The organism is Kitasatospora sp. NPDC085464 (genome assembly GCF_044541955.1).
In the GTDB taxonomy this organism is placed as follows: Bacteria; Actinomycetota; Actinomycetes; order Streptomycetales; family Streptomycetaceae; genus Kitasatospora.
On the sequence record NZ_JBITTM010000038.1, the window covers coordinates 1 to 56,996 of the forward strand.

The 56,996-nt window shown below is 72.4% G+C and carries 50 protein-coding genes (1 of these 50 running past the window's edge); 7 read left to right on the forward strand and 43 right to left on the reverse strand.

Annotated features, from left to right (window positions below; all coding sequences use genetic code 11):
- Positions 1-216: 216 nt before the first annotated feature.
- The 9 genes from ACIGG8_RS29965 to ACIGG8_RS30005 all read right to left on the reverse strand — a co-directional run bounded on the left by ACIGG8_RS29965 (position 217) and on the right by ACIGG8_RS30005 (position 10,752).
- Positions 217-1,740 (reverse strand): CoA-acylating methylmalonate-semialdehyde dehydrogenase, encoded by a 1,524-nt coding sequence (locus ACIGG8_RS29965; RefSeq protein WP_396551881.1) that lies wholly within the window; start codon positions 1,738-1,740, stop codon positions 217-219.
- Between the two features lie 384 nt (positions 1,741-2,124).
- Positions 2,125-2,916, reverse strand: coding sequence for a nucleotidyl transferase AbiEii/AbiGii toxin family protein (locus tag ACIGG8_RS29970; RefSeq protein WP_396551882.1), 792 nt, complete (start codon positions 2,914-2,916; stop codon positions 2,125-2,127).
- A 67-nt stretch (positions 2,917-2,983) separates the two neighbouring features.
- On the reverse strand, positions 2,984-3,415 hold the full coding sequence (locus ACIGG8_RS29975) for a hypothetical protein (protein WP_396551883.1): 432 nt from the start codon (positions 3,413-3,415) through the stop codon (positions 2,984-2,986).
- Positions 3,416-3,570: 155 nt separating this feature from the next.
- Entirely contained in the window at positions 3,571-4,965 is a 1,395-nt protein-coding gene (locus tag ACIGG8_RS29980) for an FAD-dependent oxidoreductase (RefSeq protein WP_350524559.1), read from the reverse strand.
- 61 nt (positions 4,966-5,026) lie between these two features.
- Positions 5,027-5,830: an ABC transporter permease gene (locus tag ACIGG8_RS29985; protein WP_350524560.1), complete on the reverse strand. Its 804-nt coding sequence runs from the start codon at positions 5,828-5,830 to the stop codon at positions 5,027-5,029.
- Positions 5,830-6,756 (reverse strand): ABC transporter permease, encoded by a 927-nt coding sequence (locus tag ACIGG8_RS29990; RefSeq protein WP_396551884.1) that lies wholly within the window; start codon positions 6,754-6,756, stop codon positions 5,830-5,832. Before ACIGG8_RS29990 ends, ACIGG8_RS29985 begins: the two co-directional genes overlap by 1 nt.
- Complete coding sequence (locus ACIGG8_RS29995; RefSeq protein WP_350524562.1) at positions 6,753-7,895, reverse strand: ABC transporter ATP-binding protein; 1,143 nt, start codon at positions 7,893-7,895, stop codon at positions 6,753-6,755. The genes ACIGG8_RS29990 and ACIGG8_RS29995 overlap by 4 nt, the downstream gene beginning before the upstream one ends.
- A gap of 38 nt (positions 7,896-7,933) precedes the next feature.
- Positions 7,934-9,184 (reverse strand): spermidine/putrescine ABC transporter substrate-binding protein, encoded by a 1,251-nt coding sequence (locus tag ACIGG8_RS30000; RefSeq protein ID WP_350524563.1) that lies wholly within the window; start codon positions 9,182-9,184, stop codon positions 7,934-7,936.
- A 56-nt stretch (positions 9,185-9,240) separates the two neighbouring features.
- Positions 9,241-10,752: a gamma-aminobutyraldehyde dehydrogenase gene (locus ACIGG8_RS30005; RefSeq protein ID WP_396551885.1), complete on the reverse strand. Its 1,512-nt coding sequence runs from the start codon at positions 10,750-10,752 to the stop codon at positions 9,241-9,243.
- 407 nt (positions 10,753-11,159) lie between these two features.
- Here ACIGG8_RS30005 and ACIGG8_RS30010 point away from each other — a divergent pair, with 407 nt between their 5' ends.
- Positions 11,160-12,815, forward strand: a complete 1,656-nt coding sequence (locus tag ACIGG8_RS30010; protein WP_350524565.1) for a PucR family transcriptional regulator ligand-binding domain-containing protein — start codon at positions 11,160-11,162, stop codon at positions 12,813-12,815.
- 31 nt (positions 12,816-12,846) lie between these two features.
- Here ACIGG8_RS30010 and ACIGG8_RS30015 read toward each other — a convergent pair whose 3' ends face one another.
- From ACIGG8_RS30015 to ACIGG8_RS30025, 3 genes are all read right to left on the reverse strand, one after another.
- Positions 12,847-14,046: a spermidine/putrescine ABC transporter substrate-binding protein gene (locus tag ACIGG8_RS30015; protein WP_350524566.1), complete on the reverse strand. Its 1,200-nt coding sequence runs from the start codon at positions 14,044-14,046 to the stop codon at positions 12,847-12,849.
- 69 nt (positions 14,047-14,115) lie between these two features.
- Complete coding sequence (locus tag ACIGG8_RS30020) at positions 14,116-15,474, reverse strand: aspartate aminotransferase family protein (protein ID WP_396551886.1); 1,359 nt, start codon at positions 15,472-15,474, stop codon at positions 14,116-14,118.
- A gap of 221 nt (positions 15,475-15,695) precedes the next feature.
- Positions 15,696-17,171: a gamma-aminobutyraldehyde dehydrogenase gene (locus tag ACIGG8_RS30025; protein ID WP_396551887.1), complete on the reverse strand. Its 1,476-nt coding sequence runs from the start codon at positions 17,169-17,171 to the stop codon at positions 15,696-15,698.
- A gap of 268 nt (positions 17,172-17,439) precedes the next feature.
- Between ACIGG8_RS30025 and ACIGG8_RS30030 the strand changes: the two genes are divergently transcribed.
- From ACIGG8_RS30030 to ACIGG8_RS30045, 4 genes are all read left to right on the forward strand, one after another.
- The gene (locus ACIGG8_RS30030) at positions 17,440-17,913 is read left to right on the forward strand and encodes an Lrp/AsnC family transcriptional regulator (protein ID WP_030306695.1); all 474 of its coding nucleotides are present in this window, start codon (positions 17,440-17,442) and stop codon (positions 17,911-17,913) included.
- Positions 17,910-19,304 (forward strand): aspartate aminotransferase family protein, encoded by a 1,395-nt coding sequence (locus ACIGG8_RS30035; protein WP_350524569.1) that lies wholly within the window; start codon positions 17,910-17,912, stop codon positions 19,302-19,304. Before ACIGG8_RS30030 ends, ACIGG8_RS30035 begins: the two co-directional genes overlap by 4 nt.
- Before the next feature lie 319 nt (positions 19,305-19,623).
- A complete protein-coding gene (locus tag ACIGG8_RS30040) occupies positions 19,624-20,379 on the forward strand; it encodes an ABC transporter ATP-binding protein (RefSeq protein WP_350524570.1) in 756 nt (251 codons plus the stop codon).
- Positions 20,380-20,406: 27 nt separating this feature from the next.
- A complete protein-coding gene (locus tag ACIGG8_RS30045) occupies positions 20,407-21,558 on the forward strand; it encodes a hypothetical protein (protein WP_396551888.1) in 1,152 nt (383 codons plus the stop codon).
- 73 nt (positions 21,559-21,631) lie between these two features.
- Here the strand turns inward: ACIGG8_RS30045 and rlmN are convergent, their stop codons facing one another.
- The 6 genes from rlmN to rpsB all read right to left on the reverse strand — a co-directional run bounded on the left by rlmN (position 21,632) and on the right by rpsB (position 27,846).
- Positions 21,632-22,732: a 23S rRNA (adenine(2503)-C(2))-methyltransferase RlmN gene (gene rlmN, locus ACIGG8_RS30050; protein ID WP_350524572.1), complete on the reverse strand. Its 1,101-nt coding sequence runs from the start codon at positions 22,730-22,732 to the stop codon at positions 21,632-21,634.
- Between the two features lie 74 nt (positions 22,733-22,806).
- Entirely contained in the window at positions 22,807-24,054 is a 1,248-nt protein-coding gene (locus tag ACIGG8_RS30055; protein WP_396551926.1) for a phosphatidate cytidylyltransferase, read from the reverse strand.
- Positions 24,055-24,341: 287 nt separating this feature from the next.
- Positions 24,342-24,899: a ribosome recycling factor gene (gene frr / locus ACIGG8_RS30060; RefSeq protein WP_350524573.1), complete on the reverse strand. Its 558-nt coding sequence runs from the start codon at positions 24,897-24,899 to the stop codon at positions 24,342-24,344.
- A 98-nt stretch (positions 24,900-24,997) separates the two neighbouring features.
- Entirely contained in the window at positions 24,998-25,762 is a 765-nt protein-coding gene (gene pyrH, locus ACIGG8_RS30065; protein ID WP_396551889.1) for a UMP kinase, read from the reverse strand.
- A gap of 257 nt (positions 25,763-26,019) precedes the next feature.
- Positions 26,020-26,859: a translation elongation factor Ts gene (tsf, locus tag ACIGG8_RS30070; RefSeq protein ID WP_350524575.1), complete on the reverse strand. Its 840-nt coding sequence runs from the start codon at positions 26,857-26,859 to the stop codon at positions 26,020-26,022.
- 129 nt (positions 26,860-26,988) lie between these two features.
- Positions 26,989-27,846, reverse strand: coding sequence for a 30S ribosomal protein S2 (gene rpsB, locus ACIGG8_RS30075; RefSeq protein WP_396551890.1), 858 nt, complete (start codon positions 27,844-27,846; stop codon positions 26,989-26,991).
- Positions 27,847-28,852: 1,006 nt separating this feature from the next.
- Between rpsB and ACIGG8_RS30080 the strand changes: the two genes are divergently transcribed.
- The gene (locus ACIGG8_RS30080) at positions 28,853-29,224 is read left to right on the forward strand and encodes a M23 family metallopeptidase (protein WP_396551891.1); all 372 of its coding nucleotides are present in this window, start codon (positions 28,853-28,855) and stop codon (positions 29,222-29,224) included.
- Here the strand turns inward: ACIGG8_RS30080 and ACIGG8_RS30085 are convergent.
- The 18 genes from ACIGG8_RS30085 to proS all read right to left on the reverse strand — a co-directional run bounded on the left by ACIGG8_RS30085 (position 29,211) and on the right by proS (position 45,988).
- Positions 29,211-29,792 (reverse strand): TetR/AcrR family transcriptional regulator, encoded by a 582-nt coding sequence (locus ACIGG8_RS30085; RefSeq protein ID WP_396551927.1) that lies wholly within the window; start codon positions 29,790-29,792, stop codon positions 29,211-29,213. The two genes, ACIGG8_RS30080 and ACIGG8_RS30085, sit on opposite strands and share 14 nt — an antisense overlap.
- Positions 29,793-30,046: 254 nt before the next feature.
- On the reverse strand, positions 30,047-30,880 hold the full coding sequence (gene whiG / locus ACIGG8_RS30090; protein ID WP_396551928.1) for an RNA polymerase sigma factor WhiG: 834 nt from the start codon (positions 30,878-30,880) through the stop codon (positions 30,047-30,049).
- Positions 30,881-31,318: 438 nt separating this feature from the next.
- Positions 31,319-32,512 (reverse strand): DNA-processing protein DprA, encoded by a 1,194-nt coding sequence (gene dprA, locus ACIGG8_RS30095; RefSeq protein ID WP_396551892.1) that lies wholly within the window; start codon positions 32,510-32,512, stop codon positions 31,319-31,321.
- The gene (locus tag ACIGG8_RS30100) at positions 32,509-34,218 is read right to left on the reverse strand and encodes a YifB family Mg chelatase-like AAA ATPase (RefSeq protein WP_396551893.1); all 1,710 of its coding nucleotides are present in this window, start codon (positions 34,216-34,218) and stop codon (positions 32,509-32,511) included. Before ACIGG8_RS30100 ends, dprA begins: the two co-directional genes overlap by 4 nt.
- A gap of 1 nt (position 34,219) precedes the next feature.
- Positions 34,220-34,795: a YraN family protein gene (locus ACIGG8_RS30105; protein ID WP_396551894.1), complete on the reverse strand. Its 576-nt coding sequence runs from the start codon at positions 34,793-34,795 to the stop codon at positions 34,220-34,222.
- Between the two features lie 168 nt (positions 34,796-34,963).
- The gene (locus tag ACIGG8_RS30110; RefSeq protein ID WP_030056781.1) at positions 34,964-35,290 is read right to left on the reverse strand and encodes a DUF2469 domain-containing protein; all 327 of its coding nucleotides are present in this window, start codon (positions 35,288-35,290) and stop codon (positions 34,964-34,966) included.
- 54 nt (positions 35,291-35,344) lie between these two features.
- Positions 35,345-35,818, reverse strand: coding sequence for an NUDIX hydrolase (locus tag ACIGG8_RS30115; protein ID WP_396551895.1), 474 nt, complete (start codon positions 35,816-35,818; stop codon positions 35,345-35,347).
- A 112-nt stretch (positions 35,819-35,930) separates the two neighbouring features.
- A complete protein-coding gene (gene lepB / locus ACIGG8_RS30120) occupies positions 35,931-36,686 on the reverse strand; it encodes a signal peptidase I (RefSeq protein ID WP_396551896.1) in 756 nt (251 codons plus the stop codon).
- A 142-nt stretch (positions 36,687-36,828) separates the two neighbouring features.
- Complete coding sequence (gene lepB / locus ACIGG8_RS30125; RefSeq protein WP_350524584.1) at positions 36,829-37,833, reverse strand: signal peptidase I; 1,005 nt, start codon at positions 37,831-37,833, stop codon at positions 36,829-36,831.
- Between the two features lie 241 nt (positions 37,834-38,074).
- Positions 38,075-39,016 (reverse strand): signal peptidase I, encoded by a 942-nt coding sequence (gene lepB, locus ACIGG8_RS30130; RefSeq protein ID WP_396551897.1) that lies wholly within the window; start codon positions 39,014-39,016, stop codon positions 38,075-38,077.
- Positions 39,000-39,995: a signal peptidase I gene (gene lepB / locus ACIGG8_RS30135; protein ID WP_396551898.1), complete on the reverse strand. Its 996-nt coding sequence runs from the start codon at positions 39,993-39,995 to the stop codon at positions 39,000-39,002. Before lepB (ACIGG8_RS30135) ends, lepB (ACIGG8_RS30130) begins: the two co-directional genes overlap by 17 nt.
- 77 nt (positions 39,996-40,072) lie before the next feature.
- Positions 40,073-40,423: a 50S ribosomal protein L19 gene (gene rplS, locus ACIGG8_RS30140; protein WP_063347674.1), complete on the reverse strand. Its 351-nt coding sequence runs from the start codon at positions 40,421-40,423 to the stop codon at positions 40,073-40,075.
- A 154-nt stretch (positions 40,424-40,577) separates the two neighbouring features.
- A complete protein-coding gene (trmD, locus tag ACIGG8_RS30145; protein WP_396551929.1) occupies positions 40,578-41,396 on the reverse strand; it encodes a tRNA (guanosine(37)-N1)-methyltransferase TrmD in 819 nt (272 codons plus the stop codon).
- A gap of 122 nt (positions 41,397-41,518) precedes the next feature.
- Entirely contained in the window at positions 41,519-42,127 is a 609-nt protein-coding gene (gene rimM / locus ACIGG8_RS30150) for a ribosome maturation factor RimM (RefSeq protein WP_396551899.1), read from the reverse strand.
- 226 nt (positions 42,128-42,353) lie between these two features.
- Positions 42,354-42,593 (reverse strand): RNA-binding protein, encoded by a 240-nt coding sequence (locus ACIGG8_RS30155; RefSeq protein WP_030056773.1) that lies wholly within the window; start codon positions 42,591-42,593, stop codon positions 42,354-42,356.
- A 2-nt stretch (positions 42,594-42,595) separates the two neighbouring features.
- On the reverse strand, positions 42,596-43,024 hold the full coding sequence (gene rpsP, locus ACIGG8_RS30160) for a 30S ribosomal protein S16 (protein WP_045700219.1): 429 nt from the start codon (positions 43,022-43,024) through the stop codon (positions 42,596-42,598).
- Between the two features lie 475 nt (positions 43,025-43,499).
- A complete protein-coding gene (locus ACIGG8_RS30165; protein WP_350524588.1) occupies positions 43,500-44,078 on the reverse strand; it encodes a hypothetical protein in 579 nt (192 codons plus the stop codon).
- Positions 44,079-44,575: 497 nt separating this feature from the next.
- Complete coding sequence (proS, locus tag ACIGG8_RS30170) at positions 44,576-45,988, reverse strand: proline--tRNA ligase (protein WP_350524589.1); 1,413 nt, start codon at positions 45,986-45,988, stop codon at positions 44,576-44,578.
- A 235-nt stretch (positions 45,989-46,223) separates the two neighbouring features.
- On the opposite strand from proS, the gene ACIGG8_RS30175 reads away from it, so the two are divergent.
- The gene (locus ACIGG8_RS30175; RefSeq protein ID WP_396551900.1) at positions 46,224-47,048 is read left to right on the forward strand and encodes a class I SAM-dependent methyltransferase; all 825 of its coding nucleotides are present in this window, start codon (positions 46,224-46,226) and stop codon (positions 47,046-47,048) included.
- A 54-nt stretch (positions 47,049-47,102) separates the two neighbouring features.
- Here the strand turns inward: ACIGG8_RS30175 and ftsH are convergent, their stop codons facing one another.
- The 7 genes from ftsH to ACIGG8_RS30210 form a co-directional block, all read right to left on the reverse strand.
- Positions 47,103-49,187 carry an ATP-dependent zinc metalloprotease FtsH gene (gene ftsH / locus ACIGG8_RS30180; protein WP_396551901.1) on the reverse strand — a complete coding sequence of 695 codons (2,085 nt, stop codon included), beginning with the start codon at positions 49,185-49,187 and terminating at the stop codon, positions 47,103-47,105.
- A gap of 208 nt (positions 49,188-49,395) precedes the next feature.
- Complete coding sequence (locus ACIGG8_RS30185) at positions 49,396-49,920, reverse strand: GNAT family protein (RefSeq protein WP_350524592.1); 525 nt, start codon at positions 49,918-49,920, stop codon at positions 49,396-49,398.
- Between the two features lie 118 nt (positions 49,921-50,038).
- Positions 50,039-51,601: a signal recognition particle protein gene (gene ffh, locus ACIGG8_RS30190; RefSeq protein WP_350524631.1), complete on the reverse strand. Its 1,563-nt coding sequence runs from the start codon at positions 51,599-51,601 to the stop codon at positions 50,039-50,041.
- A gap of 124 nt (positions 51,602-51,725) precedes the next feature.
- Positions 51,726-54,170, reverse strand: a complete 2,445-nt coding sequence (locus tag ACIGG8_RS30195) for a [protein-PII] uridylyltransferase (RefSeq protein WP_396551902.1) — start codon at positions 54,168-54,170, stop codon at positions 51,726-51,728.
- A 143-nt stretch (positions 54,171-54,313) separates the two neighbouring features.
- Complete coding sequence (locus tag ACIGG8_RS30200; protein WP_350524594.1) at positions 54,314-54,652, reverse strand: P-II family nitrogen regulator; 339 nt, start codon at positions 54,650-54,652, stop codon at positions 54,314-54,316.
- A complete protein-coding gene (locus ACIGG8_RS30205; protein ID WP_396551903.1) occupies positions 54,652-56,097 on the reverse strand; it encodes an ammonium transporter in 1,446 nt (481 codons plus the stop codon). Before ACIGG8_RS30205 ends, ACIGG8_RS30200 begins: the two co-directional genes overlap by 1 nt.
- Positions 56,098-56,395: 298 nt before the next feature.
- Positions 56,396-56,996 carry the 3' portion of a hypothetical protein gene (locus ACIGG8_RS30210; RefSeq protein WP_396551904.1) on the reverse strand. The gene runs 854 nt beyond the window's last position, so the window shows 601 of its 1,455 coding nt (coding positions 855-1,455); the start codon falls outside the window, past its right edge — the gene reads right to left on this strand; it ends in the stop codon at positions 56,396-56,398.

A 56,996-nucleotide genomic window follows, 5' to 3' on the forward strand; every position in this document is an offset into this window, starting at 1 on the left:
CGCAGAAATGCGAACGCAACCCAGCCCGAACCTGGGAAGTGGTGTTTCAGAGGATTGGCCACCCCGGGACCGTCCGCGCAGACGCGTGTCCGGTGCTCCCTGCCGAGCAGCTCGAAGAACTCTACGCGCTTCTGGGGCCGGATGCAAACGGCAGGCAAAAGCGCGCCGGCCGGGCCCCGGGGAGAGGGGTCCGGCCGGCGCGCCGCGCGGACGGGCTCAGCTGTTGGTGGGGAAGCCGAGGTTGATGCCGCCGTGCGACGGGTCCAGCCAGCGCTGGGTCACGGCCTTGCCGCGGGTGAAGAACTGCACGCCGTCCGGGCCGTACGCGTGGGCGTCGCCGAACAGGGAGGCCTTCCAGCCGCCGAAGGAGTAGTAGGCGACGGGCACCGGGATCGGCACGTTGATGCCGACCATGCCGACCTCCACCTCGAACTGGAAGCGCCGGGCCGCGCCGCCGTCGTTGGTGAAGAGGGCGGTGCCGTTGCCGTACGGGTTGGCGTTGATCAGCGCCAGACCCTCGTCGTAGGAGGAGACGCGCACGACCGAGAGGACCGGGCCGAAGATCTCGTCGTTGTAGACGGACATGCCGGGCTTCACGTGGTCGAACAGCGTCGGGCCGAGCCAGAAGCCGTCGGCGGTCGGGGTGCCGTCCTTGTCCTCGGCGGTGACCGGGTGCTTGCGGCCGTCCACGGCGAGGTCGGCGCCGTCGGCGACACCGGACTCCACGTAGGAGGTGACCTTGTCGCGGTGCTGGCCGGTGACCAGCGGGCCCATCTCGGAGTCGCCGTTGCAGCCCGGGCCGACCTTGAGGGTGGCGACCCGCTGCTTGATCTTCTCAACCAGCTCGTCGCCGATCGGGTCGACCGCGACCAGCACGGACACCGCCATGCAGCGCTCGCCGGCCGCGCCGAAGCCGGCGTTGACGGCGGCGTCGGCGGCCAGGTCCAGGTCGGCGTCGGGCAGGACCAGCATGTGGTTCTTGGCGCCGCCCAGGGCCTGCACGCGCTTGCCGTAGCGGGTGCCGGTCTCGTAGACGTAGCGGGCGATCGGGGTGGAGCCGACGAAGCTGACGGACTTGATGTCCGGGTGCTCCAGCAGGCGGTCGACGGCCACCTTGTCGCCGTGCACGACGTTGAAGACGCCGTCCGGCAGGCCGGCTTCCTTCCACAGCCCGGCGAGGAAGTTGGCGGCGGACGGGTCCTTCTCCGAGGGCTTCACCACGACGGTGTTGCCGGCCGCGATGGCGATCGGGAAGAACCACATCGGCACCATCGCCGGGAAGTTGAACGGCGAGATGACGGCGACCGGGCCGAGCGGCTGGCGGATCGAGTACACGTCGATGCCGGTGGAGGCCTGCTCGGTGAAGCCGCCCTTGATGAGCTGCGGGATGCCGCAGGCGTACTCCACGACCTCCAGGCCGCGGGCGATCTCGCCCAGGGCGTCGGAGTGCACCTTGCCGTGCTCCGACACGATGATCGAGGCCAACTCGTCGCGGCGGGCGTTCAGCAGCTCGCGGAAGGCGAAGAGCACCGTCGACCGCTTGGCGACCGAGGCGGTGCGCCACTCGGCGAAGGCCGAGGCGGCGGCGGCCACGGCCTGGTCCACCTCGGCGATCCCGGCGAAGTCGACCTGGCCGGCGACCTGGCCGGTGGCCGGGTCGAAGATGTCACCGCGGCGGGGCGCCGCACCGGCGGTGGCGACCGGCTTGCCGCCGATCCAGTGAATGATGTGCTTGCTCAAGGTCCGTCTGCCTCCGAAGTCCCGGGCGGCATCCTGCCGCCGGTCCGGTTTGGCGCCGCCCGCGAGTGGGCCGGGCGACGGGATTCACGGGGCTACCGCGCTCGCCTTCCAGTCTGGTCCCCGTCCCGGCCCTGCTCAACGAACAGGCTGACGGGGATCTCGGATTCAGCCTTACAGGTCGTCGGCCGCTACTCCGAACGTGTTCCGCCCACGCCCCGGGGATCGCCGCAGGCCAGGGTGGCCGGCAAACCAGGGTGCCCGCACGCCAGCGCACCCGCAGGCCACGGCGCCCGCAGGCCCGGGGCCGCCGTGGGCCGGGGCCGCCGCACCCCGCCCCCCGCCCGCGCCCGCGCCCGCGCCCGCGCCGCATTCTCCGGGACGCAGCTAGGACTCCTCCTCCGAGGACGGATCCCCCGGGTACGGGTCCTCCAGGTACGGATCGTGCAGCCCGTCCGCGGCCTCCTGGGTCTCCAGCAGGTCCAGCCGCAGGTCCTGCGCCCATGCCAGTGCCCAGCGCTTCAGTCCGGCGACGGCCCTGGCCGGGACGCCCCGGGCGCGGAACCGCCCGTCCGCCGCCTCGGCGAGCGTCTCCAACCGGTCGGCGAGCGCGGCGGGCTGGAAGTCCGGGTCCAGTTCCCCTGCCAGCGCGAGCAGTTCGCCCTCCCGGTAGTAGCGGGTCAGCGCGTGGACGTCGACCAGGTCGCGCGGCATGCCCCGATCCACGAGCAGCGCGGTGGTCAGCGCCGCCGCGTCCTCCAGGGCCACGACCGGCACCACCGCCGGCGGCTCGTCCGGCCCGGGTGTGCCCAGGTCGAGCCGGACCGACCGGTGGCCGAGCGGTTCCTTGCGCAGTTCCACGGTGTGCGTCCGGCCGCCCAGCGCCAGCCGGACGGTGAGCTGCTCCAGCCGCGGGGTGCCCGGCCGCTCGGCCACCCCGCCACCTGCCGCGCGGTACGCCCCGGCGAGCGCTTCGGCCACCTCGGGCAGGTCGGCGCCGCCGGTCACCAGGGTGAGCCCGTCCTGTGCGCAGGCCGCGACGCCGTGGGCGCGCAAAGCGTGTCCGCCGGCCAGGGCGAGGCCGTGCCGGTCACAGACCGGCGCGGCCAGCCCGGCCAGGCGCAGCTGGGCCGGGCCCGGTCGGAGGGACGCGTCGACGGCGTGCGGAGCGGTGGTCACGCCTCCAGTCTGACGCGACCGCCCGCGCCGTGCGCCACCGTCGCGCCGTGCACTACCGTCGCCCCGCTCACCACCCGCCGAGACCCGCCGCGGCCTCGTGCAGGCCGAGCTCCAGCAGTACGGGGTCGGTGAGCCGCCCGGAGCCGTCCGGCGGGACGAGCCAGCGCACGCCCCGGCTGCTGCGCTCGGGGTGCGGGACGACGATCCAGGTGCCCTCCCCCGCGCTGCGCACGCCCGTGCCGACCCAGCGGGCGGCGGTGCCGACCGGCACCAGGAAGCCGAGGTGCTCCTCGCCGGAGTCGGTGAGGACGGGGCCGCAGAGGACGGTGCCCAGGATCTCCAGTGCCCGGCGTCCGAGCCGTCCGGGGACGGAGAGGACGTCCCAGCGCCGGCCGGCCGGCAGCAGCATCAGGCCCAGCCCGGTGCGTTCCCACTGCTCCCGGAAGGCCTCCGGGTCCGGTGCCACCTGTACGAGCCAGTGCAGTCCGGTGTTCTCCATGTCTGTCCCCGCTTCTCGCTTCTCGCCGTTCGTACTGTTCGGGCGGCGGGAATGACCGGGACCCGCCGTCACCAGGGAGAGGCGGACGGCGGGTCCCTCTTACACGGGTCCTGAGCACTCGGGTGGTGGGCGTTCACCCGGCCGGGTGCACCGGGTCAGCTGTCGAAGCCCAGCCCCAGCCGGTCGAGCGTGCGCAGCCAGAGGTTGCGGTGGCCGCCGTTGCGGTCGGCCCGCTCCAGCGACCGGGTGGTGATCTCGATCCCGGCCCAGCGCACCGGCTCGGGCGGGAACGGCAGCGGCTTGCTGCGGACCATCTCCAGCGAGGTGCGCTCGGTGCGCTCGCCCGCGAGCAGGTCGAGCATCACCTCGGCGCCGAAGCGGGTCGCGCCGACGCCGAGCCCGGTGTAGCCGACCGCGTACGCGACCTTGCCCCGGTACCCGGTGTCGAAGAACGCCGAGAACCGGCTGCAGGTGTCGATCGCGCCGCCCCAGGCGTTGGTGAAGCGCAGCCCCTCCAGCTGCGGGAAGCAGCGGAAGAAGTGACCGGCCAGGGTGCGGAAGGTCTCCGGCCGCTGGTCGTACTCGTGCCGGACGTGCCCGCCGTAGTGGTAGACCGCGTCGTAGCCGCCCCAGAGGATGCGGTTGTCGGCGGAGAGCCGGAAGTAGTGGAACTTGTTGGCGCTGTCCCCGAGTCCCTGCCGCCCGCGCCAGCCGATCGAGGCGAGCTGCTCGTCGGTGAGCGGCTCGGTCATCAGCGCGTAGTCGTACACGGGCACGACGTACGGGCGGACCCGCTTGAGCAGGGACGGGAACACGTTGGTGCCGAGGGCGACCCGGCGGGCGAAGACCCGGCCGTACGGGGTGCGGGCGGCCATGCCGCTGCCGTGCTCCCGCAGGTCGGTGGCCCGGGTGTGCTCGAAGATCCGCACGCCCTGGCTCAGGCAGGCATCCTTGAGGCCCCAGGCGAGCTTGGCGGGGTGGACCATGGCCACGCCCTCCTTGTCCCAGAGGCCGCCGAGGAAGGTCGGCGAGTTCACCTCGGCGCGCAGCTGGTCGGCGTCCAGGACGGTGATGTCGAGGCCGTAGCGGGCGACCGCCTCGGCGACCTCGTGGAGTTCCTCGACCTGGTGGGGCTGGGTGGCCACGTCGATCTCGCCGGTGCGCTCCCACTCGGCGTCGATGCCGTAGCGCTTGAGGGTGGCCTCGATGCCGTCGAGGTTGGCGGCACCGAGGCGTTCCAGCTGGGCGAGTTCGGACGGCCAGCGCTCCAGGCCGTTGCCGAAGCCGTGGGTGAGGCTGGCCGCGCAGAATCCGCCGTTGCGCCCGGACGCGGCCCACCCGACCTCGCTGCCCTCGACGAGCACGACGTCCAGGGAGGGGTCGCGCTCCTTCGCGATCAGGGCGGTCCACAGGCCGGAGTAGCCGCCGCCGACGACCAGCAGGTCGCAGGTGGTGTCGCCGACCAGGGCGGGCAGCGCCGCCGGCCGGCCCGGGTCCTCCAGCCAGAAGGGGGTGGGCCTGGCGTCACTGAGTGCGCGGGCGGAGTCCATGCATTATCAGCCACTTTCTACGGATAGATGACAGTACGAGCCACCGCTGACCGACCGTACGTCAGGCGGTGGCCTTCCTCCGGTTGCCGAGCCACTGGCCGGCGACGGTCAGCACGACCGCGGCGAGGAACATCGCGGTGCCGATGACGTTCACCTGCACCGGGATGCCGCGCTGCGAGGCGCCCCAGACGAACATCGGGAAGGTGACCGTGGTCGGGCCCGAGTTGAACTGGGTGATGATGAAGTCGTCGAAGGAGAGCGCGAAGCTGAGCAGCGCGCCCGCCGCGATGCCGGGCGCCGCGAGCGGCAGGGTGACCCTCAGGAAGGTCTGGACGGGGGTGGCGTAGAGGTCCTGCGCGGCCTGTTCGAGCCTCGGGTCCATGCTCATCACGCGCGCCTTGACCGCCGTCACCACGAAGCTGAGGCAGAACATGATGTGCGCGATGAGGATGGTGGTGAAACCGAACGGGATGCGCATGTTGAGGAAGAGCGTCCCGAGCGAGGCGGCCATGACCACCTCGGGCATGGCCATCGGCAGGAAGATCATCGCGGTGGTGGCCGAGCGGCCGCGGAAGCGGTAGCGGGCCAGCGCGAAGGCGACCATGGTGCCGAGCACGGTGGCGCCGATGGTGGCGAACACCGCGATCTGCAGGCTGAGCGAGAGCGACTGGCACATGTCGGCCACGCCGCAGGGGTTGGTCCATGCGTCGGTGGAGAACTCGTTCCACTCGTAGTTGAACTTGCCCACCGGCTTGTTGAACGAGAAGGCGAGCACGACCAGGTTGGGCAGCACCAGGTAGGCGAGGGCCAGCAGGCCGGCCAGCACCACCAGGTGGGCGCGGACCCACTTCAGAATCCGGGACATCAGACCAGTTCCTCCGTCCCGGCCTTGCGCATGTAGACCGTCACCATGCCCAGGATCAGGGCCATCAGGATGAAGCTCAGCGCGGCGGCCGTGGGGTAGTCGAGCACGTTCAGGAACTGCTTCTGGATGCCGTTGCCGACCATCTGCTCGCTCGGCGAGCCCAGCAGCTGGGCGTTGATGTAGTCGCCGGACGCCGGGATGAAGGTCAGCAGGGTGCCCGCGACCACGCCCGGCAGCGAGATCGGGAAGGTGACCTTGCGGAAGGTGGTGAACGGCCGGGCGTAGAGGTCGCCCGCCGCCTCGTGCAGGCGCGGGTCGATCCGCTCCAGCGAGGTGTACAGCGGCAGGATCATGAACGGCAGGAAGTTGTAGGTGAGGCCGCAGACCACCGCGAGCGGCGTGGCCAGCACCCGGTCGCCGGAGGTGAGGCCGACCAGGTTGGTGAGGTCCAGGACGTGCAGCGCGTTCAGCGCGCCGACCACCGGGCCGCCGTCGGACAGGATGGTCTTCCAGGCCAGCGTGCGGATCAGGAAGCTGGTGAAGAACGGCGCGATGACCAGGATGAGGATGACGTTGCGCCAGCGCTTGCTCGCCTTGAAGGCGATCGTGTACGCGAGCGGGTAGCCGACGGCCAGGCAGAGCACGGTGGCGACGGCCGCGTACGAGAACGAGCGGACGAAGTGCCACTTGTACTCGACCAGGGCGTCCCAGTACGTCGAGAGGTGCCAGGTGACCTTGAAGCCCTCTTCGAGCGAGCCGGTCTGCAGCGAGGTGGACCCCTGGTAGACCATCGGGACGGCGAAGAAGACGACCAGCCAGGCGATGCCCGGCAACAGCAGCCAGTACGGGGTGAGCTTGCGCCTGGGCTTGCGCTCCGCCACCAGCGGGACGACTTGGGGCGGCGCGGCCGGGATGGTGGTGGTCATGCGGCCTCCTCCGACGTGCCCGCGTCGATCGCCTGCGAGGCGTCCAGGGCGAAGGAGTGCGCCGGGTTCCAGTGCAGCCGGACGGCGGCGCCGGGGACGATCCGGGCGTCGCGCTCCATGTTCTGCTCGAAGACGGTGACCTCCTGGCCGCCGTCGGTGCGCACCACGTACTGGGTGGAGACGCCGATGAAGCTGGAGTCGAGCACCGTGCCGGCCAGCTTGTTGCGGCCGTCGGCGACCTCCTCGGAGGCGTGCGTGATGGTGATCTTCTCCGGGCGCACGCCGAGGTGGACGCGCTTGGCGTCGGTGGCGCAGCGCGCCCTGGGCACGGTGAGGCGGGCGCCGGCCGCGCTCAGCAGCAGGTCGCCGCCCTCGCTGCCGGTGACCTCGGCGGGCAGCAGGTTGGACTGGCCGAGGAAGTTGGCCACGAAGGTGGTGGCGGGGTTCTCGTACAGCTCGGCGGGCGCGCCCAGCTGCTCGACCCGGCCGCCGTTCATCACCGCGATGGTGTCGGCCATGGTCATGGCCTCCTCCTGGTCGTGGGTGACGTGCACGAAGGTGATGCCGACCTCGGTCTGGATCCGCTTGAGCTCCAGCTGCATCTGCCGGCGGAGCTTGAGGTCGAGCGCGCCGAGCGGCTCGTCCAGGAGCAGCACCTGCGGGTGGTTGATCAGCGCGCGGGCGACGGCGACGCGCTGCTGCTGGCCGCCGGAGAGCTGGTGCGGCTTGCGCCGGGCGTACTGGCCGAGCTCGACCAGCTCCAGCATGTCGTCGACCTGCTTCTTGACGTCCTTCTTGCCGCGCCGGCGCAGGCCGAAGGCGACGTTCTCGAAGATGTCCAGGTGCGGGAAGAGGGCGTAGCTCTGGAAGACGGTGTTCACCGGCCGCTTGTACGGGGGCAGGGCGGTGACGTCCTGGCCGCCGATCAGCACGGTGCCACTGGTGGGCTCCTCCAGGCCGGCGATCATGCGCAGGGTGGTGGTCTTGCCGCAGCCGGAGGCGCCGAGCAGGGCGAAGAAGGAGCCCTGGGGGACGGTCAGGTCGAGCGGGTGGACGGCGGTGAAGGCGCCGTAGGTCTTGCCGATGCCGGTGAGCCGGACGTCGCCGCCGGCGGCCGAGTCTCGCTGCTGGTCTGTCATGGGTGGTGTCTTCCTGGGTTTCTCTGCCGGGACGGGGGTCAGGCGCCGATGAGCTTGGAGAACTTCTGCTCGAAGTCGCTCTCCTCGCTCTCGGTGAGCGTGCGGAACACGTGCGCCTTGGCCGCCATCTCGGGGGTGGGTACGACCAGCGGGTTGGCCGCGGAGTCCGGGGCGAGGGTGGCGAGCTCGTCCTGCATCCCGGTGACGGCGGAGACGAAGCCGATGCCCGCGACCAGCTGCGCCGCGATCTTCGGCTGATAGTAGAAGTCGATCAGCTTTTCCGCGTTCGCCTTGTGCTGCGCCTTGGCCGGAACCAGCATGTTGTCGGTCGAGGAGAGGAAGCCCTTCTCCGGGATGACGAACTCGATGTCCGGGTTGTCGGCGCGCAGTTGGATCAGGTCGCCGCCCCAGGCGATGCAGGCCGCGATGTCGCCGGAGGAGAGTTCCTGGCCGTAGTCGTTGCCGGTGAAGCGGCGGATCTGCTTGCTGTCGACGGCCTTCTGCAGCCGGGCGATCGCGCCGTCGAAGTCGTCGGCGGTGAACTTCGCGGAGTCCTTGCCCTGGTCCAGCAGCACCATCCCGATGCTGTCGCGCATCTCGGAGAGGAAGGTGACCCGGCCCTTGAGCTCGGGGTCGTCCAGCAGTTGGGAGACGCTGGTGACCTCCTTCCCCTTGGTCGCCTTCTTGTTGTACGCGACGACGGTCTGGATGCCGGCCCACGGGTAGGAGTAGAGCCGGCCCGGATCCCAGTCCGGGGCGCGGAAGCGCGACTCGACGGTGGTGATCGCGGTGGTCACGTTCGCCGGGTTGAGCTTCTGCACCCAGCCGAGCCGGATCAGCCGGGCGGCCATCCAGTCGGTGAGCACCATCAGGTCGCGGCCGGTGTCCTGCCCGGAGGCGAGCTGCGGCTTGATCTTGCCGAAGAACTCGACGTTGTCGTTGACGTCCTCGTTGTACCTGACCTTGATCCCGGTGGCCTGGGTGAAGGCCTCCAGGGTGCCGTGCTTCTCCTTGTCGTTCTCGTCGGTGTCGACGTACAGCGGCCAGTTGGAGAAGGCGACCTCCTTCTCCGTGTCCGAGAGGTCCTTGGCGGCGTTCGCGGTGGAGTCACCGGTCGCCCGGGGGGCCGCCGGGATGCCGCACGCGGCCAGGGTGCCGGCTCCGGCGGTGAGGGCGGCGGCACGCAGCAGGGTGCGGCGGCCGAGTGCGGCCCGGCCGCTGGTCAGACTGCGCTCCCAGGCCCTGCGGACCGGTTCGGGCAGACCGTCGGTGAGCTCGTTGAACGCCATGGAACGGGCCTCCTGGGGGAGAGAGGGGCGTGGGGGGAAGCGCCCTTGTCCGGGGGTTATCTGTCTCCGAAGACGGTGCGGTGCCAGTCCTTGCGGGCCACCGCGGTGGTGTCGAACATGACGTGCTTGACCTGCGTGTACTCGTCCAGCGAGTACTGGGACATGTCCTTGCCGTAGCCGGACGCCTTGTAGCCGCCGTGCGGCATCTCGCTGATGATCGGGATGTGGTCGTTGACCCAGACGCACCCGGCCGCGATCTCCCGGGTGGCGCGCAGCGAGCGGTGCACGTTGCTCGTCCAGGCGGAGGCGGCCAGGCCGTAGGGGGTGTCGTTGGCCAGCCGCAGGCCCTCGTCGTCGCCGTCGAAGGGCAGCACGACCAGCACCGGGCCGAAGACCTCGCCCTGGACGACCTCGCTGTCCTGGGCCGCGCCGGTGATCAGGGTGGGCGGGTAGTACGCGCCCCGGGTGAGGTCGCTGCCGTCGTGGCCCTTCTCGGGCACACGGCCGCCGGTGACCACGGTGGCGTAGCTGCGGGCGCGCTCCACGAAGCCGGCCACCCGGTCCCGGTGGGCGTACGAGACCAGCGGGCCGAGGTCGGTCCGCGGGTTCAGCGGGTCGCCGATCCGGATCGCCGCGAACAGCTCGGCCACCCCGGCCACGAAGGCGTCGTACAGCGGGCGCTGGACGTACGCGCGGGTGGCGGCGGTGCAGTCCTGGCCGCCGTTGATCAGCGAGGCGGCGACGGCACCGTGCACGGCGGCGTCCAGGTCGGCGTCGTCGAAGACCACGAACGGGGCCTTGCCGCCGAGCTCCAGGTGGGTGCGCTTGACGCTCGCGGTGGCGAGCTCGGCGACCCGCTTGCCGACCCCGGTGGAGCCGGTGAAGGAGACCATCGCGACGTCCGGGTGCCCGACCAGGTGCTCGCCGGCGGTGCGCCCGGCGCCGGTGACCACGTTGACCACGCCGTCCGGGATGCCCGCCGCCGTGCAGGCCCCGGCGAACATCAGCGAGGTCAGCGGGGTCAGCTCGGCCGGCTTGAGCACGATGGTGTTGCCCGCGGCGATCGCCGGGAGGATCTTCCAGGCGGCCATCTGCAGCGGGTAGTTCCACGGCGAGATCGAGCCGACCACGCCGATCGCCTCGCGCCGCACGTACGAGGTGTGGTCGCCGGAGTACTCGCCGGCCGCCTTGCCCTCCAGGTTGCGGGCGGCACCGGCGAAGAACGCGGCGTTGTCGATGGTGCCGGGGACGTCGAACTCGGTGGCCAGCTTGACCGGCTTGCCGGTCTGCGCGGTCTCCACCCGGGCGAGGTCGCCGCAGGCGTCGGTCAGCACGGCGGCCAGCCGGGTGAGCGCCTCGGAGCGCGCGCCGGGGGTGGCGGAGGACCAGCCGGGCAGCGCGGCCTTCGCGGCGGCGACGGCCGCGTCCACGTCGTCGGTGCCGGCCAGCGCGACCTGCTCGACCACGCTGCCGTCGGCGGGGTTGACGACCTGGAAGGGCTCGCCGCTCCCCCGGGCCGGGCGGCCCGCGATGTACTGCGCGCCCGCGCCGAAGTCGGTCAGGTCCATCTGGTTCCTCCAAGTGCCGGTGGTACGACTGGGCGACGGAGAGCCGCCTCCGCGGTGGGGGTCTGCGGGGGGCGGGAGTCCGTCCTGTCGATCATCGGGGTTGCGCGATCCTGGCAGTCCGGACACGTCCGGACAAGGGATTCCACGGTTGCGTTCCGGTCACTGCGACGGATTCCGCCGTGGGGTCGGTTTTCCGCCACAGCCGACCCGCTGACCATGCCCGGTGCCGCCGGGGCGTGACAAGGGTCACTGCGACAATCTCGGCACGAAGGGCCTTACAGGGTGCAAGGGTCCGGGCAGGGCGACAGGTCGTCGTGGGGATGGATGATTCACCTGACACTCTGACCGCCCCCGCCGACGCCCGCCCCACTCCAGCCCCAGCCCCGCCCCGCACATGGAGGCCCGCGATGCTCCCCACCGTCGCCCGCGTACTCGACCTGGAGGTGATGCGGCGCGGCCTGCCCCAGGTCGTGGCCGGCGCCGACCACCTGGAGCGGCCGGTCCGCTGGGTCCACGTGAGCGAACTGCCCGACGTCGCCGGGATGCTCCGGGGCGGCGAGCTGGTGCTGACCACCGGCATCGCACTGCCCGAGGACCGCGAGGGCCTGGCCCGCTACGTCCGCGAGCTGGACGAGGTCGGGGTGGCCGGCCTGGTCGTCGAGTACGGGCGGCGCTACTTCGACGCGCTCCCCCGCGCCCTGGTGAACGCCGCCGAGCAGCGCGGACTTCCGCTGATCACGCTCCGCCGCGAGCTGCGCTTCGTCGCCGTCACCGAGGCCGTGCACGCCCTGGTGGTCAACGCCCAGCTGGAGCAGCTGCGCATCTCCGAGTCCGTCCACCAGGTGTTCAACGAGCTGGTGGTGGAGGGCGCCGAGCCGCCCGAGGTGATCCGGCAGGTCGCCCGGATGGCGGGCGGGCCGGTCGTCCTGGAGAACCTCGCCCACCAGGTGCTCGCCCACGACGCCGCCGGACGCCCGGAGGCCGAGGTGCTGGAGGACTGGGAGCGCCGCTCGCGCGGGGTCCGTCCGCCCGGCCGCACCGGCCACGACCCGCGCAGCGGCTGGCTGGTCACCACCGTCGGCGCCCGCGGCCAGGACTGGGGCCGGCTGGTGCTGGTGCAGGAACCCGGCCCGCTGCCCGAGGGCGAAGCCCACCCGCACACCATGCTGCTGGAGCGCGGCGCCTCCGCACTGGCGCTCAACCGGCTGGTGGTCCGCGACCGGGAGAGCCTGGAGCGGCAGACCCACCGCACCCTGCTCTCCGGCATCCTCACCCACGCGCTGACCGTCTCCGAGGCGGCGCTGCGCGCCCAGGCGCTCGGCGTCCCGCTGGAGGGCCGGCGGCTGGTCGGCGTGGTGCTGCGGCAGCGCCGCGGGCCGATCCCGGCCGCGCTGGAGGCGCAGGCCCGGCTGCGCGACTTCACCGAGCTGGCCGCGGGCGCGGTCCGGTCCTGCCGGCTCTCCGCGCTGGTCGGCGCACTGGACGACGAGGCCGTCGGCCTGCTGATCTCGCTCGGCGCCCAGCAGGACGAGCACGCCGCGCTGGACTCCTTCTCGGCCGCGCTGCGCCGGATGTCGGCCGAGGCCGGCCGCGAGGGCACCGACCCGGCGGGCCCGGTGGTCGCGGTCGGCTCCTCCGTCGGCTCGGTCCGCGACGCCCGGCGCACCCTGCTGGAAGCCACCCAGGTCGCCGACGCCGCCCTGCACGACGTGCCCGGCGGCGGCCGCACCTCCTCCTACTACCGGCTCCCGGACGTCCGGCTGCGCGGCCTGCTCCACCTGCTGCGCGACGACGCCCGGCTGCAGACCTACGTGGAGCGGGAGCTGGGGCCGCTGCTGGCCCACGACGCCGAACACAACGGCCAGTTGGTCCAGATGCTGCGGATCTACCTGGAGCAGGGCCGGAACAAGTCGGCCGCGGCGGACGCCGCGCACCTGTCCCGGCCGTCCTTCTACGACCGGCTGCACAAGGTCGAGCGGATCCTCGGCGTCGACCTCGACCAGGTCGAGTCCTGCCTCTCCCTGCACGTCGCGCTGCTCGCCCTGGACGCCGTGCGGCGCTAGCGCCCCGCCCCTCGTACCCGGTGGTGCGGCCTCACACCCCGGTGATGCGTCCCCAGACCTTGTGCAGCGCGGGCCGCTCGGCCGAGGTGACGTCGCGCATGGTGCGCAGCCGGGCGCGCATCTCCTCGGTCGGGAAGACCAGCGGGTTCTCGGCGAGTTCGGCCTTCTCCTTGTCGCCGCTGGCCGCCAGCACCTCGCGGGCGGCCGGCACCGGGCAGATGTACTGGACGAACGCGGCGAGCTCGGCGGCCACCTCGGGCCGGTAGTAGTGGTCGACCAGCAGTTCGGCGTTGCGCTTGTGGGTGGCGCGGTTCGGGATCATCAGGCTCTCCGCCCACAGCTCGCCGCCCTCCTCCGGCACCACGAACTCGATGTCCGGGTTCTCGGCGGTGAGTTGGACCGCGTCGCCGGAGTAGGCCTGGCAGGCGAGCGCTGCTCCGGAGGCGAGGTCGCTGGTGTAGTCGTTGCCGGTGAAGCGGCGGATGTGACTGCTGTCGACCATCCTCTGCACCAGGTCCATCGCCTTGTTCGCGTCGTCGTCGTCGAACGCCGAGATGTCCGCGCCCTGGGAGAGCATCAGCAGCCCGAGCGCCTCGTCCAGCCCGGCGAACAGCGTGACCCGGCCCTTGAGGTCGGGCGCCCACAGGTCCGCGGTGGACTTGATCTCCCGGCCGAGCGCCTTGCGGTTGTAGGCGATGCCGGTGATCCCGGACTGCCAGGGCACGCTGCGCCGGCGCCCGGGGTCGAAGGCCGGGTTCGCGAGCTGCGGGTCCAGGTTGGCGGTGACGTTGGGCAGGTTCGCCCGGTCCATGGCCTGCACCCAGCCCAGCGAGACGTACCGCCCGGCCATCCAGTCGCTGACCACCATGAGGTCCCGGCCGGGGTCGGCGCCCTGGGTGAGCACCGGGCTGATCTTGCCGAAGAACTCGTCGTTGTCGTTGATGTCCTCGGTGTAGGTGACCTCGATCCCGGTCCTCTCGGTGAAGGCCTCCAGGGTCGGCCGCCCGCCCTGGTCGTCGGTGTCGATGTACTGCGTCCAGTTGGAGAAGGCGAGCCGCCGGTCGCTCTCCGACCGGTCCGGCGCGGAGCGGCGGTCCTCGGCGACGTACGCGGACGGGATCCCGCAGCCGGTCAGCGTGCCGGCACCGAGCAGCGCGACCCCGCCGAGCACGGAACGTCGGCGCACTGGGCGGGAGTCGGACGAGCGGCGGGTCAGGGTGGTGCTGGGCATGAGCGGCCTTCCGGAGCGTGGGACGGCCCCGGCACGCACACGGGTGCCGGGGCCGTCCTGGTAGGAACGTCAGACAGTGTGCGCGTCGGTGAGCGACAGCACCTCGTCCAGCACCGCGAGGCCGGTCTTGGCCTCCTCCTCGGTGACGGTGCACGGCGGGACGACGTGGAAGCGGTTCATGTTGACGAACGGCCAGAGCCAGCGCTGCTTGCAGGCGGCGGCCAGCTCGGCCATCGGCGCGTTCGCGGCGCCCGCGGCGTTGTAGGGCACCAGCGGCTCGCGGGTCTCCCGGTCCTTCACGAGGTCGAGCGCCCAGAACACGCCGAGGCCGCGGACCTCGCCGATCGACGGGTGCCGCTCGGCCAGCTCGCGCAGACCGGGGCCGAGCACGTTCTCGCCGATGTGCCTGGCGTTCTCGACGATGCCCTCCTCCGCCATCGTGTTGATGGTCGCCACCGCGGAGGCGCAGGCCAGCGGGTGGCCGGAGTAGGTGAGCCCGCCCGGGAACGCCCGCTCGGCGAAGGTGGCCGCGATCTCGGCGCTGATCGCCACGCCGCCGAGCGGCACGTAGCCGGAGTTGACGCCCTTGGCGAAGGTGAGCAGGTCCGGGGTGACGCCCCAGTGGTCGGCGGCGAACCACTCGCCGGTGCGGCCGAAGCCCGCCATCACCTCGTCGAGGATGAACACGATGCCGTGGCGGTCGCAGATCTCCCGCACCCCGGCCAGGTACCCCGGCGGCGGGACGAGGATGCCCGCGGTGCCGACCACGGTCTCCAGGATGACCGCCGCGACGGTGCCCGGACCCTCGAACGCGATCACCTCCTCCAGGTGCCGCAGCGCGCGCTCGCACTCCTGCGCCTCGTTCTCGGCGTGGAAGTTGGAGCGGTAGGCGTACGGGCCCCAGAAGTGCACCACGCCGGAGACGCCGGTCTCGTTGGCCCAGCGCCGCGGATCGCCGGTGAGGGCGATCGCGTTGGCGGTGGCGCCGTGGTACGAGCGGTAGGTGGAGAGCACCTTCTGCCGGCCGGTGTGCAGCCGGGCCAGCCGGATCGCGTTCTCGTTGGCCTCGGCGCCGCCGTTGGTGAAGAAGACCTTGTCCAGGTCGCCCGGGGTGCGCTCGGCGATCAGCCGGGCGGCCTCGCTGCGCGACTCGACCGCGAAGCCGGGCGCGATGGTGCAGAGCTTCGCCGCCTGCTCCTGGATCGCGGCGACCACCTTCGGGTGCTGGTGGCCGATGTTGGTGTTCACCAGCTGGGAGGAGAAGTCGAGGTAGCGGTTGCCGTCGTAGTCCCAGAAGTACGAGCCCTCGGCGCCGGCCACCGCGAGGGGGTCGATCAGCGCCTGGGCGGACCACGAGTGGAAGACGTGCGCGCGGTCGGCGGCCTTGACGGCCTGGCCGGCGGCTGAGTCAGCGGTGGGGATGCTCATGCCGGTAAGGCTAGGGCCGACCACCGGCGAAGTGCAGTTCCATCTTGTCAGCCGGTCGCGCGATCGGTCGACAGGGTGCAAAGACACAGGGCCCGGGACGGAAAGCCCCGGGCCCGTTGTCATTTCGACCGATGATCGCTACATCAGATCGCGGTCATACTGCGCCCGTCGGTCACGACCCGCTAGATCGCGGTCATACTGCGCCCGTCGGTCACGACCCGCTAGATCGCGGTCATGACGTGCTTCACGCGGGTGTAGTCCTCGAAGCCGTAGGACGACAGGTCCTTGCCGTAGCCGGACTTCTTGAAACCGCCGTGCGGCATCTCGGCGACCAGCGGGATGTGGGTGTTGATCCAGACGCAGCCGAAGTCCAGGCGGCGCGACATCCGCATGGCGCGGGCGTGGTCCTTGGTCCACACCGAGGAGGCCAGCGCGTACTCGACGCCGTTGGCGTACTCGACGGCCTGGTCCTCGTCGGTGAACTTCTGCACGGTGATGACCGGGCCGAAGACCTCGTTCTGGACGATCTCGTCGTCCTGGTTCAGGCCGGAGACGACGGTCGGGGCGTAGAAGTAGCCCTTGTCGCCGACCCGGTGGCCACCGGCCTCGACCTTGGCGTGGGCGGGCAGCCGCTCGATGAAGCCGGTGACCTGCTGCAGCTGGTTGGCGTTGTTCAGCGGGCCGTACAGCACGTCCTCGTCGTCCACGCCACCGGTCTTGGTCTCGGCTGCGGCCTTGGCCAGCGCCTCGACGAAGGCGTCGTGGATCGACTCGTGCACCAGCACGCGGGTGGCGGCGGTGCAGTCCTGGCCGGCGTTGAAGTAGCCCGCCACGGAGATGCCCTCGACGGCCTCGGCGATGTCGGCGTCCTCGAAGACCACGACCGGGGCCTTGCCGCCCAGCTCCAGGTGGACGCGCTTGACGTCCTTGGAGGCCGACTCGGCGACCTGGATGCCGGCCCGGACGGAGCCGGTGATGGAGGCCATCGCCGGGGTCTTGTGCTCGACCATGAGCTTGCCGGTCTCGCGGTCGCCGCAGATAACGTTGAAGACGCCGGCCGGCAGGTCCAGCTCCTTGAGGATGCCGCCGATGATCTCGGCCAGCAGCACGGTGGAGGCCGGGGTGGTGTCCGAGGGCTTCAGGACGACGGCGTTGCCCGCGGCGAGGGCCGGGGCGAACTTCCAGACGGCCATCATCATCGGGTAGTTCCACGGCGCGACCTGGGCGCAGACGCCGACCGGCTCGCGGCGGACGATCGAGGTCATCCCGTCCATGTACTCACCGGCGGCCTTGCCCTCCAGCAGGCGGGCGGCACCGGCGAAGAAGCGGATCTGGTCCACCATCGGGCCGATCTCCTCGGAGAGGGTCAGCGCGCGGGGCTTGCCGGTGTTGCGCACCTCGGCGTCGACGATCTCGTCGGCCCGGGCCTCGACGGCGTCGGCGATCTTGAGCAGCAGCTTCTGCCGGGTGCTCGGGGTGGCATCGCGCCAGATCGGGAACGCGGCGGCGGCGGAGGCCATGGCGGCGTCCACGTCCGCGGCGCCGGACAGCGGCGACGTCGCGTACACCTCGCCGGTGGTCGGGTCCACGATGTCGAGCGTGCGGCCGTCAGCCGCGTCGACGAACTCACCGTTGATGTAGTTGCGCAGCGTGCGAAGGTCGCTCACGGATCTCTCCTCGGTCTGGGCCTGCGGCATTGCAGATTCCGGCGCCATGGTACGTCGGCGGATCCGACGTACGAAGGGTGCCGAGTGGCCGCGCCCGAACGGGCGCGGTCCACTGGTGGCGGTACGCGCGGCACCTCGCAGGGCCGCGCGCGTACCGTGCCAGGGTAGCCGCACGACTGCCGTTATCGACAGGTGGAGTGCGTGGACGCGATGAAATCCGTATGCGTTTTCCAAGATCACGACGAAATCAGCAGTTTCCACGCTTGCGAACGCAGGCTCGATCGGGCACAGTGGCCGCGTGGCCAACCGCGACCGGAACGCCAGCGTTCCCCTCGACGCCGCCTCCAAGGCGATCATCGAGCAGCTCCAGGAGGACGGGCGCCGCCCGTACGCCGCCATCGGCAAGGCCGTCGGCCTGTCCGAGGCGGCCGTACGGCAGCGCGTCCAGAAGCTGCTCGACCAGGGCGTGATGCAGATCGTCGCCGTCACGGACCCGCTCACCGTCGGCTTCACCCGCCAGGCGATGGTCGGGATCCGGGTCGAGGGTGACATCGAGCCCGTCGCCGACGCACTGGCCGCCCTCGACGAGGTCGACTACGTGGTCTGCACCGCAGGCTCGTTCGACCTCCTGGCCGAACTGGTCTGCGAGGACGACGAGCACCTGCTCGAAATGATCAACAAGCGCATCCGCGCGCTTCCCGGCGTGCGGAGCACCGAGAGCTTCGTTTACCTGAAGCTCCGGAAACAGACCTACACCTGGGGCACCCGATGACAGCCGACCCGGCGCAGAAGGACCTTTCCAAGACCGCCTACGACCACCTGTGGATGCACTTCACCCGCATGTCGTCGTACGAGAACTCCCCCGTGCCGACGATCGTCAAGGGCGAGGGCACCTACATCTGGGACGACAAGGGCCGGAAGTACATCGACGGCCTGGCCGGCCTGTTCGTCGTGCAGGCCGGTCACGGCCGCACCGAGCTCGCCGAGGTCGCCGCCAAGCAGGCCAAGGAACTCGCGTTCTTCCCGATCTGGAGCTACGCGCACCCCAAGGCCGTCGAGCTGGCCGAGCGCCTGGCCAACTACGCCCCGGGCGACCTGAACAAGGTCTTCTTCTCCACCGGCGGCGGCGAGGCCGTCGAGACCGCCTGGAAGCTCGCCAAGCAGTACTTCAAGCTGATCGGCAAGCCGACCAAGTACAAGGTCATCTCCCGCGCCATCGCCTACCACGGCACCCCGCAGGGCGCGCTGTCGATCACCGGCCTGCCGGGCCTGAAGGCCCCGTTCGAGCCGCTGGTGCCGGGCACCCACAAGGCCCCGAACACCAACATCTACCGCGCCCCGCAGTACCTGGAGGGCCCCGACGGCACCGTCGACCCCGAGGCGTACGGCCGCTGGTGCGCCGACCAGGTCGAGGAGGCCATCCTCTTCGAGGGCCCCGAGACCGTCGCCGCCGTCTTCGTCGAGCCGGTGCAGAACGCCGGTGGCTGCTTCCCGCCGCCGCCCGGCTACTTCCAGCGCCTGCGCGAGATCTGCGACCGCCACGACGTGCTGCTGGTCTCGGACGAGGTCATCTGCGCCTTCGGCCGCCTCGGCACCATGTTCGGCGCCGACAAGTTCGGCTACGTGCCGGACATGATCACCTGCGCCAAGGGCATGACCTCGGGCTACTCCCCGATCGGCGCCACGATCATCTCGGACCGCATCGCCGAGCCGTTCTACAAGGGTGACAACACCTTCCTGCACGGCTACACCTTCGCCGGCCACCCGGTCTCCTCGGCCGTGGCGCTCGCCAACCTCGACATCTTCGAGCGCGAGGGCCTCAACCAGCACGTGCTCGACAACGAGTCGCGCTTCCTGGGCACCCTGAGCAAGCTGCGCGATCTGCCGATCGTCGGCGACGTCCGCGGCAACGGCTACTTCTACGGCATCGAGCTCGTGAAGGACAAGGTCACCAAGGAGACCTTCAACGACGAGGAGACCGAGCGCGTGCTCTACGGCTTCCTCTCGAAGGCCCTCTTCGACAACGGCCTGTACTGCCGCGCCGACGACCGTGGCGACCCGGTCGTCCAGCTGGCCCCGCCGCTGATCTCCGACCAGTCGACCTTCGACGAGATCGAGCAGATCCTGCGGACCAGCCTCACCGACGCGTGGGCGAAGCTCTGATCCCCTGAGCCCTCTTCCCCACCCTCCGCCGAAGGGCGGTCCCGCTCCCCGCGGGGCCGCCCTTCGGCGTTCCGCGCTCCTGGGGTTCCGCGCTCGTGGGCGTTCCGCGCTCCTGGGCTTCGCGCTCACGGGCGTGCCGCACCCTCCGCGTTCCGCAATCTTCGGCGTTCCGCAACCGGAACATCACAGTCGCACGACCAAACATGCCTGAATGCGGGTGATTTGCCCGTGATGGACCAGTGCGCCGCAACCGCGGCCCGCCCCTGTCGTTCTAATCTGACGACTGTCATATCCCTGCGGCCACCCAGGATGGAACCTGATGTCAGCGGCACCGCCTGACAACGACGTGCTGTGGGCCCGAGGGATCGTCAAGTCCCATCACGGCACCCCCGCCCTGCGCGGTATCTCGATCGGCGTCCGCGAGGGCGAGGTGCTCGCCGTCACCGGCCCGCGCGGCTCCGGGAAGAGCACCCTGCTGGGCTGCCTCTCCGCCCAACTCCCGGTCGACGAGGGCGAGGTCTGGTTCAACAGCGCCCCCGTGCACACCCTCGCCCGGTCCGGCCGCGAACGGCTGCGCCGCGACCGCTTCGGCTTCGTCGGCTCCGAACCGCACCTGGTCCCCGAGCTGACCGCCCGGGAGAACGTCGCCCTGCCACTGCTGCTCGCCGGGGCCGGCAACAAGGCCGCCTACACCGCCGCCGACGAGTGGCTGGAACGCCTCGACGTCGGCGACTTCGCCGGGCATCGCCCCGAGCGGCTGGTCCAGAGCCAGCGCCAGCGGGTCGCCGTCGCCCGCGCCCTGGCCCCGCTGCCGCCCGTGGTCTTCGCCGACGACCCCACCGCCCCGCTGCACCGCGAGGCCGCCGACCAGGTCATGCGGATACTGACCAGCGCGTCCCGCTCGCACCAGCTCACCCTCGTCCTCGCCACCCACGACCCCGAGCTCGTCCGGTTCGCGGACCGCTCCGTCGCCCTCGTCGACGGACGGCTCACCGCCCCCGCCACCCCCGTCCCGCGCGGCGCCGCCGCGTCCGGTGCCTCCGGAGCGACCGCCGTCACGGCAACCCGCCACTGACGACGCCGAGCCGCTGAAAGAGTCGACGTGTTCTATCTCCGTCTGGCCCGGGGCTACCGGGTGCCCGACCTGGGCCGCTGGCTGCTCACCGCGCTGGCCGCCGCCGTGGTCGCCGCCTTCCTGCTGCGCTCCCTCGGCCGGGCGATGAGCGCCCCGCTCGGCGGCGCCGACCCGCTGGTCCGGCTGCTCTGGTGCCTGCCCCCGCTGGCCGCCGTCGCCTGGTTCGCGGCCGTCGCCGCCCGCGCCGTGCCCGCCCGGCGCCCCGAGCGGATCGCCGGCCTCACCGCCGCCGGGGCCGGCTCCCGCCGGATCCGGACCCTGATCGCCGGCGAGGTCGCCCTCGCCTGCACCCTCGGCAGCGTGCTCACCCTGCTGGTCTTCCTGGTGCTGCGCAACGACATCGCCGGGCCCTCGCTCGCCCCCGACCTCGGCATGGGCGTGCCGCTGCCGGCCGCCGCGCCGGTCACCCTGCTCGCCCTGGTCCCGCTCACCGCCGGCATCGCCGCCGCCTGCGCGGTGCCCGTCACCGAGAACCTGCCCGGCGGACGCACCCGCCGCCGCACCGGGTTCGGCGCCTGGCGGATCGCCCTGCCGATCGGGCTGGTCGTGATCGGCGCCGCGCTCGAACTCATCGCCCTGCGCCCCGGCGCCGCCGCCGACGGCCGCCCGGTCCACCTGCCCGCCGGACTCGGCAGCACCAGCACCGCCGCACTCGGCGGCTGGGCGGCGAGCGCGCTCGGCCTCGCCCTGCTCACCGGACCGCTGCTGGCCTGGGCCGGACGGCTGCTGGCCGTCGGCCGGCCCACCCCGCTACGGCTGCTCGCCGGACGCGGGCTCACCGCCCAGGCCCCGCGCCTCGGCGCGCCGCTGGCCGTCCTCACCCTCACCATCGCGCTGGTGCTCACCACCGTCCGCTACTGGATCGGCACCCCCGACAGCGCCGACGCACTGCCCGCCGTCGAGGCCTGCCTGGTGCTCGGCTGCGCGGCCGCCGCAGTGGTCGCCCGGCTGGCCGAGGTCCGCACCGACCGCCGCGACGTCACCGAAGCGCTGATGCGCCTCGGCACCTCGCCCCGGCTGCTGTTCGGCGCGGTCGCGCTGCGCACCCTGGCGGCCGGCACCACGCTGCTGCTGACCGGCGGCGCGACCGCCGCCCTGGCGGCCGCCGGACTGCGGTAGGGCCCGCCCTCGAACCGCCGCCGCGCGGGCGGGGGGTTCGGGGACGGGCCCTTGAGCGGTCGGTCCTGCCGGACTAGCCGGCCGCCGCGAGCTGGCCGCAGGCGCCGTCGATCTCCTGGCCGCGGGTGTCGCGGACGGTCGTCGGCACGCCGTGCGACTGCAGCCGCCGGACGAACTCGCGCTCGTCCTCGGGCCGGGAGGCGGTCCACTTGGAGCCCGGGGTCGGGTTCAGCGGGATCAGGTTGACGTGCACCCGGTGGTTCTTGATCAGCCGGCCGAGCAGGTCGGCCCGCCAGGCCTGGTCGTTGATGTCCTTGATCAGCGCGTACTCGATGGAGATCCGGCGGCCGGACTTCTCCGCGTAGTTCCAGGCCGCGTCCAGCACCTCGGCAACCTTCCACCGGGTGTTCACCGGCACCAGCTCGTCGCGCAGCTCGTCGTCCGGGGCGTGCAGCGACAGCGCCAGGCGGCAGCTGAGGCCCTCGTCGGCGAAGCGGTGCATCGCCGGAACGAGCCCGACTGTGGAGACGGTGATGCCGCGCTGGGACAGGCCGAAGCCGTCCGGCGCCGGGTCGGTCAGCCGGCGGATCGCGGCCAGCACCCGGTTGTAGTTGGCCAGCGGCTCGCCCATGCCCATGAAGACGACGTTGGACAGCCGCGCCTCGCCGCCCGGGATCTCGCCGGTCTTCAGCGAGCGCATCCCGGCGGCGATCTGCTCGACGATCTCGGCGGTGGAGAGGTTGCGGGTCAGCCCGGCCTGGCCGGTGGCGCAGAACGGGCAGTTCATGCCGCAGCCGGCCTGGGAGCTGATGCACATGGTGACCCGGTCCGGGTAGCGCATCAGCACGGACTCCACCAGCGTGCCGTCGAACAGCTTCCACAGCGTCTTGCGGGTCGCGTCGTCGTCGCACGAGACGTGCCGCACCACCGACATCAGCTCGGGCAGCAGGCTCCCGGTGAGCTTCTCCCGGCTGGCGGCGGGGATGTCCGTCCAGCCCGCCGGGTCGTTCGACATCCGGCCGAAGTAGTGGTTGGACAGCTGCTTCGCGCGGAACGGCTGCTCGCCCAGCTCGGCGACGGCCTCCTTGCGCTCGGCGGGGCTCAGGTCGGCGAGGTGTCGCGGGGGCTTGGCGCCGCGCGGCGCGACAAAGGTGAGTTCTCCGGGCTTAGGCATGGTTCATCCAGTGTCGCAGACGCGCGAGGGCCCCGGACGCCGGGCGTCCGGGGCCCTCGCGGGCACTGCGCGGATCAGGTGCCGACGAAGGCCGCCAGGAGCAGCCAGACCACCGGCGCGGTCGGCAGGAGCGAGTCCAGCCGGTCCATGATGCCGCCGTGGCCGGGCAGCAGCGTGCCCATGTCCTTGATCCCGAGGTCGCGCTTGATCATCGACTCGCCCAGGTCTCCCAGGGTCGCGGTGACCGCCGCGCAGCCGCCCAGGATCAGGCCCTGCCACCAGCTGCCGCCGTCGATGATCAGCTGCATCAGCAGCGCGCCGGCCAGCATCGACAGGCCGATGCCGCCGGCCAGGCCCTCGCGGGTCTTGCCGGGGCTGATCGTCGGGGCCAGCTTGGTCCGGCCGAACTTGTAGCCGACGGCGTAGGCGCCGGTGTCGCTGCAGATCGTGACGATCAGGAAGAGCACGATCCGCTGGGGGCCGTCGTCGGCCGCCAGCATCATCGCCACGAAGGTGGCCAGGAACGGCACGTAGAAGGCGGTGAACACCCCTGCCGTTATGTCCCGCAGGTAGTTCTCGGGCGGCTCGGCCATCCGCCAGACCATCACCGCCAGCCCGGTCAGTGCGAGCGAGGCCGCGGCCCACTGGATCCCGGACCAGTAGCCGGTGGCGACCATGGCGATGCCGCCCACGACCAGCGGGATCAGCGGCGCCTTGATCTCCTTGCGCTCGGCGAGCCGACTGGTCAGCTCCCAGACGCCGACCGCGACGGCGGCCATCACGACGACCAGGAACAGCGCCTTCACCACGAACAGCGAGGCGACGATCACCGCGCCGAGGCCGACCCCGACGCCTATGGCGGCCTGGAGGTTACGGCCTCCGCGCTGCTTGCGCGGCTGCGGCTGCGGGTCGGGCTGGGCGGCCACGGGTGTCTCCTGCCCTGGGTGGGACGACGGCACGAAGTGGGGCTGCCCGGCCGCCGGGTGGCTGGGCGGCGGCGCGGGATGCACCGGAGCCCCCGGGTACGGCGGGGTGCCGCGGCCGGGGGCTGGGGCGGCGTCGTCGGATATCGCGCGCAGCACGACCGTCTCCGTCACGCCGGACGGCGGGGTCCCGGGCTGCTCGTCCCGGAAGAGCGGGCCGCTCAGCCGGCCGGCCTCCCGGGCCGGGCCCTCGGCGGGGTCGGCCGGACCACCGGCGTCGGGCCGCCCCGCAGCCGGACCGTGGCCGGCCGGACCGCGACCGGGCGGGCTGTGGCCGGGCGGACCGCCGAGGCCGGGCACGCCCGGGAGCGGGCCGGGGTCGGCCGGTACGGGAGGCATGACCTGAGTCTCCTCCGCGTCACCGCCCCAGTACACCGGAGGCTGCTGCGAGTGATCCGAACGGAGGCCCTGGTCCGCCGGGACGGCACCCGGCCCGCCCGGGGACATGCCGTGGCCGCCCGGGTGGTCGGGGTGGTGTCCCCGGACCGGCGCCGAGGGCTGCTCGCCGTACCCCGGCGCCGGGTGGGCCGGGGTACGGGGTGCCTGCGGCTGCGGCGCCGGGCGGTAGGGCTGGAACTGCTGGTCGGACGGGCCCCAGTAGCCGGGGGCGTCAGGGGCGTCGTTCATCAGACCTCAAGCAGCTCGGATTCCTTGTGCTTCAGCAGCTCGTCGATCTGGGCCACGTACCGGGCCGTGGTGTCGTCGAGCTCCTTCTCGGAACGGCGGCCGTCGTCCTCGCCGACCTCGCCGTCCTTGACCAGCTTGTCGATGGCGTCCTTGGCCTTGCGGCGCACCGAACGGATCGAGACCTTGGCGTCCTCGCCCTTGGTGCGGGCGATCTTGATGAACTCCCGGCGGCGCTCCTCGGTGAGCTCCGGCAGCACCACGCGGATGATCGAACCGTCGTTGGACGGGTTGACACCCAGGTCGGAGTCGCGGATCGCCTGCTCGATGGCCTTCAGCGCGGTCTTGTCGAAGGGCGAGACGACCGCCATCCGCGGCTCCGGCACCGAGAACGAGGCCAGCTGGTTGATCGGCGTCTTGGCGCCGTAGTACTCGGCGACGATCTTGGCGAACATCGCCGGGTGCGCACGGCCGGTGCGGATGGCCGCGAAGTCGTCCTTCGCGTGGGCGACGGCCTTCTCCATCTTCTCCTCGGCTTCGAGGAGGGTCTCTTCGATCACTGTGGTCTCCCTGTCCGGTTCATCTGCGGTTGTTCCGACCGGTGTCGGAGCGGCGGCCGGTCGCGGCTCCCGCACCGTCCCGTACGGCTGGTTGCTGCTCAGGCCCGGACAGAATCCTGGCTGATGAGTGTGCCGATCTTCTCACTCTTCACCGCACGCGCGATATTGCCCTCCGCCAGCAGTTCGAAGACCAGCATCGGGAGGTTGTTGTCCTTGCACAGCGTGATCGCGGTGAGGTCGGCGACCTTGAGGTCGCGCGCGATGACCTCGGAGTACTCCAGCGCGTCGAACTTGACCGCGTCCGGGTTGGTCCGCGGGTCGGAGTCGTAGACGCCGTCCACGCCGTTCTTGCCCATCAGCAGGACGTCGGCGTGGATCTCCAGCGCGCGCTGGACGGCCGTGGTGTCGGTGGAGAAGTAGGGCATGCCCATACCCGCGCCGAAGATCACCACGCGACCCTTCTCCAGGTGCCGGACGGCGCGCAGCGGCAGGTACGGCTCGGCGACCTGGCCCATGGTGATGGCGGTCTGGACCCGGGTCTCGATGCCCTCCTTGACCAGGAAGTCCTGCAGCGCCAGGCAGTTCATGACGGTGCCGAGCATGCCCATGTAGTCGGACCGGGCCCGGTCCATGCCGCGGACCTGCAGCTCGGCGCCCCGGAAGAAGTTGCCGCCGCCGATGACCACCGCGACTTCGGTACCGGCGCGGACGACCGTGGCGATCTCCCGGGCGATCGCGTGCACGACGTCCGGGTCGACGCCGAGCCCGCCACCACCGGCGAAGGCCTCACCGGACAGCTTGAGCAGCACCCGGCGGCTCGTGCCGGCCTTGGGGTCCTGCGCGGTCTCCTGCGTCTGCTGCATGGACTTCTCCTTTTTGCACCTACTGGTCACAGGCGCGGGTGTGCGGATGCCCCGCCTGCGCGTACACGCGAGGAGGCCACTGCCGCGGGAACCGGTTCGGTGTCCTGCACGGCAATGGCCTCCTCGTCGTTCATGGTGCCGACGCGAGCCCGCCCGTGGGCGGATGGCGCTGGGTGAGCCCGTTCGGCGTCCCGCCCTGGTCAGCGGGCGGGGGCGGTTCCCAGCCTAAGGGGGCCGGGAACCCGGTGGAACGTGGCTCAGGCGCCGACGCGGAAGCGGGCGAAGCGCTTGAGGGCGACGCCGTTCTCCTCAAGGACCTTGGCGACGGTCTTCTTGTTGTCCTTCGCGAAGGCCTGCTCCAGGACGGAGTTCTCCTTGACGAAGCCGGTGACGCGACCCTCGACGATCTTCGGCAGGGCGGCCTCCGGCTTGCCCTCCTCGCGGGCGGTGGCCTCGGCGACGCGGCGCTCGTTGTCGAGCTCCTCGGCCGGGATCTCCTCGCGGGACAGGTACTTCGGCGCGAAGGCGGCGATGTGCTGCGCGACGTCCTTGGCGACCTCGGCGTTCTCCTTGTCCAGCTCGACCAGGACGCCGACGGCCGGCGGCAGGTCGGGGCTGGTCTTGTGCAGGTAGACCGCGACGAAGCCGTCACCGTCGAACTGGGCGAAGCGACGGAAGACGATCTTCTCGCCCAGGGTCGCGTTGGCCTCGTCCACGAACTGCTGGACGGTCTTGCCGGCCTCGATCTCGGAGGCCAGGGCGGCGTCCAGGTCGGCCGGGGCGGTCTTGGCGACGTGGGCGGCGATCGCGTCGGCGACCTTGACGAAGTTGTCACCCTTGGCGACGAAGTCGGTCTCGCAGTTGAGCTCGACCAGGACGCCGGACTTCTTGTCCTCGGCGATCAGCGCGGCGACGGCGCCGTTGGAGGCGTCACGGCCCTCGCGCTTGGCAACGCCCTTCTGGCCCTTGATGCGAAGGAGCTCGACGGCCTTCTCGACGTTGCCCTCGGCCTCGTCCAGGGCCTTCTTGCAGTCCATCATGCCGGCGCCGGTGAGCTCACGGAGCTTCTTGACGTCCGCGGCGGTGAAGTTCGCCATGGTGTGAATCTCTTCTCGCGTCTCGCGTGTCTGCGTGGAGTGGCGCCGGGACCGATGGTTCGGCCCCGGCGCGGGAGAGAGGGGCACCTGCCGGCGTCGTACCGGCGGGTGCCCCTCACCCTTGGTACGTCAGGCCTGCTCGGCCGGAGCCTCGGCGGCCGGAGCCTCGGCGGCCGGGGCCTCGGCGGCGGCGGGGGCCTCCTCGGCCTTCTTCTCGCCCTCGATGAGGTCCTTCTCCCAGTCGGCCAGCGGCTGGTCGGCGCCCGGCTCGGCCTTGGCGTCGCCCTTGGCGACACCGGCGCGGGACTTCAGGCCCTCGGCCACGGCGTCGGCGATCACGCGGGTCAGCAGGGTGACGGAGCGGATGGCGTCGTCGTTGCCCGGGATCTTGTAGTCGACCTCGTCCGGGTCACAGTTGGTGTCGAGGATGGCGACGACCGGGATGTTGAGCTTCCGGGCCTCGCCGACCGCGATGTGCTCCTTCTTGGTGTCCACGATCCAGACGGCGCTGGGAACGCGCTGCATGTCGCGGATACCGCCGAGGGTCTTCTCCAGCTTGTCGTGCTCGCGCTGGAGGACCAGGAGCTCCTTCTTGGTGAGGCCGGAACCGGCCACGTCCGAGAAGTCCAGCTCGCCGAGCTCCTTCAGGCGCTGCAGGCGCTTGTAGACGGTCGAGAAGTTGGTCAGCATGCCGCCGAGCCAGCGCTGGTTCACGTAGGGCATGCCCACGCGGGTGGCCTGCTCGGCGATGGCCTCCTGGGCCTGCTTCTTCGTGCCGACGAAGAGGACGCTGCCGCCGTGGGCAACGGTCTCCTTGATGAACTCGAAGGCGCGGTCGATGTAGTTCAGCGACTGCAGGAGGTCGATGATGTAGATGCCGTTGCGCTCGGTGATGATGAAGCGCTTCATCTTCGGGTTCCAGCGGCGGGTCTGGTGACCGAAGTGGACGCCGCTCTCCAGCAGCTCCCGCATCGTGACGACGGCCATTGCCGTGCTCCTCAGGTGTTACGGCCCGGCGGCGGCAGCTGGTCTCAGCGATCACCCGCAGCCGGGTCAGTCTCGGTTTGTCCGTGGCGGCCAGGTGACAGCCACGCCTGACGCCCCGAACGTGCCGAGCCGCTCCGACCCGCTCGGCCGGAGACCGATCGGGCTCGGCGGACCGAGCGGCACTCGCACCTGGCGGGGCTGCGGAAGAACCGCGTCCGACCGCCGGTGGCGGGGCGTGCGAAGTCGACCCGGCGGACCGGGTCGCGTGTGAAGTGTACGGGAAGCGCCGAGCGGCGGGCGACTTCACGAGCGGCCGGAGGCCCGCCGAGCACCTGGGAAGAGCCTGGGAGCGGCTGGACCGGACGGTATCGGCGGTGGCGGTGACGACGGTGCTGTGGCGGTGGCGGCGGGGGTCGCAGCAGTGGCGGCGGCGGTGCCGGCAGCGGTGGTGGCAGTTGCTGAGTCGGCGGCGCGGGGACGGGTTTGCCCGCCGGTCGACCGCCTGCCCGCGGCCCGTCGCGGATATGCCGCTTGTACACCGGATGGCGGCGTTCGTACACCCGTTTGGGGGACGTCGGTCGGTCGCGGGAGCGTTTTGTCCACAGGAATCCGGATTCGGGTGGCGCCGGGGCGGCCGGGCGACGAGCCTTCGCGCATGACTGCTCGTAGGTGGTGCGTCGGGGTTCGGCGGCTGGTCGCCGTGGGGGTGGTGCTGGGGGTGGTGGGCGTGCTCGGGACGCCGACGGCTGGGGCGGTGGGGAGGGCGAGGACGGCAGGAGCGGGGCGGGCGGCAGGAGCGGGACGGGCGATGGGGGCGGTGGGGGCGGGGCCCGCGGCGGGGCTCTCGGTCGGGGGCTCCGGGGGCGGCTCGGTCGGGGGCTCCGGAGGTGACTCGGCTGGCGGCTCCGGTCCGCGCGGGACGCGGGCGTGGCCGCTGGGCGGGCCCGGGGCGCTCCTGGGGCGCTTCGATCCGCCCGCGAAACCCTGGGCCGCCGGACACCGCGGGGTGGACCTCGCCGCCGAGAACGGGGCGGAGGTACGGGCGGCGGCGGGCGGGGTGGTCACGTTCTCCGGACTGGTGGCGGGCCGTCCCGTGGTCACGGTCACCCACCCGGGCTCGGGCACTCCCCCGCTCCGGACCACCTACCTGCCGGTCACCGGCGTCCTCCCGACCGGCACCGCGGTGGCCGCCGGAGAGGTGATCGGTCGGCTCGCCCCGGACGGGCGGCACTGTGCCGCGCGTGCGTGCCTGCACTGGGGACTGCTGCGCGGTGGCCGCTACCTGGACCCGCTGGCCCTGTTCGGTGCGGGCGCGGCACGGCTGCTGCCGCTGCGCCCGGGGCCGCCGCAGGACGAACGGCCGGTCACGCCCGGCTGAGGCCGTGCAGCGCGAGGGCGACGGCGGTGTCCGCGATCTCCTCGGGGCTCTCGGTCAGGCAACCGGTGCGTGCGGTGGCCGCCTGCTCGGCTCGGCGGACGGCCGACTCCACGACCCCCTGCAGCAGCGCCGCAGCGAGCCGGGGCCGCTCGTGGCCCAGATCCTCCAGCGCGCGGACGACCAGGCCGGCCAGCCGTCCGTGGGCCGCCCGGATCCGCTCGCGCGCGGCCTCGTCGAGCTCCAGCGCCGAGATCGCCACGACCGCCCGGTGACGCGGGTCGGCCGCCAGCGCCAGCTGGCCCCGGACGTACGCCTCGATCCGCTCGGCGGCGGTGTCGCAGCTCTCCATCCCGGCCTCGATCTCGGCCGCCCAGAGCGGGAAGTCCACCTCGCAGAGCGCCTCGACCACGGCGGCCCGGGAGCGGAAGTACTCGTAGACCGAGGAGCGCGCCAGCCCGGTGCGTGCGGCGAGCGCGGGGAAGGTCAGGGCCTCCTTGCCGCCCTCGGTGAGCAGGGTGCGGGCAGCGTCGAGGAGGGCTGCCCGCTGCAGCTGGCGATGCTCGGCCACCGTGGCCGCTCGGATCTTCGGCACGCTCCCACTGTACGGAGCCCTACGCGCGGCCGATAAGGCGCCGCGCATGAGAGGCCGGCGCGGGCGCCGCCCCGCAGTCCCGACCCGGGCAGCCGCAGGCAACCCCGGCAGTCCTGGTAAGCCGGGCAGTCCCGGCAGGTCCGGCAGTCCCGGCGGCCGTGCCAGTCCCGGGCAGGTCCGGCGGCCGCGGCGGCCGCACTGCCGAGTGGACGCGCGACCGGATCCGCGCGCTAGCGGACGTCCGAGAGCTTGGCGCGCAGCTGGAGGACGGACTTGGTGTGGATCTGGCTCACCCGACTCTCCGTCACCCCCAGCACCTGCCCGATCTCGGCGAGGGTGAGACCTTCGTAGTAGTAGAGCGTCACCACGGTCTTCTCCCGCTCGGGCAGGGTGTTGACGGCCTGGGCCAGCAACCTGCGCAGCTCGCGGTCCTCGGCCACCTCGACCGGGTTGTCCGCGCCGTGGTCCTCCAGGGTGTCCACCAGGCTCAGCCGGTCGCCGCCCTCCCCCACCGGGTGGAGCAGCTCGTCCAGCGCCACCACGTTGGCGAGCGACAACTGGCTGAAGATGGCGTGCAGGTCCTCGATCGCGATGCCCATCTCGGCCGCGACCTCCGGGTCGTGCGGCGTCCGGCGCAGCCGGGCCTCCAGCGTCGCGTACGTCCGCTCGACCGCCTTCGCCTTCTGCCGCACCGAGCGCGGGATCCAGTCCAGGGCGCGCAGCTCGTCGATGATCGCGCCACGGATCCGGCTGATCGCGTAGGTCTCGAACTTGATGGCGCGGTCGATGTCGAACTTCTCGATCGCGTCGATCAGCCCGAAGACCCCGGAGGAGACGAAGTCCGCCTGCTCGACGTTGGAGGGCAGACCGACCCCGACCCGCCCCGCCACGTACTTGACGAGCGGTGAGTAGTGCAGGATCAGCTGCTCACGCAGCCGCTGGTCGCCGGTCTCCTTGTAGGAGCGCCAGAGTTCTTCGAGTGCGCTGCGGCCCCGGACCGCGACGTCCCTGCCGGCTTGCCCGGCCTGCCCGGTGTCTCCGGGCGGGTCGGCGGGAGTGCCCACCGGCACGTCGGCGGCACGGACCGCCTCGGCCCCCTGGGTCGCCTCCGCGGGCTGGCCTGGCACCACCGTCGGCCGGCCGCCCTGCCGCGACAGGCCTCCCATCGTCCCCGCCGACTTGGACGGGAACTCGGTCGAGGGGCGCCGCTCGGTCCGCGGCCCTCCCGAGGACCGAGCGCCACCGGTCACTCTGTGTCCGGGAATGTGTGTGGGCATGCGTTGGTCTGCGCCGTTCTGCCGAGTCATGTGCTGATAGGGAAGGCATGTGGAGCGTAGCGTGACCAACTCACTGCAAAGCGCTACCGCCACTCGGTCGTCCCCCGATCCGGTGGCGTTCACTCACCGGATCCGGGCACACGAGCGGAAGAACCGGATCAGCAGGTCAGCCGGGCGGTTCGGACACGCCCTCCCCCGGCGCACGGGTGTTCTCCGCTCCGGCGGTCACCTCCTCCGCACCATGCGCCAGTGCGCGCCGTGTCGCTCGACGTAGCCGAGCGAGCCCAACTCGTAGAGCCGCTGGAGCACTTCGTCCGGCAGGAGCCCGGACTGGCGAGCCAGCCGCTCCACCGGCGCGCCCTCCGCCGTCGCCGGCACGGCCTCCAGGACCCTGGCCACCGCTGGCTCCAGCAGGTCGCGCGGCAGCACCGGTCCGCTGCGCTGCGGGGCCAGGTCGTCCCCGATCGCCCCGATCAGCTCGGTGATCTCGGCAGCGTCGGTGACCAGGGTGGCGCCGCCGCTGCGGATCAGGGCGTGCACACCGGCCGAGAGCTCCGAGGTCACCGGGCCGGCGACGCCCATGGTGTGGCGGTTGAGGTCGCGCGCGCGTCTCGCCGTGCTCAGGGCTCCGCTGCGGACCGCCGCCTCCACCACCACGGTGCCCCGGGTGAGTGCCGCGATGACCCGGTTGCGGAGGACGAAGCGGAAGCGCGTCGGGTGCTCCCCGGGCGGGAGTTCACTGACCAGCAGGCCCTGGACACCGATCCGTCGGATCAGTTCGGCGTTCCCCTTGGGATAGGCCACGTCGACTCCGCAGGCGAGCACCGCGACGGTCATCCCGCCGACGGCGAGTGCGCCGCGGTGCGCGGCCGCGTCGATCCCGTAGGCGGCGCCGGACACCACCACCCAACCGCGCTCGGCGAGTTGGGCCGACAGCTCTCCGGCGACATGGGCGCCGTAGGCCGTGCAGGCGCGGGAGCCCACCATCGCGACCGAGCGGAGCGCGAGCAGCCGCAGCGAGCCGGTGCCCGTCGTCCAGAGGCCGATCGGACGTCCGTCCCCCAGGTCGTCGAGTTGGCTGGGCCATTCCGTGTCCCCCGGAATGATGAACCGTCCACCGACGCGCCGTACCCGTTTCAGGTCCGTCTCCGGGTCCGGCCCCGGGAGCCTCGCCTGGTACCCGGTCAGCCGGGTGGAGTCGAGCCCGGGATGGTCGGGCACCGTCCCGTCCCGGATCGCCCGGACCACCTCGACGGCGGGGAGCTGTCCAAGCCAGCGGCCGATCACCGCGTCGCCCGGTTCGCTGAGCCGGCTGAGCACGACGCGGGCGAGGCGCTCGGGTTCGGACGCCGTCGCGGCGACGGCCGGGTCGGCCTCGACCCCGGTCGTGCCGTGGGGGTGCTGCACCGGCTGGTTCATGCCTCGTCCTCCGCGTTCCCGGTCCGCTCGCTGCCCCGCCCCGGCGGTCCGTCCTCCGGCGGACCGCCGCGCTGGGCCGGGATGCCCCCGAGGCGGCCGAAGATCCGTTCGGTCAGTGGCAGCCCGTGCTCGACCCCCGTGCGCAGGACCAGGGCGGTGCGCACGTCCCGCTGGTCCGGCCGGTCGCGGCCGGCGAGGTCGGCGACCGTCCAGGCGACCCGGAGCACCCGGTCCAGACCCCGGGCGGTCAGCATGCCCCGCTCCAGCTGGCGCGCGACGTCGTTGAGCGCGCCGGGCGCGAGCTGCCAGCGCGTGCGCAGCTCGTGGCCCGGCACCTCCGCGTTCGTCCGCCACGGCGTCTCCGCCAGCCGGGCGGCCGCACGCTCCCGGGCGGCCAGCACCCGGGCGGCGACGGTCTCGGTGTTCTCCGCCGAGGCGTCCCGCTCCATGAGTTCGGCCCTCGTCACCGGAGCGACCTGGACCTGGAGGTCGACCCGGTCCAGCAACGGCCCGGAGAGCCGCCCCTGGTAGCGGCTGACCATCGTGGGGGTGCACTCGCAGCCCTCGCCCCGCCGTGAGTGCCGGCCACACGGGCAGGGATTGGCGGCCAGACAGAGGAGGAAGCGGGCCGGGAGCCGGAGCGACCCGGCCGATCGGGCGATCACCATCTGCCCCGACTCCAGCGGCTGCCGCAGCGCGTCGAGCACCCGGACCGGGAACTCCGGCGCCTCGTCCAGGAACAGCACGCCCCGGTGGGCCAGTGAGACGGCTCCCGGCCTCGGCAGCCCGCTGCCGCCGCCGACGATCGCGGGCATCGTGGTGGAGTGGTGCGGGGCGCAGTAGGGCGCGGTGTCGATCAGCGGGCGCCCGACCGGGAGCAGGCCCGCCACCGAGTGCACGGCGGTGACCTCCAGGGCCTCCTTCTGGGTCAGCGGCGGGAGCAGCGCAGGCAGCCGCTCCGCCAGCATGGTCTTGCCCGCGCCCGGCGGCCCCTTCAGGTAGAGGTGGTGTCCTCCGGCGGCGGCGATCTCCAGGGCTCGCCGTGCCTCGTACTGACCGGCCACGTCGGCCATGTCGAGGCGGGCCGCCCTGTCGTCGGGCAGGCCCCGCACGCCGGCGCTGGGCAGCATCAGCCCGGCCATCAACGGATCCGGTCGGCCGCTGATCGGATCGGGCGGCTCCTCCGGTGCCGTCGCCCCGGTGAGGATCGCGACCAGCTGGCGCAGGCTGCGGACACCGATCACCGTCACGCCGGGGACGAGCGAGGCCTCGGGCGCGGTCTGCTCGGCGACCACGACCCGTTCGTATCCGGCGTCGGCCGCGGCCAGCACCGAGGGCAGCACCCCGCGGACCGGCCGCACCCGGCCGTCCAGCCCCAGTTCGCCGATGACCAGCAGTTCGGCGATGGACGACGGGTCGAGCCGCTCGGCGGCTGCCAGCACGGCACAGGCCACCGCGAGGTCGAAGCCGCTGCCGCTCTTGGGCACCGAGGCGGGGCTGAGGCCGACCGTCAGCTTGCGCTGCGGCCAGGCCTCGCCGCTGTTCACCACCGCAGCGCGGACCCGGTCGCGGGCCTCGGTGAGCGCCTTGTCGGGCAGGCCGACCAGGGTGAACGCGGCCACCCCGGGCTCCAGATCGGCCTGGACCTCGACGATCACCCCGTCGACGCCGACCAGCGCGACGGAGCAGGTACGGGCGAAGGCCATCTCAGACCACCCCCCGCAGGTGGTCGACCAGGGCCGCACCCCGCGCCCGGTTGACCACGGCGACCAGGTCGATCCGCACCCCGCCCGGCGGGGCGGGCGGCCAGTGCGGATCCGTCGGCGCCACGTCGTCGTCGGCCCCGGCCAGCCGGGCGAAGTGGCCGGGCCAGCGCTCGGCCATCCAGCGCTCGGCCAGGCGCTGCAGCCGTGCTGCCTTGGCCCGGTCGATGGCCTCGGTGGGCTGCTGGAACCCCCGCTCGGAGCGGGTCTTCACCTCGCAGACCGCCACGGTGTCGCCGTCGAGGGCGACGATGTCCAGCTCGCCCTCGACGCAGCGCCAGTTGCGGTCGAGGATGCGGAGCCCGGACTCCGCCAGGCGGCGGGCGGCGACCCGCTCCCCGTAGCGGCCGAGCCCGGTCCGGGTGCTGCGGTCCGACGCTCCCTGCGGCTTCTTCCCGGCTCCGGCCGGGGCCGGTGCGGCCGTGTCCGGTTCGGCCGGACCCGGAACAGCCGCGTCCGGTACGGCCTCCAGCGCGGCCGTGTCCGGTACGGCCTGGTCCTGCGTGACGGTGTGCTGCATGGTGACCACCTCCGCCGAGGAGGCTGCACCACTGCGCACCACGAGGCCCGGAAATCACGTTTCCCTGTGGATAACTCGGGCCTGTGGACAACTTCTGTCACCCGCAGGGGTGAGAAGCCCCGTCCCCGCGAAATTCGGCTGGACAACGCGGGGCGGAGTCGTTCAACGTCAGTTCCCGAAGCCGGACTCGTCCGAGGGCAGCTCCAGATCGCTCTTCGCGAGTTCCTCGATGTTCACGTCCTTGAAGGTCAGCACCCGGACCTTGCGGACGAACCGGGCCGGCCGGTACATGTCCCAGACCCACGCATCCGCCATCGACACCTCGAAGAACACCTCGCCCTGGACCGAGTGCACCTGCAGCTCGTAGTCGTTGGTGAGGTAGAACCGTCGCTCGGTCTCGATCACGTACTTGAACAGGCCGACGACGTCCCGGTACTCCCGGTAGAGCTTGAGCTCCATCTCGGTCTCGTACTTTTCGAGATCTTCGGCACTCATCCAGGCGTCCCCTCATTTGTCACGTCCACCCATTGTGGACCACCGCACCCACGGTCAGAGCCGTACCGGGTCCACCGGCGGGCCCTCGACCAGCAGCCGTTCCAGGAAGTCCACCAGGCCGGCCGGATAGACCGTCTCGCCGGTCCCCCTCAGTTCCTCGACCGTCCACCAGCGCGCCGCGAGCAGTTGGGCGTGCTCGTCGGCGGCCGTGCCGAACCGGTCAAGGCCCGTCTCCGTGGTCCGGGCCAGGTGGAACCACTGCTCCTGTTCGTAGCGCTGTCCCCGAAAGGAGAACGACACCGTGCCGTACGCCACCAAGGGCCCGAGGTCCACACCCCGCAAGCCGGTCTCCTCCGCGAGCTCCCGCTCGGCGGCCTCGCGCACGTCCTCCCCCGCTTCCAAGCCGCCCCCGGGCGTGAACCACCACGTCTCCCCGGGAACGGCCGGATCGGCGCCCAGGAAGAGGAGGATGCGGTCCAGCCCGTCCAGCAGCAGGATCCGCGCCGCCTTGCGACGCTGTGCCGTCATGGCAGCTCTTCACGCTCCTTCCGTTCGCATCGGTGGCGCTACCGATCCTGCCACCCGGCGCGTCCGTCCGGGGCGATGTTCAGCAGAGCGGCCCGCGCCGCGACGGCCCCGCTCAGGAGCTGCGCCCCCGGCGGAGCCGACGGGCCAGGCCGGCCACCCCGCCCACCGCCGAGGTCACCAGGATCAGTGCCGCACCGGCGACGGTGGCGTAGGCGGCGGGCTCCAGCGGGCCGGGCTGCGACGCCCTCGGCCCCGCGAAACCGTCGAAGGCCGGGGTGCGGTCGAGCAGGCCGGCCCGTCCGAAGGGCTTCAGTGTGGCCTCGACCCTGGCTTCGACGGCGGTGGCCGGGACGGTGCCGCCGTCGACCTCCAGGTGGGTGCGGGAGTCGAGCGAGCCGACGCGGTTGTCGCCGAGCATGAACAGCCGGCCCTGCGGCACCGTCACGCTGAACGACTCGCCCTGCCGGCCCTGCGTCGCGAGGTAGGGCTCGTCCACCGGCTGTCCGTTGACCGTCAGCCGTCGGTTGTCCCCGCTGGTGGCGACGGTGTCCCCGCCGACCGCGACCACCCGCTTGACCATGAGCTCGCCGCCCCAGGCATCGTCCCGGAAGACCACCACGTCGCCCCGCCCGACAGCCGCGCTCCCGACCTTGCGGGCGAGCACGGTGTCCCCGATCTGCAGCGTCGGGTGCATCGACGCGGTGGGGATGTTGTACGGCCGGTAGTCGACCGCGATGAGGGCGAAGCCGCCGATCATCAGCACCAGCCCGAGCGCCAGCGCGACGCCCTGCAGCGCCGCGGCGAGGCGCGGGCGCTCGCGGACGGGCGCGGCCGGGCGGTCGGCCGTCTGCTCCACGACACTGCTCATCGACACCGTCCACCTCTGGCCGACCGGAGAACACTGGCACGCCGGAGGCACCGGCGGGAACGCCGACGGGCCGTGGCACGTCCGAGCAGATTACTCGTCGGTACCACGGCCCGCGCAAGAGTCGGGGACAACCCGGTGGAGCTCAGGACCCCTTCCGGTCCTCCGCCCGGCCCCGTACCCGACGCACCAGCGGCAGCAGGGCGACGGCCCCCACCGCACCGGCCGCGGGGGGTGCCATCGGCGCGGCCGCCGCCAGGCCCTTCTGGTCGAAGGTGGCAGGCACCGGAAGCGTCGACCAGTGGGGGATCGGCCAGGCCACCACGAAGGCGCGCCCGATCACGTTGTCCACCGGGACGGTGCCACCACCGGGCTGGTCCATGTGGAAGCGGGAGTCCAGCGAGTTGGCGCGGTGGTCGCCCATCACCCAGATCCGTCCCTTCGGCACCTTGACCGGCCCGAAGGGGTGGTCACCGCAGGGGGTGTTGCCCGGGTAGATGTACGGCTCGTTGAGCGCGACCCCGTTGACCTTGACCGGTCCTTCGCCCTCGCACTCGACGGTGTCGCCGCCGACCGCGATGACCCGCTTGATCAGGTCCTTCTCGTTGGCGGAGGGCATCAGGCCGACAAAACTGAGCACGTCCTGCACACCGCGGACGAAGGAGTTGCTGCTCTGCTGGGACGGCTCGTCGTTCAGCCAGCCGCCCGGGTCGTGGAAGACCACGACCTCGCCGCGCTCGGGCTCGGCCCCGAACCAGGGGGTCAGCTTGTCCACCAGGACGCGGTCACCGACCTGGAGCGTGTTCTGCATCGACTCCGACGGAATGGAGAACGCCTGGACGAAGAAGGTCTTGATCACCAGCGCGAGGATCAGCGCGATGCCGATCAGGATCGGCAGTTCCTTCCAGAAGGAGCGCGGCTTGCGCGGCGTGGCCGGAGACTCCGACTCCGACCCGTCCGCCGATCCGCTCTCCGAGCGCGAGGGTTCCGGCGACTCCTCGGACCCCGCGCCCTGCTCGTCGGCGGTCTGGGCCGCCGCGTCGTCAACCGCGGCCGAGGGTGCCGAGGGCTCGGCGGACCGGGCCGCCCGACGGCCTGGGCCCTCGGGCTCTCCGGCGCCCGAACGGGCACCGATCACCAAATCCCCCACAACGTCTCCTCCCTGCTGTGCGGACGCCCGCGCGCCCGCGCTCAGAGTGCCGCACAGCGGGCACCACGCTCGCCACGACCATGACCGCCCCAGGACTTCCCACTACGGGCTCCCCTGACACCAGCACAGCCTGACGCACGACCGGGACCGCTCCCGGCCGCACCTGCACTTCTCTATCACTCCAAGGCATCCGGCTCGCGGTCCCACACGCGAGGCCCGGCCGGTCGGCGGCCGGCGCGGCTCACTCCGGAGGCCGCCCCCGCCGACGAACGACGAGCGGAAGGATGCCCAACACACCCATAACGAGCGGGGGTTCCACAGGAACCGGCCCAACGCCCACGGATTCCCCGGCAGTTCCACCGGCCTGCGGAGCCCGGTCGAGAGAGGAGAGTGAACTCGGCACGTCGAGTTGATGGAAGCGGTCCAGCGGCCAGGCGATCACGAACGCGCGACCCACCACGCCGCTCAGCGGGATCGTGCCCTGGCCCGGGTTGCCCATGTGGAACCGGGAGTCGGCGGAGACGTCCCGGTGGTCGCCCATGACCCACAGTCGGCCCTGCGGCACCTTCACCTTGAAGGGCTGTCGGGACGGCGGGTTGCCGGGTGCGAGGTACGTCTCGTCCACCGGGTGCCCGTTGACGCTGAGCCGCCCCTGCGCGTCGCAGCACTCGACGGTGTCCCCTCCGACACCGATCACCCGCTTGATCAGGTCCTGCTCGTTGTCGGACGGCAGCAGCCCGACGAAGGTCAGCACCTGCTTGGCCGCACCCAGCACCGGGCCGTCGCCGGAGGGCTTGCGGTCGCTCTCCAACCAGCCGCCCGGGTCCTTGAACACCACCACGTCGCCGCGCTGCGGCTCACTGCCGAACCAGGGGGTCAGCTTGTCCACCAGCACCCGGTCGCCGACCAGGATGGTCTGCTCCATCGAACCCGAGGGGATCACGAACACCTGGACCAGGAAGGTCTTCATCACCAGTGCCACCAGCAGGGCCACCAGGATGATCATCGGGATCTCGCGCACCAGCGAACGCTTGCGCCGGCTCGCCGCCCGGCGGGCACTGCGCCGGCGGTCGGCCCGGCCGCGCACCGGCGGGGTCCCGGTCGGGCCGGCGCCCACCGGAGCGCCGCCGTCCGGCTCGCGGGCCGGTCGGTCGGCGAGCCGACCCCTACCTCTGGTCCCCATGACCACCCGTCCCCGCAGTCGCGGCGAAGGCCGCGGGCCGGTCCAGACCGGTCCAGCGCGAGAACGGGTAGACCACCCAGTCCGCCCGGCCGATCACCTTCTTCTCGGGCACGAAACCGCCCCCGGGCTCGCCCAGGTGGTCGCGGGAGTCACGGGAGGCACTGCGGTGGTCGCCCATCACCCACAGCTCGCCGGCCGGCACCACCACGTCGAAGGCCACGCTCGACGGGTCGTCCCCCGGGGACAGGTAGGAGGTCTCGTCCACCGGCACTCCGTTGACGGTGATCGGCGCGCCCGGCCCGGTACTGGTCACCCGGTCACCGCCGACGCCGATCACGCGCTTGACGTAGATGGTGTCCCCGGCCGGGGCCAGGCCGAGGTCCAGCGCGACCGACCGCGCGTCGGCCCAGAAGCCCTGCGGCTTCGCGGACTCCGGCCGGAAGGATCCCGTCCCGTCGAAGACCACGACGTCGCCCCGCTGGGGGTGGCCTCCGAAGGCGTACGCGAGCTGGTTGGCGATCAGGCGGTCGCCGGTGCGCAGGGTGTCCTCCATCGACCCGGAGGGCACCGCGAACGGACGCGCGACGAAGGCGTTCACCAGGAGCAGGAACGCCAGGCAGATCCCCGCCAAGAGCAGCAGGTCACGCGAACGCGAATGGCCCGACTCCTCCTCCTGCTCGGCGCCGTCCTCTCGCTCTGCGCCGTCCTGCTGCTCCGCGCCGTCCTCCCGCTCCGCGTGCTCCGGCTCAGCGCCCTTGCCCGGCTCCCCGGCGCCCCCCTGCTCGGCGCCATCCCGGGCGGTGTCGGCGGGGGCAGCGGCGGCCGTACCGGCCTCCGCCTCATCGGGGACGACGTCCGGAGTACCGCAGGGAACTCCCGCCGGAACTCCGCCGGGAACGGCCGCGGACCGCGACAGCGAGTCCGCACCGGTGGGTGCGGGACTGCCGTCGCGGTCCGCGGGTGGTTCGTGCGTGCTCATCGGGGGGTGAGCTTACCTTGCGGTCGTTCGACCCCCGAGAGCGCTCCGATCCCCCGGCGAGGCCGGGGGCCGGTGGATCAGCGGTCGCGCTTCTCCTTGATCTTCGCGGCCTTGCCGCGGAGGTCACGCAGGTAGTACAGCTTGGCGCGGCGAACCGCACCGCGGGTCACGACCTCGATCTTCTCGACGACCGGGGTGTGCACCGGGAAGGTGCGCTCCACGCCGACGTTGAAGCTGACCTTGCGGACGGTGAAGGTCTCACCGACGCCGGCGCCGTGGCGACGGATGACGACGCCCTGGAAGACCTGGACACGGGAGCGGTTGCCCTCGATGACCCGGACGTGGACCTTCAGGGTGTCACCGGCGCGGAAGGCCGGGATGTCGGAACGCAGCGAGGCCGCGTCGACAGCAGCGAGCTTGTTGCTCATGTTGCTCTCCATCGCAGGCGCCACGGGCCGCCCACGGAAAATCGTCACAATGGGGTCTGCTGCGGGCCGCATCGGCTGACGACGTTCCCCCCGTGGCGGGGGCGCCGGTCCACGTGCCCCCTACGGGAGGGGACCAACGACAGACAGCAGCGGCCTATTCTTCCACACCACCGGCCACGGACCGAAATCGGCCGAGCTGCTCGTCCCAGGCCAGGCCGAGGATGCTGAGCGCCTCCCGCTCCTTCTTGTCGAAGGCGCCGTACTGCCAGCGCTCGACCAGGTCGGGGCGGTTCGCCAGGGTGCGGGCGAAAGCCTGCTCGCGCCGCCAGCGGGCGATCCGGCCGTGGTTGCCGCTGAGCAGCACGTCCGGCACGGTCCGGCCGCGCCACTCGGCGGGCTTGGTGTAGACCGGGCCCTCCAGCAGGTCCGCCATCGCACCCGGCGCGAAGGAGTCGTCGCGGTGGGACTCGGCGTTGCCGAGCACCCCGGGCAGCAGCCGGGCGATCGCCTCGACCATCACCAGGACGGCGACCTCGCCACCGGCCAGGACGTAGTCGCCGATCGAGGTCTCGACCACCGGCATGCGGGTGGCGGCTTCCTCGATCACCCGGCGGTCGATGCCCTCGTAACGCGCGGGGGTGAAGGCCAGCCAGGGTCGGCCGGCCAGCTCCTGGGCGAGCTCCTGGGTGAACGGGCGCCCGCTCGGGGTCGGGACGACCAGCGTGGGCAGCTCGCCCTCGGGCCCGCCGGCGACCACCGCGTCCAGCGCCTCGCCCCACGGCTCGGGCTTCATCACCATGCCGGGCCCGCCGCCGTACGGGCTGTCGTCCACCGTGCGGTGCACGTCGTGGGTCCACTCGCGAAGGTCGTGGACGTGCACGTCCAGCTGGCCGCGCGCACGGGCCTTGCCGACCAGCGAGATGTTCAGCGGCTCCAGGTACTCCGGGAAGATCGTGACGACGTCGATGCGCATCCCGCTCTGCACGCCACCACCCTGCACGCCACCGCCAGGCACGCCACCACCCTGCACCGCACCACTCTGCGCAGCACCGCCGGGCACGGCGTCGCCCTGCACGGCACCGTTCTCCTCGACGGTCACCGCGACTCCTCCGACCCCTCGGCCGCACCCTCGGTCGAACCCTCAGCCGACTCCTCGGCGCGCTCCGCCGAGGACGTACCGGCGACGTCGGCCTGCTCCGGGTCGATCAGCCCGGCCGGCGGGGTGATCACCGCACGCTGGTTCTCCAGGTCGATGGTCGGCACGATCTGGGTGACGAAGGGCACCAGCACCTCCGTGCCGTCGGCCTTCTTCACCGTGAGCAGATCCTGGTACGGGAGGTGGACGACCTCGGTCAGCTCACCGACGAGGGTGCCGTCGAGCAGCACCACGTCCAGGCCGATCAGCTGGTGGTCGTAGTACTCCTCCGGGTCGTCGGGACGCTCCTCCGGGTCGACCTCGGAGATGAGCAGGGTGCCCCGGAGCGCCTCGGCCGCGTTGCGGTCCTTGACGCCGGCGAAGCGCAGCAGCAGCCGGCCGCTGTGCACCCGGCCGGACTCGACGGTCAGCGGCCCGACCGACGCCGGGTCGGTGAGCACGACGGCGCCCGGGCCGAGCCGGAGCTCCGGCTCGTCGGTGCGGACCTCGACGCTGACGTCCCCCCTGATGCCGTGGGCACGGCCGATCTTGCCGACGACGAGCTGCACGGTGATCGTTCTCCTGGAGTTCCTGAGCCGAAACGAACGCCCGACGCAATGCGACGGGCCGGTGCGCAGGGCTGGTGCGATGGTGCGATGGGCTGGTGCGGTGGTGCGCTGGTGCGGTGGTGCGAGGGCGGCGCCGCGGGGCGCTGCCGGGAAACGAGAAAAGGCCGACCGGGACGACATGCGTCCCGGTCGGCCCCAAGCCCTGACGGCTGAACGAGCAGCTGCGTCAGCGGATGTTGTCCACGTCGACCAGGTCGACCCGGACGTTGCGACCGCCGAGGGCGCCGACCACGGTGCGCAGAGCGCGTGCCGTGCGGCCGCCCCGGCCGATCACCTTGCCGAGGTCATCGGGGTGCACTCGCACCTCGATGGTGTTGCCCCGACGCAGGTTGCGCGAACGCACCTGCACCTCGTCGGGGTGCTCGACGATGCCCTTCACCAGGTGGTCGAGGGCGTCCTCGATCACGATCAGGCCTCGGCGGCGGCGTCGGCCTCAGCCTCGGCCTTGTCCGACTTCTTGGCCTTCGGGGTGATGGCGACGCCGGTGGTGGCGTCCTCGAAGCCGGCGACGGCCTTGGCGAACAGGTGCGAGAAGTCCTCGACCTTCGGCTCCGCGACCTTCAGCGGGGCCGGAGCCGGCAGGCCCTTGAACTTCTGCCAGTCGCCGGTCAGCTTCAGGATGGCGAGCACCGGCTCGGTCGGCTGGGCGCCGACGGACAGCCAGTACTGGGCGCGGTCGCTGTCGACCTCGATCTTCGAGGGGTTGTAGGTCGGCTGGTAGATGCCGATCTCCTCGATCGCGCGGCCGTCACGCTTGGTGCGAGCGTCGGCGACGACGATGCGGTAGTGCGGGGAGCGAATCTTGCCGAGACGCTTGAGCTTGATCTTGACTGCCACGGGAGTGGATTCTCCTGGTGTTGACGTGGGTGAGCGGGCGCGCCATCGCGTGGGGTTGCGGGGCGGACCGTTCAAGGGACACGCCAGCCGTAGGAGAGAGGGGTCCTGCTCGGCTGCCGAGTACTCAGCTGTCCATTCTGCCATACCGGCGCGAACCGCCTGCACACGGGCCGGGAGACGGATCAGGGCTCGACCGGGAGCCCCCGCTCCCGGTCCAGCCCACGAAGTCACCGTCGTACTGCTCTGTCGTTGTCCCGCTCTGCTGTTGTCCCGCTCGTGGCCGTCGATCCGCCCGTGGCGGCTGTTCCGCCCGTGGCCGCCGATCCGCGCGTAGCGCCGGTCACCGCCCTGCCGTCGTACCGATCCGCCGTGCGACCGTCCCGCCGCACGGCGCGTACGCGCTCACGCGCCTGTCGTGCCGCTCGATCCGGCCGGACCGCTGCCCGCACAGCAGCCCCGCCGGGCCGTCGACCACTTACGCGATCTTGAACGGCTGCTGGCACGCGCCGCAGACGATGGACGCCTGCGCGAGCACCGACGGCACGACCCGGACGTTGCGTCCGCAGCCGCAGACCGCCTTGACCCGGACGCCGCCCCCGGAGGAGCCGTGCCGGGCGGCAGGACCGCGGAAGGCACGCGTCGAGCCGTCGCCGGCCACCGCTTCCTGGTGTGCGCCGAGGGCGCGGTCCAGGCGCTCGATGGTCCCGGCGTAGCGCTCCTGGGTCTCCTTGAGCATGGTCACCTGGGAGAAGCCGCTGCTCGCGTGCGGCTCGACCGGGTGTGCCAGGCCCAGCTCGGAAGCGAGCATCAGGAAGCGCCGGTTGTGGTAGCGGCCGGCCCGCGAGGTGTCCCGGATGTCCCGGGCCGCGGCCAGACCGTGGGCAGCCTCGTGGAGGAGCCGCTCGAAACCGAGCCGCGTGCCACAGGCCGAGGAGGATTCGCCGATCAGGGCCTCGGGCGAGGCCAGGTCGGGGAGGTCCTGGTGGTAGGCCTGGATGTCGCTCCAGGCGGCGGCCAGTTCGGCCGCGAGAACGAGGGGCTGTGTCGTGCTCACGCTAGACCAACGATGGAGTGCGAGCCGATGTTCCGCATGTTCCCGTTCTTCGGGAATTCACAGGGAACTCCCAGGAATGCCAGGTCGCGCGCGAATTGCACGCTCCGGATCTGACGCAAGACCAACCCCCTGCCTGTTTCGGCCCGTCGCAGAGTCGGCGGACCTGGTGAATTCCGTCCCGGGGGGCGGGCTGTCGCCCCCAGGACGTACGGCCCGTGGTCCCGCCTGATTGACAGGGCCACGGGCCGTACACCGTACCGCTATTCCGTTAATACCGGGAGTTGACCGGCCAGTAGGGATGTCCACGGTCGGGAGTCCCCCGGAAGAGTTACCGGATTCTTACCCATCCGCATTCCGGGCAAATGTCGCCGCCGAGGGTCATTACCTGCGGGTAACGAACAACCGGCGCACATCCGGCGGACATCCCCGGATCGCGGAAGAGCCCCGAAACGACCCGGAACGACCCGGAACGGCCCGGAACGGAGGTGGAGCCGATCTCAGTACGCGCGGGCGACGATCGCGATGTTGCCGTCCTGGTCGTCCGCCAGCGGCACCGAACCGTCGGCCGCGACGATGCAGCGCACCGTGACGCCCTGCTCGGCCAGCTTGGCCTCGCCCTCCGCGCCGAGCTCGGCCCAGGAGATGCGGCCCCAGCCGGTCGCGGCGGCCTCGACGGCCTCGTCGATGTTCTTGACGTCGACCGTACGGGACTCGCGGCGTTCGCGGGACTGGCGCAGCAGCAGCGCCTGGTCCTCCTCCAGCACGCCCGGGACCAGCTCGGCCAGGGCGTCGATGGAGACCGGCTCCTTGCCGCCCGGGATACGGCGGGCCAGCATCGCGGTGCCGTTCTCCAGGTCGCGCGGGCCCACCTCGATGCGCAGCGGAACGCCCTTGAGCTCCCAGTCGACGGCGCGGCGGCCGAACGGGGTGTCGGTGCGGTCGTCGACCACGACCCGGACGCCGACGGCCTCCAGCCGGGCGCCGATCTCGCGGACCTTGGCGATGACCGCGTCGTCGCCCTTGATCGCGAGCACGACGGCCTGGACGGCGGCCAGACGCGGGGGCACCCGCAGGCCGTTGTCGTCGCCGTGGGACATGATCAGGCCGCCGACCATGCGGGTCGAGACGCCCCAGGAGGTCTGCCAGACGTGCTCGCGCTCGGCACCCTGGAGCTGGTAGGTGGTGTTGAACGCCTTGGCGAAGTTCTGGCCCAGCTCGTGGCTGGTGCCCATCTGCAGCGCCTTGCCGTCACCCATCATGCCTTCGAGGGTGAGGGTGTTGATGGCGCCGGCGAAGCGCTCCTTGGCGGTCTTGCGGCCCAGCACGACGTCGATGCCGAGCACGTTGGTCATGAAGTCGCCGTAGACCTGGGTGTGGATCATCGAGGCGTACTCACGGGCGTCCTCGTACGTGGCGTGGGCGGTGTGGCCCTCCTGCCAGAGGAACTCGGTGGTGCGCAGGAAGACGCGCGGGCGCAGCTCCCAACGGACCACGTTGGCCCACTGGTTGATCAGCAGGGGCAGATCGCGGTGGCTCTGCACCCACTTCGAGAAGTACTCGTTGATGATCGTCTCGGAGGTGGGCCGGACGACGACCGGCTCCTCCAGCTGCTTGCCGCCGCCGTGGGTGACCACCGCGAGTTCGGGCGCGAAGCCCTCGACGTGCTCCGCTTCCTTGGTCAGGTAGGACTGCGGGATGAACATCGGGAAGTAGGCGTTCTGCGCGCCGGCCTTCTTGATCCGGGCGTCCATCTCCTGCTGCATCCGCTCCCACAGGCCGTAGCCGTACGGTCGGATGACCATGGTGCCGCGCACCGGACCGTTGTCGGCCAGCTCGGCCTTGTTGATGAGGTCCTGGTACCAGCGCGGGAAGTCTTCCGCCTGAGGGGTGAGAACGGGTGCCTTAGCCATGGGGCGAATGGTACGGGGAGCGACCCCCTGACTTCGAATCGGATTCACACCCGCGTCGGTGTCACGCCCGCGGTCGGCGCCGGACCGGCCCGCGGGGCGGGGGGCGCACCACCGCGACACGCGCGCACCACCCTGCACCCCTCTGGACGCCGGGCCCGACCCGCTGTTCGCTGGAGTGGGGCGGGACTTTGGGGGAGCCGTAGCAGCACACCGAAGGACCGGATGGGAGGCCGCGATGGCTTCAGCTCGGACGACCGGCACGACCGTACGACCAACAGGCGCACGCGCGCACCACCCGCAGCCCGGGGCAGCCGGGCCCGCGCGGGCGCGCGACTGGGCGGAGATCCAGGAACGCATGCTGGTGCCGCTCTACGAGGCGGTCTACGACCGGCTGGAGGTCGGCCCGGCGAGCAGCGTGCTGGGCCTGGGCTGCCGGTCCGGACTGGCCCTGTTGCTGGCCGCCGGGCGGGGCGCGCAGGTCGCCGGGCAGGAGCCGCGGGACGAGCTGCGCGAGCTGGCCCGCGACCGCCGGCTGCGGGTGTGCGCCGGGCCCCGGCCGACCGCCGCCGTCGCCCGCTCGGCCCATTCGCTGGTGACGGTTTTCGAGCAGCTGCCCGGCGCCGTCGATCCCCTCCCGGTGGTGGCCGAGGCCGCCCGGCTCACCCTTCCGGGCGGCCACGTGGTGCTCGCCGCCTGGGGCCCGCCGGAGCGCTGCGAGAGCGCCCTGGTGCTGGACGTGGCCCGGCGGATGGCGGGCCGCACCACCTCGCGCGACCCGTTCGAGCTCAGCGCGCCCGGAGCCCTGGAGGACCTGCTCGGCCCGGCCGGCCTGCGCCCGGCCGGCAGCGGCCGGGTGAGCTGCCCGTTCGCCTACGCGGACCTCGACAGCGCGGTCCGCGGCCTGCTCTCCACCGGCCTGTTCGAGGCGGCCGAGGAGTTCTCCGGCGCCTCACTGGTGGCCAAGGAGCTGGAGGAGGCGCTGCAGCCGTACCTGCGCGCCGACGGCTCGGTCCGGATGGAGAACGTGTTCCGCTACCTGGTCGCCGAGCGGCCTCGCTAGGAGACGTGAACCGGGGGCGCCCGCCGCAGTGGCGAGCGCCCCCGGCAGCCGGCGTCACGCCCGGCCGAGCGACTTCCCGTCGGGCCCCTCAGGCCCCTCAGGCCCCTCAGGCCCCTCACGCTTCTCGGACCCCGCAGAGGCCCCGGCGGACCCCCCGGACCCCGCAGAGGCCCCGGCGGACCCCGCGGACCCCGCGGAGGCCCCCTCGACCCCCGCGGCGGCCCCCTCGGAGTCCCCGTCCCGCGGCACCCCCGCCGCCCGGTACGCCGCCTCCTCGTCCAGCGTCTCCGCCTCCAGCAGCGCCGCCGCCAGTGCGTCCAGCCGGTGCCGCTGCTCGGTCAGCAGCCGGACCGCGTCGTCGTAGCACTCGGAGACGATCCGCCGGGCCTCCTCGTCCACCGCGTCCAGGGTGGTCGGCGCGGCGGAGAGCCCGTACGCGCCCTGCGGGTCCGAGGGCACCGCGGTGAGCCGGCCGACCCGCTCGCTCATCCCCCAGCGCCCGGCCATCCCGCGGGCGATGTTGGTGACCTGTTCCAGGTCGCTCTCCGCACCGGTGGTGATCACCCCGTAGACCACCTGCTCGGCCGCCATGCCGCCGAGCGCGCCGATGATCCGGCCGCGCAGGTAGGGCTCGGTGTACGAGTAGCGGTCGTTCTCCGGGGTGGAGAGCGTGACGCCGAGCGCCCGGCCGCGCGGCACGATGGTGATCTTGCGGACCGGGTCCGCGCCGGGCTGGAGCATGCCCAGCAGCGCGTGCCCGCTCTCGTGGTACGCCGTCCGCTCGCGCTCCTCCTGAGGCATCACCAGCGGTCGCACGGCGCCCAGTTGGACCTTCTCCAGGGCGTCCGAGAGGTCCCGCTCGTTGACCGCGTCCTGCTGGCGCTTGACGGCCAGCAGGGCGGCCTCGTTGACCAGGTTGGCGAGCTCCGCGCCGGTCATCCCAGGGGTGACCTTCGCCAGCTGCCGGAGGTCGGTGCCGCCGGCCAGCGGGACGGTGCGGGTGTGGATGCGCAGGATGGCGGCGCGGCCCTCCCGGTCGGGCGGGCTGACGGTGATCCGCCGGTCGAAGCGGCCGGGGCGCAGCAGCGCCGGGTCGAGCACGTCGGACCGGTTGGTCGCGGCGATCACGATGACGCCCTCGGAGCCGCTGAAGCCGTCCATCTCGGTGAGGATCTGGTTGAGCGTCTGCTCGCGCTCGTCGTGCCCGCCCATGCCGCCGCCCGCGCCGCGCTGGCGTCCGATGGTGTCGATCTCGTCGATGAAGATGATCGCCGGGGCGACCTTGCGGGCCTCGGCGAACAGCTCGCGGACCCGGCTGGCGCCGACGCCGACGATCATCTCGATGAACTCGGAGGCGGACGCGGAGAAGAACGGCACGTCCGCCTCGCCGGCCACGGCCCGGGCCAGCAGGGTCTTGCCCGTCCCGGGCGGCCCGCTCAGCAGCACGCCGCGCGGCATCTTGGCGCCGAGCTTGCGGTACCGGTCGGGGTTCTTCAAGTAGTCGACGACCTCGGTGAGTTCGGCCTCGACCTCGTCGATGCCGGCCACGTCGGCGAAGGTGGTGCGCTTGCCCTGCTCGGCGGTGACCGGCTTGGGCGGCGTCTTGCGCCCGAGCGGTCCGGCGCCGAGGCCGCCGGCCATCCGGCGGGCGAGCAGCACCCAGATGAAGATCAGCAGCAGCATCGGGGCGAGCGAGAGCAGCAGGTTGGTGAGGAAGCTGCGCTGCTGGACCGGCGAGGTGGCGGTGACCTCGACGCCCTGCTGCTGCAGCGTGGCCCACAGGTTGTCGTTCGCGAAGGAGGGCCGCTGGGTGTCGAACTCGGTGTAGTCGCCATTGCCGCCGTCCGGCTTGGGCTGAGCGGTCTTGAGGGTGCCCTCGATCGCGTCGCCCTTGGCGTAGATCTTGGTGATGTTGCCCTTGTTCAGCTGGTTGTTGAACTCGGTGTACGAGATCGTGGTGGCGCCCTCGTTGCCGAAGACGGACAGCAGCACGTCGGAGATCAGGAACACCACGAGGGCGGTGAGGACGAGACCGGTCCAGCCGCCGGGCATCCGCCGTCGGGGCGGGGGCGGGGGCGGAGCGCCCTCGGAGCGCCAGGGCTGGTCGGGGGTCTGACGCGGCGGCACGGGTTCGGTCACCCACCGGACGATACGGACAGGTGCTCGGGCGGGCCAACCGCAACGCCGCGCCCGAGCGCCCGCCCGGGGGCGCCCGGAGCCGGCCGCGCGGCCGCCCCGAACCCCTCCCACCAGCCGCTGTGCCGGGCGCCTCCACCAGCGGCTCCGCCTGCCCACCAGCGGCTCCGCCTGCCCACCGGCGGCTGTGCCGGGGCGCCCCCACCGGCGCCTAGGCCGCGGCGCCGGGCCACTCCTCGGCGGTCAGCGCGAACCGCTCGTGGTCGCGCCAGTCGCCCTGCAGGAACAGCATCCGCGGCGAGAAGCCCTCGTGCCGGAAGCCCAGCCGCTTGGCCATCGCGACCGAGCGCTCGTTGTCGGGCTGCACGTTGATCTCCAGCCGGTGCAGCCCCAGCCCGCCGGCCGACTGCGGCGCGAAGCAGCGGTCCAGGACCAGCCGCATGCCCTCGGTCATCCGCCCGGTGCCGGCGAACGGCAGGTACGCGTCGTAGCCCAGCGTGGCGTTGCAGAACCGGCTCATCACGATGTTGGCGACGTTCACCTTGCCGACCAGCCCGCCGGTCTCCCCGTCGAGGATCAGGAAGGTGCGCAGCCCCGCGCCCTGGCGCTCCAGCAGCTCGGGCAGCCCGTCCGGCTCGACCGGGTTCCACCGGCCGATGTGGTCCGCGGACCGCCGGACCGCGTCGGCGTACACAACCGCGTCTTCTGCCCTCGGGGCCCTGATCGTCACTCGCATGCCCCCATCATCGGACACACGATCGGCCCGCCGCCCGGAAACACCGGACGACGGGCCGACCAGGACCGACCAGGACCGACCAGGACCGGTCCCGGACGGATCCAGGACCGGTCGGGACCTACAGCAGGTCCTTGAACTCCTTGGGCAGCTCGAAGTCGGCCGGGCCCTTGCCCGCGCCGAGGCCGAACGCGCCGCCGTCGGCCGGCTGGCCGGCGCCCGGGCCGAGCGCGCGGCGCTCGGCGGCCGCGGCCTCCTCCTGCGCCCGCTTCAGCGGGTTGCCGCTCTTGCGCTTGCCCTTGGCCTGCGGGGCCTTCTTGCCGGACTTCTTCGAGCCGCCGCCCATGCCCGGGATCCCCGGCATGCCGGGCATGCCCTTGCCGGAGGCCATCGCGGACATCATCTTGCGGGCCTCGAAGAACCGCTCGACCAGGTTCTTCACCTCGCCGACCTGGACGCCCGAGCCCTTGGCGATGCGGGCCCGGCGGGAGCCGTTGATCAGCTCCGGCTCGGCGCGCTCGGTCGGGGTCATCGACTTGATGATGGCGCCGACCCGGTTGACGTCCTTGTCGTCGATGTTGTTGATCTGGTCCCGGATCTGGCCCATGCCGGGCAGCATGCCGAGCAGCTTGGAGATCGAGCCCATCTTCTGGACCTGCTCCAGCTGCGACAGGAAGTCGTCCAGGGTGAACTGCTTCGGGCCGCCGCGCAGCTTGGCGGCGATCTTCTCGGCCTCGGCCTGCGAGAAGGTCTGCTCGGCCTTCTCGATCAGCGAGAGGACGTCACCCATGCCGAGGATGCGCGAGGCCATCCGGTCCGGGTGGAAGGCGTCGAAGTCGTCGACCTTCTCGCCGTTGGAGGCGAACATGATCTGCCGGCCGGTGACGTGCGCGACCGACAGCGCGGCACCGCCGCGGGCGTCGCCGTCGAGCTTGGAGAGCACGACACCGGTGAAGTCCACGCCGTCGAGGAAGGCCTGCGCGGTGGTGACCGCGTCCTGGCCGATCATCGCGTCGACGACGAACAGGACCTCGTCCGGGTTCACCGCGGCGCGGATGTCGGCGGCCTGCTGCATCAGCTCGGCGTCGATGCCCAGGCGGCCGGCGGTGTCGACGACGACGACGTCGTACTGCTTCTGCTTGGCGTACTCGATCGAGTCCTTGGCCACCTGCACCGGGTCGCCGACGCCGTTGCCCGGCTGCGGGCCGTAGAAGGCCACACCGGCGCGCTCGGCGACGACCTGGAGCTGGTTGACCGCGTTGGGGCGCTGGAGGTCGCAGGCGACCAGCAGCGGGGTGTGCTTCTGCTGCTTCAGCCAGTGGCCGAGCTTGCCCGCGAGGGTGGTCTTACCGGCACCCTGCAGACCGGCGAGCATGATGACCGTCGGGCCGCTCTTGGCGAACCGCACCCGGCGGGTCTCGCCGCCGAGGATCGCGATGAGCTCCTCGTTGACGATCTTGATGATCTGCTGCGCCGGGTTCAGCGCGCCGGAGACCTCGGCACCGAGGGCGCGGTCCTTGACCTGCTTGATGAAGGCCCGGACGACCGGCAGCGCGACGTCCGCCTCCAGCAGCGCGATGCGGATCTCGCGGGCGGTGGCGTCGATGTCCGCCTCGCTGAGGCGGCCCTTGCCCCGGAGGTTCTTGAACGTCGCTGCGAGGCGATCGGAAAGGGTGTCGAACACGTCGTCGCGGGTCCTCTGCGGCATCGGTATCGGTACGGTCGTCGTCCCCCAGGGTATCCGGCCGCCCCGGGTGAGGTCTCCACCCCCGTTCGCGGACATCGTCGACCCCGGCTCCCGGCGCCCGTCAGCCGAGCGCCGCCCGGACCGCCGCCGCCACCTCCCCGGCCCGCCGGGCGGCCAGCGGGCGGCCCTGCGCGTCGGTCAGGTAGAAGGAGTCGACGGCCTCCGCGCCCAGCGTGGAGACGTGCGCGGTGCGTACCCGGACGCCCGCCCCGTCCAGCGCCCGGCCGATCCGGTGCAGCAGCCCGGGGGCGTCGTGCGCGCGGACCTCCAGCACGGTCGCGGTCGCCGAGGCCACTGCGGGCGCCACCGCGACCAGCGGCGGCGGGGTCGGGATGCCCCGGCGGCGCGGGGCGGCGGCGTCCCGCTCGGCGAGGCGCCGCTCGACGTCCAGCGAGCCGTCCAGCGCCCGGCGCAGGTCGGCCCGCAGCCGGGCCGCCTCGGGCAGCTCGCCGAACTCGGCCGCCACCCGCCAGGACAGCAGCAGCACGGGCCGGGCACCGATCGGGTCGAGCTCGCGCAGTCCGGCCGAGCGGACGGTCAGCCGGTGCAGCGCGAGCACCCCGGCGACGGTGCCGAGCAGCCCGGGGCGGTCGGGGACGGCCAGGGTCAGCTCGACGCCCATCGGCTCGGTGCCCGGGTCCGCCCCCTCGGCCTGGGCGTGCAGCGACAGCGCCGGCTCACCGGTGCGGGCCGCCTCGACCGCGAGCCGCTCCTGCTCGGCGGTGGGCGCCGCCTCCACCGGCGCGGTGCCGGCCCCGGCCAGCCGGTCGGCCGCCCGGGCCACCAGGCCGCCGACCAGCGAGGCCCGCCAGCTGCTCCACGCGGCCGGGCCGGTGGCCAGTGCGTCCGCCTCGGTGAGCGCGTGCAGCAGCTCAAGCTCCGGCAGGGTGGTGACCGCCTTGGTGATCGCCTCGACGGTGGCCGGGTCGTCCGGGTCGCGCCGGGTGGCGGTGTCCACCAGGGTCAGGTGGTGGCGGACCAGCACCGCCAGGGTCTCGGTGTCCTCGGGGCCGAAGCCCATCCTGGGGGCGAGGTCGCGGACGATCACCTCGCCGGCCTCGCTGTGGTCCCCGGGCCAGCCCTTGCCGATGTCGTGCAGCAGCGCGGCGACCAGCAGCAGGTCGGGCCGGGCCACCCGGCGGGTCATCGCGGCGGCCCTCACCGCCGTCTCCACCAGGTGCCGGTCCACCGTCCAGCGGTGCACGGCGTTGCGCTGCGGACGGCAGCGCACCCGCTCCCAGTCCGGCAGCAGCCGGGTGACCAGCCCCTCCGCCTCCAGCGCCTCCCACACCGGGACGGCCGCCTCCCCCGCGCCCAGCAGGGTGACCAGCTGCTCGCGCGCCTCGTCCGGCCAGGGCACCGGCAGCGGACGGCACTCCGCGGCGAGCCGGCGCACCGTCGCGTACGAGACGGTCAGCCCGTTCTGCGCGGCGGCGGCCGCGGCGCGCAGCGGCAGCACCGGGTCGGCGGCCGGGCGGGCGCCCTGGGCCAGCACCGCCTCGCCGTCCTGTTCGACCACGCCCTCGGCGAGCGGGCGGCGCTCGACCGCGCCCCGGGCCACCGCGCCCGCGCCGCGGCCGACTCCGGTGAACGGCGCGGCGAACGGGAAGGCGCGCCGCACGGCCCGCCGGCCCCGGCCGCTGCGGGCGGCGAGCACCCGCTCGACCGCCCGCCAGGTGACGTCGCTCGCGTAGGCGATGGTCCGGGCGGCCTCGTAGACCTGGCGCAGCAGGGTGTCGGCGTCCAGCACGCCGAGCCGTTCGGCGACCTGGTCCTGGTCCTGCAGGCTCAGCCGCTCGGTGGCCCGGCCGGTGACCAGGTGCAGCGCGTCGCGGACGTCGGCGAGGCGCAGCGCGGCGGCGTCCAGGCCGTCCCGGGGCGCGTCGGCGAGCCAGCTGGCGGCGACGGCGTCGAGCGCGACCACGTCGCGCAGGCCGCCGCGGGCCTCCTTGAGGTCCGGCTCCAGCAGGAAGGACAGCTCGCCGTGCCGTTCGGCCCGCTCGCGGGCCAGCTCGCGCAGCTCGGGCAGGCGTGCGGGGGCGCTCGCGCGCCAGTCGGTGAACACCGCGGCGCGCAGCTCGGCGGTGAGCGCCGGGTCCCCGGCGAGGTGGCGGGCGTCCAGCAGGCCCAGCTGGGCCTTGAGGTCGGCGGCGGCGACCGCCCGGGCCTCGGCGACGGTGCGCACCGAGTGGTCGAGCTTGGCGCCCGCGTCCCAGACCGGGTACCAGATCCGCTCGGGAAGCTCGCGGGGGATCGGGCCGTCGTGCAGCAGCAGGACGTCCAGGTCGCTGCGCGGGGAGAGCTCGCCACGCCCGTACCCGCCGACGGCGACCAGGGCGACGCCGGGCGGGGCTCCGGCGGCGGCGAGCAGCCCGGCCAGCCAGTCGTCGGTGAGCCGGGCGAGCGCCTCGCGGCGGGGGCGGCCGACCGGGCCGGGGTCGGCGAGCAGCGCGGCCCGGGCGGCGGAGTGGTCGGCGGGCTCGGAGGGCCTGGTCTCGGTGGTCATGCGCTGGGTCCCGTCCGTCGTGCGGGGGTGAGCCGTCCCGCGGTGCGCCGGGCATCCGGTGCGGTGCGGTTCGGCCGAGCGGGGTACGCCGTCGGCGGGCCCGCGGCCCCCGGAGGGATCACGGGCCCGCCGACGGGCGGGGGCTACAGGGCGTCCGGGCCGCGCTCGCCGGTGCGGACCCGTACGGCGGTGTCGACCGGGATGCTCCAGACCTTGCCGTCGCCGATCTTCCCGGTCCGGGCGGCCTTCACCAGGACGTCGATCAGGTCGTCGGCGTCCTCGTCCTCGACCAGGACCTCGATCCGGACCTTCGGTACCAGGTCCACCGTGTACTCGGCGCCCCGGTACACCTCGGTGTGGCCGCGCTGGCGGCCGTAGCCGCTGGCCTCGGTGACGGTCAGGCCGTGGACCCCGAAGGCCTGCAGGGCGGCCTTCACCTCGTCCAGGCGGTACGGCTTGATCACGGCGGTGATGAGCTTCATCAGGCGTCGACCTCGGTCTTCTCGGCGGCCTTTCCGGCGGCCTTCTCGGTGGGCTTCTCGGCGGACTTCGGTGCTGCCGTCGGCGCGGGCTTCGCGGCGGACGACCCGGCCGTCGAACCGAGGGACGCACCGCCGGTCGGACCGGCCGGCGCGGCGGCCGCGGCCGGACCCGACAGGGCGCGGGCCAGGCCCGCCCCGACAGCGCTGAAATCGTAGGCGGACTCGGCGTGTTCGGCCTGGTCGATGCCGGCCACCTCGACCTCCTCGGCGACCCGGAAGCCGACCAGCTTGTCGACCGCCTTGGCCAGCAGCCAGGAGAGGACGAAGGAGTACGCCGCGACCACGGCCACGCCCATCGCCTGCTTGCCGAGCTGGCCCAGCCCGCCGCCGTAGAACAGGCCCTTGGCGGTCTGGCCGACCCCACCGGTGGCGAACAGGCCGACCAGCAGCGAGCCGATCGCCCCGCCCACCGCGTGCACGCCCACCACGTCGAGCGAGTCGTCGAAGCCCCAGCGGTACTTCAGCGAGACGGCGGCGGCGCAGACCGCGCCCGCGACCAGACCGATCGCCACCGCGCCGAGCGGGCTGACCGAGCCGCAGGCCGGGGTGATCGCGACCAGTCCGGTCACCGCGCCGGAGGCGGCGCCCAGCGTGGTGAAGGCGCCGTGCTTGAGCTTCTCGAAGACCAGCCAGCCGACCAGCGCCGCGCCGGTGGCGACCTGCGTGTTGACCATCGCCATCGCGGCGACCCCGTTGGCGGCCAGCGCCGAGCCCGCGTTGAAGCCGAACCAGCCGAACCACAGCAGGCCGGAGCCGAGCATCACCAGCGGCAGGCTGTGCGGGCGCATCGGGTCCTTCTTGAAGCCGACCCGCTTGCCCAGCACCAGGCAGAGCGCCAGACCCGCCACACCGGCGTTGATGTGCACGGCCGTGCCGCCGGCGAAGTCGATCACGCCGTTCCGGTCGCCCAGCCAGCCGCCGTGGCCGCCGTCGAAGAAGAACACCCAGTGCGCGACCGGGAAGTAGACGACGGTCACCCAGAGCGCGATGAACAGGCCCCAGGCGGCGAACTTGGCGCGGTCCGCGATGGCGCCGCTGATCAGCGCCGGGGTGATGATCGCGAACATCAGCTGGAACATCGCGAAGGCGGTGACCGGGATGGTCCCGGTCAGCTCGTTCAGGCCGATGCCGCGCATCCCCAGGAAGTCCAGGTTGCCGATCAGCCCGCCGAAGGAGTCCGGCCCGAAGCTGAGCGAGTACCCGTAGAGGACCCAGAGCACTGTGACGATGCCGAGCGAGAGGAAACTCATCGCCAGCATGTTCAGGGTGCTCTTGGCCCTGACCATGCCCCCGTAGAAGAAGGCCAGGCCCGGGGTCATGAGCATGACCAGGGCTGCACTGATGAGCACGAAGGCGGTGTCGCCCGCGCTGAAGCCGTCCGGCATCGGCGTCTCCTCTGCGTCCAAGCCGATCCGCACCCGGGTACCTGTCCCGTGCCACCCGGGGTGTCGGCGATGAAGAGGAGCGTGCCGAAGGCTGGTTTCGGCCAGTGCGGCCGGTTGTTTCGCGACCGTGACGCGTGCGACGCGCGGGTTACGGCTGCGTGAACCGCAGCCCCGGAACCGCCCGGACGGGCTACCGTGCCGCCGCGCGCCCGGCCCCGCCCACGCGGGAACCACCGACCGCGACGGCGGCGGCCGGCACGGTCGGTGGAGTCCGGGAAGTGCCCGGGAGGTGCGCCGATCAGACCACCGAGACGTACTCCGGGATGTCCTGAACGACCCGCTCCTTGAGCCGGCTCACCGCGTCCACGCCCTTGAACCGGGCGGCCGCGGCCTCCGTGGTCTTGCGCACCCGGGAGTTCAGCCGCTCCGAGCGCACCTTGGTCGCGATGTCCACCGCCTGCTCGGCCATCACCGCCGCCTGCTCGGCCTCCTTCTGCAGCAGGTGCACGCTGGCCATGCCGATCAGGTTGAAGGCGTACGAGCGCACGTGGTCGCCGTCCTGGCGGAACAGGTCGACCGCGCGCTCCATCACCGGCGCCGACAGCGAGGCGTACAGCTGGGCGTTGTCGGAGTGGTACGCGAGGTCGCGGAAGGAGTGCGCGTTCTCGGCGTTCAGCTCGGCCGGCGAGAAGAACTTCAGCCAGTCCGGCTCGTCGTCGCCGTCGCGGATGTCGGTGAAGGTGTCCTCGGCCAGCCGGACCGCCCGGGCGCAGCGGTTCACCTCCCCGATGGTGGCGTAGGCCCGCGCCTCCATCGCGTACAGCAGGGACTGCTGGCGCGGGCCGGCGGTGTCACGGCTGCCGTACTGCGCCAGGTGGATCAGCTCCAGGGCGTCCTCG

Excerpts from the sequence above, each read along its gene's own strand:
- ACIGG8_RS29975 (WP_396551883.1), bottom strand. The coding sequence starts at position 3,415 with ATGGAGAACACCGGACTGCACTGGCTCGTACAGGTGGCACCGGACCCG.
- ACIGG8_RS29980 (WP_350524559.1), bottom strand. The coding sequence starts at position 4,965 with ATGGACTCCGCCCGCGCACTCAGTGACGCCAGGCCCACCCCCTTCTGG.
- ACIGG8_RS29985 (WP_350524560.1), bottom strand. The coding sequence starts at position 5,830 with ATGTCCCGGATTCTGAAGTGGGTCCGCGCCCACCTGGTGGTGCTGGCC.
- ACIGG8_RS29990 (WP_396551884.1), bottom strand. The coding sequence starts at position 6,756 with ATGACCACCACCATCCCGGCCGCGCCGCCCCAAGTCGTCCCGCTGGTG.
- ACIGG8_RS29995 (WP_350524562.1), bottom strand. The coding sequence starts at position 7,895 with ATGACAGACCAGCAGCGAGACTCGGCCGCCGGCGGCGACGTCCGGCTC.
- ACIGG8_RS30000 (WP_350524563.1), bottom strand. The coding sequence starts at position 9,184 with ATGGCGTTCAACGAGCTCACCGACGGTCTGCCCGAACCGGTCCGCAGG.
- ACIGG8_RS30005 (WP_396551885.1), bottom strand. The coding sequence starts at position 10,752 with ATGGACCTGACCGACTTCGGCGCGGGCGCGCAGTACATCGCGGGCCGC.
- ACIGG8_RS30010 (WP_350524565.1), top strand. The coding sequence starts at position 11,160 with ATGCTCCCCACCGTCGCCCGCGTACTCGACCTGGAGGTGATGCGGCGC.
- ACIGG8_RS30015 (WP_350524566.1), bottom strand. The coding sequence starts at position 14,046 with ATGCCCAGCACCACCCTGACCCGCCGCTCGTCCGACTCCCGCCCAGTG.
- ACIGG8_RS30020 (WP_396551886.1), bottom strand. The coding sequence starts at position 15,474 with ATGAGCATCCCCACCGCTGACTCAGCCGCCGGCCAGGCCGTCAAGGCC.
- ACIGG8_RS30025 (WP_396551887.1), bottom strand. The coding sequence starts at position 17,171 with ATGCCGCAGGCCCAGACCGAGGAGAGATCCGTGAGCGACCTTCGCACG.
- ACIGG8_RS30035 (WP_350524569.1), top strand. The coding sequence starts at position 17,910 with ATGACAGCCGACCCGGCGCAGAAGGACCTTTCCAAGACCGCCTACGAC.
- ACIGG8_RS30040 (WP_350524570.1), top strand. The coding sequence starts at position 19,624 with ATGTCAGCGGCACCGCCTGACAACGACGTGCTGTGGGCCCGAGGGATC.
- rlmN (WP_350524572.1), bottom strand. The coding sequence starts at position 22,732 with ATGCCTAAGCCCGGAGAACTCACCTTTGTCGCGCCGCGCGGCGCCAAG.
- ACIGG8_RS30055 (WP_396551926.1), bottom strand. The coding sequence starts at position 24,054 with ATGCCTCCCGTACCGGCCGACCCCGGCCCGCTCCCGGGCGTGCCCGGC.
- pyrH (WP_396551889.1), bottom strand. The coding sequence starts at position 25,762 with ATGCAGCAGACGCAGGAGACCGCGCAGGACCCCAAGGCCGGCACGAGC.
- tsf (WP_350524575.1), bottom strand. The coding sequence starts at position 26,859 with ATGGCGAACTTCACCGCCGCGGACGTCAAGAAGCTCCGTGAGCTCACC.
- rpsB (WP_396551890.1), bottom strand. The coding sequence starts at position 27,846 with ATGGCCGTCGTCACGATGCGGGAGCTGCTGGAGAGCGGCGTCCACTTC.
- dprA (WP_396551892.1), bottom strand. The coding sequence starts at position 32,512 with ATGAACCAGCCGGTGCAGCACCCCCACGGCACGACCGGGGTCGAGGCC.
- ACIGG8_RS30100 (WP_396551893.1), bottom strand. The coding sequence starts at position 34,218 with ATGGCCTTCGCCCGTACCTGCTCCGTCGCGCTGGTCGGCGTCGACGGG.
- ACIGG8_RS30105 (WP_396551894.1), bottom strand. The coding sequence starts at position 34,795 with ATGCAGCACACCGTCACGCAGGACCAGGCCGTACCGGACACGGCCGCG.
- ACIGG8_RS30110 (WP_030056781.1), bottom strand. The coding sequence starts at position 35,290 with ATGAGTGCCGAAGATCTCGAAAAGTACGAGACCGAGATGGAGCTCAAG.
- ACIGG8_RS30115 (WP_396551895.1), bottom strand. The coding sequence starts at position 35,818 with ATGACGGCACAGCGTCGCAAGGCGGCGCGGATCCTGCTGCTGGACGGG.
- lepB (WP_396551896.1), bottom strand. The coding sequence starts at position 36,686 with ATGAGCAGTGTCGTGGAGCAGACGGCCGACCGCCCGGCCGCGCCCGTC.
- lepB (WP_396551897.1), bottom strand. The coding sequence starts at position 39,016 with ATGGGGACCAGAGGTAGGGGTCGGCTCGCCGACCGACCGGCCCGCGAG.
- lepB (WP_396551898.1), bottom strand. The coding sequence starts at position 39,995 with ATGAGCACGCACGAACCACCCGCGGACCGCGACGGCAGTCCCGCACCC.
- rplS (WP_063347674.1), bottom strand. The coding sequence starts at position 40,423 with ATGAGCAACAAGCTCGCTGCTGTCGACGCGGCCTCGCTGCGTTCCGAC.
- trmD (WP_396551929.1), bottom strand. The coding sequence starts at position 41,396 with ATGCGCATCGACGTCGTCACGATCTTCCCGGAGTACCTGGAGCCGCTG.
- proS (WP_350524589.1), bottom strand. The coding sequence starts at position 45,988 with ATGGCTAAGGCACCCGTTCTCACCCCTCAGGCGGAAGACTTCCCGCGC.
- ACIGG8_RS30175 (WP_396551900.1), top strand. The coding sequence starts at position 46,224 with ATGGCTTCAGCTCGGACGACCGGCACGACCGTACGACCAACAGGCGCA.
- ACIGG8_RS30185 (WP_350524592.1), bottom strand. The coding sequence starts at position 49,920 with ATGCGAGTGACGATCAGGGCCCCGAGGGCAGAAGACGCGGTTGTGTAC.
- ACIGG8_RS30195 (WP_396551902.1), bottom strand. The coding sequence starts at position 54,170 with ATGACCACCGAGACCAGGCCCTCCGAGCCCGCCGACCACTCCGCCGCC.
- ACIGG8_RS30200 (WP_350524594.1), bottom strand. The coding sequence starts at position 54,652 with ATGAAGCTCATCACCGCCGTGATCAAGCCGTACCGCCTGGACGAGGTG.
- ACIGG8_RS30205 (WP_396551903.1), bottom strand. The coding sequence starts at position 56,097 with ATGCCGGACGGCTTCAGCGCGGGCGACACCGCCTTCGTGCTCATCAGT.